The sequence below is a fragment of the Stenotrophomonas sp. SMYL11 genome, assembly GCF_036320005.1.
Classification (GTDB): Bacteria; Pseudomonadota; Gammaproteobacteria; order Xanthomonadales; family Xanthomonadaceae; genus Stenotrophomonas; species Stenotrophomonas maltophilia_A.
Genome location: NZ_JAWIRS010000012.1, coordinates 1 through 45,970 on the forward strand (window position 1 = coordinate 1; position 45,970 = coordinate 45,970).

The 45,970-nt window shown below is 67.2% G+C and carries 42 protein-coding genes and 1 pseudogene; 32 read left to right on the forward strand and 11 right to left on the reverse strand.

Annotation, left to right across the window (positions count from 1 at the left end; all coding sequences use genetic code 11):
• The first annotated feature begins 273 nt into the window (after positions 1-273).
• Positions 274-888 carry a DUF938 domain-containing protein gene (locus V3B46_RS15900; RefSeq protein ID WP_329892302.1) on the forward strand — a complete coding sequence of 205 codons (615 nt, stop codon included), beginning with the start codon at positions 274-276 and terminating at the stop codon, positions 886-888.
• On the opposite strand, the gene V3B46_RS15905 is transcribed toward V3B46_RS15900, so the two are convergent.
• The 3 genes from V3B46_RS15905 to V3B46_RS15915 form a co-directional block, all read right to left on the reverse strand.
• Positions 889-2,211 (reverse strand): type II toxin-antitoxin system HipA family toxin, encoded by a 1,323-nt coding sequence (locus V3B46_RS15905; protein WP_329892303.1) that lies wholly within the window; start codon positions 2,209-2,211, stop codon positions 889-891.
• 3 nt (positions 2,212-2,214) lie between these two features.
• Positions 2,215-2,472: a helix-turn-helix domain-containing protein gene (locus V3B46_RS15910; RefSeq protein WP_154261861.1), complete on the reverse strand. Its 258-nt coding sequence runs from the start codon at positions 2,470-2,472 to the stop codon at positions 2,215-2,217.
• A 157-nt stretch (positions 2,473-2,629) separates the two neighbouring features.
• Entirely contained in the window at positions 2,630-6,316 is a 3,687-nt protein-coding gene (locus tag V3B46_RS15915; protein ID WP_329892304.1) for an indolepyruvate ferredoxin oxidoreductase family protein, read from the reverse strand.
• A 170-nt stretch (positions 6,317-6,486) separates the two neighbouring features.
• Between V3B46_RS15915 and V3B46_RS15920 the strand changes: the two genes are divergently transcribed.
• Entirely contained in the window at positions 6,487-7,122 is a 636-nt protein-coding gene (locus V3B46_RS15920) for a tetratricopeptide repeat protein (protein ID WP_329892305.1), read from the forward strand.
• Between the two features lie 573 nt (positions 7,123-7,695).
• On the opposite strand, the gene V3B46_RS15925 is transcribed toward V3B46_RS15920, so the two are convergent.
• Entirely contained in the window at positions 7,696-9,180 is a 1,485-nt protein-coding gene (locus V3B46_RS15925; protein WP_329892306.1) for an AAA family ATPase, read from the reverse strand.
• Between the two features lie 123 nt (positions 9,181-9,303).
• Between V3B46_RS15925 and V3B46_RS15930 the strand changes: the two genes are divergently transcribed.
• The 9 genes from V3B46_RS15930 (at position 9,304) to V3B46_RS15970 (ending at position 18,276) form a co-directional block, all read left to right on the forward strand.
• The gene (locus V3B46_RS15930) at positions 9,304-9,933 is read left to right on the forward strand and encodes a ParA family protein (protein WP_010487235.1); all 630 of its coding nucleotides are present in this window, start codon (positions 9,304-9,306) and stop codon (positions 9,931-9,933) included.
• Between the two features lie 49 nt (positions 9,934-9,982).
• The gene (locus tag V3B46_RS15935) at positions 9,983-10,459 is read left to right on the forward strand and encodes a SixA phosphatase family protein (RefSeq protein WP_005407539.1); all 477 of its coding nucleotides are present in this window, start codon (positions 9,983-9,985) and stop codon (positions 10,457-10,459) included.
• A 4-nt stretch (positions 10,460-10,463) separates the two neighbouring features.
• Entirely contained in the window at positions 10,464-11,081 is a 618-nt protein-coding gene (locus tag V3B46_RS15940; protein WP_154261868.1) for a YceI family protein, read from the forward strand.
• Positions 11,078-13,129, forward strand: a complete 2,052-nt coding sequence (locus V3B46_RS15945) for a phospholipase D family protein (RefSeq protein WP_154261869.1) — start codon at positions 11,078-11,080, stop codon at positions 13,127-13,129. Before V3B46_RS15940 ends, V3B46_RS15945 begins: the two co-directional genes overlap by 4 nt.
• A 10-nt stretch (positions 13,130-13,139) precedes the next feature.
• Positions 13,140-13,574: a hotdog fold thioesterase gene (locus V3B46_RS15950; RefSeq protein ID WP_032128719.1), complete on the forward strand. Its 435-nt coding sequence runs from the start codon at positions 13,140-13,142 to the stop codon at positions 13,572-13,574.
• A gap of 120 nt (positions 13,575-13,694) precedes the next feature.
• Positions 13,695-14,486 carry a lysophospholipid acyltransferase family protein gene (locus V3B46_RS15955; protein WP_032128720.1) on the forward strand — a complete coding sequence of 264 codons (792 nt, stop codon included), beginning with the start codon at positions 13,695-13,697 and terminating at the stop codon, positions 14,484-14,486.
• Positions 14,487-14,538: 52 nt separating this feature from the next.
• Positions 14,539-15,528 carry a YheT family hydrolase gene (locus tag V3B46_RS15960; RefSeq protein WP_050509830.1) on the forward strand — a complete coding sequence of 330 codons (990 nt, stop codon included), beginning with the start codon at positions 14,539-14,541 and terminating at the stop codon, positions 15,526-15,528.
• 56 nt (positions 15,529-15,584) lie between these two features.
• Positions 15,585-17,654 (forward strand): tetratricopeptide repeat protein, encoded by a 2,070-nt coding sequence (locus tag V3B46_RS15965; protein WP_329892307.1) that lies wholly within the window; start codon positions 15,585-15,587, stop codon positions 17,652-17,654.
• A gap of 10 nt (positions 17,655-17,664) precedes the next feature.
• On the forward strand, positions 17,665-18,276 hold the full coding sequence (locus tag V3B46_RS15970) for a YbhB/YbcL family Raf kinase inhibitor-like protein (RefSeq protein ID WP_154261871.1): 612 nt from the start codon (positions 17,665-17,667) through the stop codon (positions 18,274-18,276).
• A 167-nt stretch (positions 18,277-18,443) separates the two neighbouring features.
• Here the strand turns inward: V3B46_RS15970 and V3B46_RS15975 are convergent, their stop codons facing one another.
• Together V3B46_RS15975 and V3B46_RS15980 are read right to left on the reverse strand one after the other, a co-directional pair.
• Positions 18,444-19,268 (reverse strand): META and DUF4377 domain-containing protein, encoded by an 825-nt coding sequence (locus V3B46_RS15975; RefSeq protein ID WP_329892308.1) that lies wholly within the window; start codon positions 19,266-19,268, stop codon positions 18,444-18,446.
• Between the two features lie 73 nt (positions 19,269-19,341).
• Positions 19,342-20,136: an undecaprenyl-diphosphate phosphatase gene (locus tag V3B46_RS15980; protein ID WP_329892309.1), complete on the reverse strand. Its 795-nt coding sequence runs from the start codon at positions 20,134-20,136 to the stop codon at positions 19,342-19,344.
• A gap of 224 nt (positions 20,137-20,360) precedes the next feature.
• On the opposite strand from V3B46_RS15980, the gene glnA reads away from it, so the two are divergent.
• The 11 genes from glnA to V3B46_RS16035 all read left to right on the forward strand — a co-directional run bounded on the left by glnA (position 20,361) and on the right by V3B46_RS16035 (position 32,656).
• Positions 20,361-21,770, forward strand: coding sequence for a type I glutamate--ammonia ligase (glnA, locus tag V3B46_RS15985; RefSeq protein WP_100475025.1), 1,410 nt, complete (start codon positions 20,361-20,363; stop codon positions 21,768-21,770).
• 343 nt (positions 21,771-22,113) lie between these two features.
• Positions 22,114-22,452 carry a P-II family nitrogen regulator gene (locus tag V3B46_RS15990; protein ID WP_004134334.1) on the forward strand — a complete coding sequence of 113 codons (339 nt, stop codon included), beginning with the start codon at positions 22,114-22,116 and terminating at the stop codon, positions 22,450-22,452.
• 21 nt (positions 22,453-22,473) lie between these two features.
• Positions 22,474-23,904 carry an ammonium transporter gene (locus V3B46_RS15995; RefSeq protein ID WP_329892310.1) on the forward strand — a complete coding sequence of 477 codons (1,431 nt, stop codon included), beginning with the start codon at positions 22,474-22,476 and terminating at the stop codon, positions 23,902-23,904.
• Positions 23,905-24,153: 249 nt separating this feature from the next.
• A complete protein-coding gene (locus V3B46_RS16000; RefSeq protein WP_329892311.1) occupies positions 24,154-24,900 on the forward strand; it encodes an N-acetylmuramoyl-L-alanine amidase in 747 nt (248 codons plus the stop codon).
• Positions 24,901-24,967: 67 nt separating this feature from the next.
• Complete coding sequence (mltA, locus tag V3B46_RS16005) at positions 24,968-26,143, forward strand: murein transglycosylase A (RefSeq protein ID WP_329892312.1); 1,176 nt, start codon at positions 24,968-24,970, stop codon at positions 26,141-26,143.
• Between the two features lie 84 nt (positions 26,144-26,227).
• Positions 26,228-26,542, forward strand: a complete 315-nt coding sequence (locus V3B46_RS16010; RefSeq protein WP_032130155.1) for a hypothetical protein — start codon at positions 26,228-26,230, stop codon at positions 26,540-26,542.
• Between the two features lie 142 nt (positions 26,543-26,684).
• Complete coding sequence (locus V3B46_RS16015) at positions 26,685-28,730, forward strand: TonB-dependent receptor (protein ID WP_329892313.1); 2,046 nt, start codon at positions 26,685-26,687, stop codon at positions 28,728-28,730.
• A 114-nt stretch (positions 28,731-28,844) separates the two neighbouring features.
• The gene (locus V3B46_RS16020; protein WP_329892314.1) at positions 28,845-29,906 is read left to right on the forward strand and encodes a two-component system sensor histidine kinase NtrB; all 1,062 of its coding nucleotides are present in this window, start codon (positions 28,845-28,847) and stop codon (positions 29,904-29,906) included.
• A complete protein-coding gene (gene ntrC / locus V3B46_RS16025; RefSeq protein ID WP_329892315.1) occupies positions 29,899-31,347 on the forward strand; it encodes a nitrogen regulation protein NR(I) in 1,449 nt (482 codons plus the stop codon). The genes V3B46_RS16020 and ntrC overlap by 8 nt, the downstream gene beginning before the upstream one ends.
• A gap of 93 nt (positions 31,348-31,440) precedes the next feature.
• Positions 31,441-32,010: a superoxide dismutase family protein gene (locus V3B46_RS16030; RefSeq protein WP_329892316.1), complete on the forward strand. Its 570-nt coding sequence runs from the start codon at positions 31,441-31,443 to the stop codon at positions 32,008-32,010.
• Positions 32,011-32,041: 31 nt separating this feature from the next.
• Entirely contained in the window at positions 32,042-32,656 is a 615-nt protein-coding gene (locus V3B46_RS16035; protein ID WP_329892317.1) for a superoxide dismutase family protein, read from the forward strand.
• Positions 32,657-32,791: 135 nt separating this feature from the next.
• On the opposite strand, the gene V3B46_RS16040 is transcribed toward V3B46_RS16035, so the two are convergent.
• The gene (locus V3B46_RS16040) at positions 32,792-33,679 is read right to left on the reverse strand and encodes a hypothetical protein (protein ID WP_329892318.1); all 888 of its coding nucleotides are present in this window, start codon (positions 33,677-33,679) and stop codon (positions 32,792-32,794) included.
• A 93-nt stretch (positions 33,680-33,772) separates the two neighbouring features.
• Between V3B46_RS16040 and V3B46_RS16045 the strand changes: the two genes are divergently transcribed.
• Positions 33,773-35,068, forward strand: coding sequence for an acetyl-CoA C-acetyltransferase (locus tag V3B46_RS16045; RefSeq protein ID WP_329892319.1), 1,296 nt, complete (start codon positions 33,773-33,775; stop codon positions 35,066-35,068).
• 128 nt (positions 35,069-35,196) lie between these two features.
• Here the strand turns inward: V3B46_RS16045 and V3B46_RS16050 are convergent, their stop codons facing one another.
• The 3 genes from V3B46_RS16050 to V3B46_RS16060 form a co-directional block, all read right to left on the reverse strand.
• On the reverse strand, positions 35,197-36,492 hold the full coding sequence (locus V3B46_RS16050; protein ID WP_154261884.1) for a heme biosynthesis HemY N-terminal domain-containing protein: 1,296 nt from the start codon (positions 36,490-36,492) through the stop codon (positions 35,197-35,199).
• Between the two features lie 6 nt (positions 36,493-36,498).
• Complete coding sequence (locus tag V3B46_RS16055; RefSeq protein ID WP_329892320.1) at positions 36,499-37,476, reverse strand: uroporphyrinogen-III C-methyltransferase; 978 nt, start codon at positions 37,474-37,476, stop codon at positions 36,499-36,501.
• A 104-nt stretch (positions 37,477-37,580) separates the two neighbouring features.
• Entirely contained in the window at positions 37,581-38,390 is an 810-nt protein-coding gene (locus V3B46_RS16060; protein ID WP_329892321.1) for a uroporphyrinogen-III synthase, read from the reverse strand.
• A gap of 35 nt (positions 38,391-38,425) precedes the next feature.
• Between V3B46_RS16060 and V3B46_RS16065 the strand changes: the two genes are divergently transcribed.
• The 5 genes from V3B46_RS16065 to V3B46_RS16085 all read left to right on the forward strand — a co-directional run bounded on the left by V3B46_RS16065 (position 38,426) and on the right by V3B46_RS16085 (position 41,511).
• Positions 38,426-38,893, forward strand: a complete 468-nt coding sequence (locus tag V3B46_RS16065) for a YiiD C-terminal domain-containing protein (RefSeq protein ID WP_005407593.1) — start codon at positions 38,426-38,428, stop codon at positions 38,891-38,893.
• Positions 38,894-38,925: 32 nt separating this feature from the next.
• Positions 38,926-39,351, forward strand: a complete 426-nt coding sequence (locus tag V3B46_RS16070; protein ID WP_329892322.1) for a hypothetical protein — start codon at positions 38,926-38,928, stop codon at positions 39,349-39,351.
• A gap of 57 nt (positions 39,352-39,408) precedes the next feature.
• Positions 39,409-39,846, forward strand: a complete 438-nt coding sequence (locus V3B46_RS16075) for a rhodanese-like domain-containing protein (protein ID WP_019661923.1) — start codon at positions 39,409-39,411, stop codon at positions 39,844-39,846.
• 100 nt (positions 39,847-39,946) lie between these two features.
• The gene (gene secB, locus V3B46_RS16080) at positions 39,947-40,465 is read left to right on the forward strand and encodes a protein-export chaperone SecB (RefSeq protein ID WP_004153553.1); all 519 of its coding nucleotides are present in this window, start codon (positions 39,947-39,949) and stop codon (positions 40,463-40,465) included.
• 20 nt (positions 40,466-40,485) lie between these two features.
• Complete coding sequence (locus tag V3B46_RS16085; protein ID WP_005407597.1) at positions 40,486-41,511, forward strand: NAD(P)H-dependent glycerol-3-phosphate dehydrogenase; 1,026 nt, start codon at positions 40,486-40,488, stop codon at positions 41,509-41,511.
• 193 nt (positions 41,512-41,704) lie between these two features.
• Here the strand turns inward: V3B46_RS16085 and V3B46_RS16090 are convergent.
• A pseudogene (locus V3B46_RS16090) lies at positions 41,705-42,101 on the reverse strand (YybH family protein).
• 136 nt (positions 42,102-42,237) lie between these two features.
• Between V3B46_RS16090 and V3B46_RS16095 the strand changes: the two are divergent.
• The 4 genes from V3B46_RS16095 (at position 42,238) to V3B46_RS16110 (ending at position 45,866) form a co-directional block, all read left to right on the forward strand.
• Complete coding sequence (locus V3B46_RS16095) at positions 42,238-42,360, forward strand: hypothetical protein (RefSeq protein WP_329892323.1); 123 nt, start codon at positions 42,238-42,240, stop codon at positions 42,358-42,360.
• A 487-nt stretch (positions 42,361-42,847) separates the two neighbouring features.
• Complete coding sequence (locus V3B46_RS16100) at positions 42,848-44,347, forward strand: radical SAM/SPASM domain-containing protein (RefSeq protein WP_329892324.1); 1,500 nt, start codon at positions 42,848-42,850, stop codon at positions 44,345-44,347.
• A gap of 22 nt (positions 44,348-44,369) precedes the next feature.
• Positions 44,370-45,584: a lysophospholipid acyltransferase family protein gene (locus V3B46_RS16105; protein ID WP_329892325.1), complete on the forward strand. Its 1,215-nt coding sequence runs from the start codon at positions 44,370-44,372 to the stop codon at positions 45,582-45,584.
• A 141-nt stretch (positions 45,585-45,725) separates the two neighbouring features.
• Complete coding sequence (locus V3B46_RS16110; RefSeq protein WP_329892326.1) at positions 45,726-45,866, forward strand: hypothetical protein; 141 nt, start codon at positions 45,726-45,728, stop codon at positions 45,864-45,866.
• The last annotated feature ends 104 nt before the right edge of the window (positions 45,867-45,970 follow it).

Below are 45,970 nucleotides of genomic sequence, written 5' to 3' on the forward strand. Positions count from 1 at the left end.
TCCGACAGATCGCGGAAGTCTGTCGAAGGCGGGGGGGGGGGGGGGGGGGGGGGGGGGGGGGGGGGGGGGGGGGGGGGGGCGGGGGGGGGGGGGGGGGGGGGGGGGGCGCGGGCGGGGGGGGGGGCCCCCCCCCCCCCCCCCACCCCGCCATCCCTCAGGAAGCCAGCTTTTGCCGTTGCCGTTGCCGTGGCTTGAAGCAGGTGCAGGGCTGCAAGCCCTGCCCAGTAACCCCCCCTCGTGCACAATGGGGCGACCACGCCTGGACGTTCCCCGATGTCGAGCAAGCCGTATTCAGAAGCCTGCGAGCGCAACCGCGAACCCATCGCCACCGCACTCGACCCGTGGATGGGCGATCGCCACCGGCTGCTGGAGATCGGCAGTGGCACCGGCCAGCACGCGGCGTTCTTCGCCGAGCGCTGGCCCTGGCTGCGCTGGCAGCCCAGCGATCATCCGGACCATCTGCCCGGCATCGAGGCCTGGCGCGCGGAGGCCGCGCTGCTCAATCTGCTGCCGCCGGTGGCGCTGCAGGTGGAACTACCCCCGGCGCCGGGCCTGTCGTTGCCCGAGGGCAGTACGTTCGATGCCGCATTCAGCGCCAACACATTGCACATCATGGGTTGGGAGTATGTGCAGGCGCTGTTCGCCGCGTTGCCGTCGGTGCTGCGGCATGGTGCGCCTCTGGCGGTGTACGGCCCGTTCAACTACGGCGGCCGCTACACCAGCGACAGCAACGCGCAGTTCGATGCCTGGCTGAAGGCGCGTGATCCACGCAGCGGCATCCGCGATGTGGAAGCGGTGCAGGCGCTGGCTGAGGACAACGGCTTCACCCGCCTGCGCGACGTAGCGATGCCGGCCAACAACCGGTTGCTGCTGTGGCGGCTGGGGTGATCAGGCGTCCGGCGACATGCTGGAAAGGCGTGCCGCTGCAGCGCGCAGCCCGTTGAAAATGGGTTCGGACACGTTTACGGGGAAATCACTTGGGAGCTGACGCGTGACCTGCTCGATGGCGGGTTCGACGGCTGCGATCAGCGCTTCGATCCACGGCTCCGCACCATCAGCGACACCACAGGCGCGTGCGGTTTCGTTCCAGTGGCGTCGTCGCACAAGGTGCAGCTTCCGGTGGCGGTTCTTGCCCTGGACGGACATGGCGAGCTGTGCATTCCGCGGGTCGAGCTGGTTTGGCCCCCTACCCAGGATGGGATGCACCGACAATACGTCGTAGACGGGTGTCAGGCGGAAGCGTCCACCGGCTTCGAGGTAAACACTGAAGTTCTTGGCATGTCCATCGGTTGCAGCCAACATCCAGAAAAGAATCTGCGTCTTGAAGAAGGTCGCCCGATCCTCGAAATGCTCGGATTGTCGAAGCAGATCCATGATGGTCACGATGCCTGGGCCGCCATCGGATTCATACTTCCTGGCAGCGGGCAGACCGAAGACCTGGCACATGTCTTCCTGCGGCAGCCGCAGCCACCACCGGCGATCCGCAGAAAGACGGCGGTCGAATCGCTCCACAATAAGCGCGCGTTCGTCCTTGAAGCGTCCCATCTGCGTATTCGCAACGGGGATTCCAAATGCGGAAAGCAGTTGCATGCACAGCCATTCGTTCTCGACGGATTGGTGCATGTCCGCCCGCATGTTGCCCACAATGCCAAGCGGCAGCTTGAAGATATGGGTGGATGGGGTACTGCCGGTAGGAATGCACCACTGGCCAGCATGTAGCAGAAGCCCCGTCTTCTCCTGCGCACCGGCGATGGATAGGCGGAACGCATCATCACTGGTGGGTGCGCCAGGTAGATTCCCTGCCGTCACCTGACCCAGGATCGCAGCGACGCCTGATTCGTCCAACGCTTCGCACGTAATCTGCTGGATGTCCCCCGGTATATGCGAAAGCGGCATCAGCTGCACTGCGCCGACGCAATCCCGGCCGATGGCTTCGAGAAGATCGAATGTGTCGCTGCTGCGCGTTGAGAACCTGTCGCGGATCCGGTTGCGGATGACGGCGTTGTCGGGAAGAAGGTTGTCGAAGTAGTTGTTGATGACATTGCCCCGATGGCTCTCACCCTCCGGGAGCAGGGGCAGTGAGAGTGACAACGGCCGGGACTGGGCGGAGCTGATCCACGAGTCGACGTACGAAAGCCGGGGAGAGCCGCTCCGGACATCATCCCAGAGCGCGACCTCGACACCATTCATCCAGACCCGCAGCGTACCCATGGCTCACCACTCCAACGTTGACGTTGTCTCCGGGGGACTTCGCTGCTGCAATCTGACTTCCAGACCCAGCACTGCCCAGACCCGCATCAGCCGTTCGAAGCTTGCCGACGCCGGGTCGCGCTCCAAGGCGCCTACTGCCTGGCGGCTTATGCCGAGCTGTGCCGCCAACTGCGCCTGGCTCAAGCCCGCCTGGCGCCTGAACGCACGCATCAGTGGTGCCAGTTGTTGAGGTGTCCTCACCGTGTACAACGGCCTGTCCATATCGGCAGTCCCCGAGAAAGTGACCGTACGCGAACGTGTACGCAAAGGATAGGTTGCATTACGACAAGCAACCTATCTCTTTCCTTCGCTGGAGGCAACCTATCGATTGCTCTCTCAATATGCAATCAATAGGTTGCTTTCGCGCCTTCAGCGGCGCTCAAGCCACCTGCACGATGTGCAGCGCCTTTGGGTTCCGCCACTGCGCCAGCAGGGCGGCTTCGCGCGCCTTCGCCTGTTCGAAGTGGGCTTCCTTGACGTGGCCGAAGCCGCGGATGTGTTCGGGCACGCTGGCGATCTCCACCGCCAGCGACAGCCGATCATCCTCCAGCCCGTCCAGCAGCAGCTGCACGGTGGCCTCGTAATCGCCGATCAGCTTGCGCTCCATGCGGCGTTCCCCGGTGCGGCCGAACACGTCGAAGCGGCCGCCACGCAGGAACTTCAGCTTGGCCAGCAGGCCGAAGGCCTTGAACATCCACGGGCCGTATTCCTTCTTCAGCAACCGGCCCTGCTCGTCCTTCCTGGCGAACAGCGGCGGTGCCAGGTGGAAGCGCAGCTGGTAATCGCCCTCGAACTGCTGCTGCAGGCGGCGCTGGAAGTCGCCGCTGGTATACAGGCGGGCTACTTCGTACTCGTCCTTGTAGGCCATCAGCTTGAACAGATAGCGGGCCACGGTCTCGGTCAGCGCGGTGGAACCGCCGATGCGGTCGGCTTCGGCGGTGCGCACGCGCTCGACCAGGCTGCGGTAGCGGTTGGCGTAGGCAGCGTCCTGGTACTCGACCAGGAAGGCGGCGCGGCGCTCGATCATTTCATCCAGCGAGCGCGACAGGCGGGCGTCGTCCAGCGGCAGGAACGCCACGTCGCCACCGTGCGAGGGCAGGCCACGCAGTTCGCGCTCGTCGCCGGTGTTGCGCGGCGCCGCGGTGGCGCCCCATTCGTTGCCCTCCCACTCGCCCGGCGGCAGCGGATGCAGCGGGCCCGGGGTGGATTCGGTATCGGTATGGCGGTTGCGCACCAGGCCGGCGGCCTGCTGCACGGCCTGCGGGTCGACCACGGCCAGGCGGCCCCAGGCGAAGGCCTGCTGGTTCATCGCCACGGCCGCACCGTTGAGCTCGATGGCGCGCATCAGCGATTCGAACGACAGCGGCACCAGGCCCTGCTGCCACGCATAGCCGAGGATGAACAGGTTGGCGGCGATCGCATCGCCCAGCAGCGCGGTGGCCAGCTGGGTGGCATCCAGCAGCAACGGCTCCTGGCCGCCCAGCGCCACGCGCACGCCGGCCACGATGTCGGCGGCGGGGAACTGCATGTCCGGGCGGGTGGTGAAGGTGCCGGGCATCGCTTCGTAGGTGTTCAGCACCACCTGCGAACGGCCGGCGCGTACCTTCGACAGCGCCCAGTAGTCGTTGACCACCACCATGTCGCAGCCCAGCACCAGGTCGGCTTCGCCGGCGGCGATGCGCACGGCGTGGATGTCTTCAGGGCGACGGGCAATGCGGATGTGCGTGGTCACCGCGCCGCCCTTCTGTGCCAGGCCGGTCTGGTCGAGCACGGTCGCGCCCTTGCCTTCCAGGTGACCGGCCATGCCCAGCAGCGCGCCGATGGTCACCACGCCGGTACCGCCGACGCCGGTGATCAGGATGTTCCAGGGCTGTTCCAGCGTGCCGCGCACGGTCGGCGCAGGCAGGTTGTCCAGCAGCGTGGAGGCATCGCGCTTGCTGCCCTTGCGCGGCTGGCCACCGTGCACGGTGACGAAGCTCGGGCAGAAACCATTCACGCAGGAATAGTCCTTGTTGCAGTTGGACTGGTCGATCTCGCGCTTGCGCCCGAACTCGGTTTCCTTCGGCAGCACCGACACGCAGAAGCTCTTCTTGCCGCAGTCACCGCAGCCTTCGCAGACCAGCGAGTTGATCAGCACCCGCTTCTGCGGATCTTCCAGCTTGCCACGCTTGCGGCGGCGGCGTTTCTCGGTGGCGCAGGTCTGTTCGTAGATCAGGATCGAAACACCCTTCACTTCGCGCAGGCGCTTCTGCACTTCGTCCAGTTCGCTGCGATCGTGGAACTCGACATCGCTGGGGAAGTGCTCGCGCTGGCCGGTCCACTTGCCGATATTGTCCGACAGCACCACGATGGTGTGGATGCCTTCGGCGCGCATCTGCTTTGCGATGTCCGGCACGCTCAGCGGGCCGTCCACCGGCTGGCCGCCGGTCATCGCCACCGCGTCGTTGTAGAGGATCTTGTAGGTGATGTTGACGCCGGCCGCGACCGCCTGGCGGATCGCCAGCGAGCCGCTGTGGAAATAGGTGCCGTCGCCCAGATTCTGGAAGACGTGCGGGGTGTCGGTGAACGGCGCCTGCCCGGCCCAGGTCACGCCTTCGCCGCCCATGTGGGTGAAGGTGTCGGTGCTGCGATCCATCCAGGTCACCATGTAATGGCAACCGATGCCGGCCAGCGCCCGCGAGCCTTCCGGCACCTGGGTGGAGGTGTTGTGCGGGCAGCCGGAGCAGTAGTGCGGCACGCGCGGGAAGCTGGCGCGCGGCAACGCAAGCTCGGCTTCCTTCTCCTGCATCCACTGCAGGCGCTGTTCGATCGATTCGTTGTTGAAGAACTTCTGGATGCGGCGGCCGATCACGCCGGCGATGGTGGCCGGGGTCAGTTCGCCGGTCGACGGCAGGATCCATTCGCCGCTCTCGTCGTACTTGCCGACGATGGACGGGCGCTGGCCCCAGCTGACCGGCCAGTTGAAGAACTGCTCCTTCATCTGGCGCTCGATGAAGGCACGCTTCTCCTCCACCACGATGATGTCTTCCAGGCCCTGCGCGAAGCGCGCGATGCCTTCCGGCTCCAGCGGCCAGGTCATGCCGACCTTGTACACGCGGATGCCGATGTCGGCGCACGCGGCCTCGTCCAGGCCCAGGTATTCCAGCGCCTGCAGCACGTCCAGGTAGCTCTTGCCGGTGGTGACGATGCCCAGCCGTGCGCGCGGCGCATCCATCACCACCTTGTCGATGCCGTTGGCGCGGGCGAACGCCTGCGCGGCCTTCACCGCATAGCGGTGCAGGCGCATTTCCTGGTCCAGCGGCGGGTCCGGCCAGCGGATGTTGAGGCCGCCGATGGGCATGTCGAAATCTTCCGGCAGCACGATACGCCGGGCCAGCGGGTCGACCTCGACCGACGCCGACGATTCCACCGTCTCGGCAATCGTCTTGAAGCCAACCCAGCGGCCGGTATAGCGGCTCATCGCCCAGCCCAGCAGGCCCATGTCGAGGATGTCCTGCACGCCGGCCGGGTTCAGCACCGGCATCATCGCGCTGACGAATTCGTCCTCGCTGCCGTGCGGCAGGGTCGAGCTGCGGCAGGCATGGTCGTCGGCAGCCAGCGCCAGTACGCCGCCGTAGCGCGAGGTGCCGGCGGCATTGGCATGCTTGAACACGTCGCCGCAGCGGTCCACGCCCGGGCCCTTGCCGTACCACATGCCGAACACGCCCTGTACGTTGGCGCCGGGGAACAGGTTGGTCTGCTGCGTGCCCCAGACCATGGTGGCGCCCAGGTCCTCGTTCAGGCCCGGGGTGAACTTCACCTTGGCTGCTTCAAGGTGCTTGCGCGCGCGCCACAGCTCCAGGTCGAAGCCACCCAGCGGGCTGCCACGGTAGCCGCTGACAAAGCCGGCGCTGTCGATGCCTTCGGCGGCATCGCGCAGCCGCTGCATCAGCGGCAGCCGCACCAGCGCCTGCACGCCACTCAGGTAGATCCGCCCCTCGCTGCGGGTGTACTTGTGGTCGAGCGTGTAATCACGGTCGAGCAGGTCGGCGGACGAGGGCGAAGTGAGTTGCGCGGTACTGGTCATGGCTGGCCCGGTAGGATCGGCTGGCACCGGCCACGTGCGGGCACGCGGCGGGAAAGGCGCGAATTGTAGCAGCGGGGCCGCGAGGCCCCGGCACTCGCGCCCGCGGCGGTGCTGGGGTTAGGATCGGGGAGAGAGAGAGGGAGGCTGCAGTTGCGGCCTGGGGAGAAGGGATGTCAGTTCCAGGAAAGATCCTGGCCAGCGTGCTGCTGGCCTCGGGAGTGGCCACTGCGTGGGCCGCGCCGGCCGTGCCGGCACCACAGGAGTTCTACTTCGACAACGACCTGGCGGCCACGCCGATGGTGGCGGTGCAGGGCGAGGGCGATGAGCTGGTAGCCCAGCTGGTCAAGCTGCGTGAGCGCGGCCGCCGCGCGGTGGAAGCGACGGTGCAGCTGGCATCGGTGGCCGGTGCGCAGGGCCGGGGCGAGCTGGCCGAGCAGCTGTATGGCGAGGCGATGAAAGAGGCGCCGGCACAGAGCAGCAGCGGCCGCAGCGTGCGCTGGAACTACGGTTGGGACCTGCTGCGCCAGGGCAAGCCGGAGGCGGCGCTGGAACAGTGGCTGGTATCGGCCAGCAACGCCCGTACGAAGCCCACCTGGGTGCCACCGACCTATGCGTTGGCATTGTGGCGGATGGGGCTGAAGCAGGAGGCGGTGCAGTGGTATGCGGCTGCGGTACGCACCGAGCCGACGCAGTGGAGTACCACGGCCAACTATGGGCAGCTGCTGCCGCAGTGGCGTGAGGATGAGCGCGCGTCGCTGGCCGAGGTGCAGCAGGCCTGGGCCGCCGCGCCGCCAGCCTGGCCATAAGGAGGGGGTTCGGCCGGGTTGCACCCGGCACCTGCAGAGGCAAGGGCTGAAGCAACAGCAACAGCCGAAGCAACAGCGGGCTTCCTGCGTGATGGCGGGGCACTGTGGGTTTGCGGGGCCGCCGTAAACCCGTCCATGGGGGCTTGGTCGCCGCATCCATGCGGCTCACACCCCGCAAACCCACAGTGCCCCGCCTTCGACAGATTCCGGCAGCTTTTGGTAGGTGTCGACCTTGGTCGACACGGTAGGTCCACGCCATGCGTGGATGAATCTGTATCGGAATCGACTATTCGAAATCTGATCGAAAGGCAGCCGAGCGTGGGCTCGGCTCTACAAAGAGCGGCGAGCCAAGCGCTTTTGCTCTTCTTCTTTCTTCTGCGTGGCTGAACGCCCCCGGAAACTGTCAGAGGCCGGGTGGGTAGGCTGCGCAGGGGCGTGAGCCGCATGGATGCGGCGACCGAGCTTACATGGATGTACTTGCAGCGCCCCCTGCGCAGCCTACCCACCCGGCCAACCACGGCTGTTGCTTTGAGCGACCAGCCACGAGGGGCTGCGCCGTTCGCTGGAAATCCCTCAGTCGTCCGCTGAAACCGTCCGCCCCGACGCCCACCCACGCAGTGCCTCCACCTGCTCGGCCATCAGCACCGACAGCGGGCGCGTGGCGCGGATCTCGGTCATCAGCAGCTCGGTGTCCAGCGGCCGGCCCTCGGCATGCGCCGCATACAGGCCGGCCACGATCGCCTGCTCGATCTCGGCCCCGGAAAAACCATTGGCGGCCGCCGCCAGCGCGGGCAGTGCGAAGTCATCGGCGTTGAGCTGTCGCCGGCCCAGGTGCAGCCGCAGCAGTTCCACGCGCACGTCAGGCGAGGGCAGATCAACGAAGAAGATCTCGTCGAAGCGGCCCTTGCGCAGCAGCTCGGCCGGCAGTTCATGCACCTGGTTGGCGGTGGCGACGATGAACACCGGCGCCTTGCGTTCGGCCATCCAGGTCAGCAGGTAACCGAGCACGCGGCGTGACACGCCGCCGTCCTCGCCTCCGCTGGCCAGGCCCTTCTCGATCTCGTCCATCCACAGCACGCAGGGCGCGAGTTGTTCGGCCGAGGCCAGCGCCTGGCGCAGGTTGGCTTCGGTCTCGCCGTGGTACTTGTTGTACAGCGCGCCCACGTCCAGGCGCAGCAGGGGCACGCCGAAGCCGGCGGCGGTGGCCTTGGCCAGCATCGACTTGCCACAGCCCTGTACACCCAGCAGCAGCATGCCGCGCGGCGGGTCCAGCCCGGCCGGGGCGGAGCCGGCGATGAACGCCACCCGGCGCTGGTTGATCCAGCGCTTGAGCCGGTTGGCACCGGCCACATCGCCGAAACGCGCGCTGTCATGTTCGAAGAACAGGTGGCCGCTGCGGTTGAGCATCTCGAACTTCAGCCGCGCCAGCTGTGGCAGGTCGTCGTCGCGCAGTGCGCCGTCGGCGTAGATCAGCTGGCGCGCAATGCGCCGGGCATCGACCAGGCTCAGGCCCTGCAGGTTCTTCAGGATTTTCTTCACCGCCTCGCTGTCGACTTCAACCCGGCGGCCGCCATGCTCGCGCGCATAGGCGTCGGCCTCCTCGCGCAGCATCTTCAGCAGGGCGTTGGCATCGGGCAGGCGCGGGTTGAAGCGCACCGCCAGTGCTTCCAGCTCGGCCGGCAGTTCCACCTTGGCGCCGATCAGCACCAGCACGTGCGGCTCGCTGTGGCGGCGCTGGATCAGGTCGCGCAGGGCGCGCTGGTGGCTGGCATAGCCCAGGTAGGGGTGGAAATCGAGCAGCAGGTAGACGCCGCGCTGGTCGGCCTGGCGGATCATCTGCAGGGCCGCGCTGGCGTCGGGCGGCCCGACCGGCGGGTCTTCGCTGTCCAGGTCGATCCGGCGCAGGCCCTCGGTGATCGACCAGCGGTGCAGCGCCCGCCATACGTGCATCAGCGTCTGCCGGAACAGCTCGACGATGCGACCCTCGTCCTGGGTCTCGATGACGATCAGTGGGGTATTGGCGCGGATCAACGCGCTCAGATCCTGCAGTTCGCTCATGCCGGTTCGATCCTTCGGGGGCGCCACGATAGCAAAGGCGATGGCCGCTGGTTCAGCACGACGCTACCTCCCGTCACCATCACCGGTGTACGCTCGGGGCACGTACCCGGAAGCGAGGCTGGCATGAAGACGATCCTGGTGGCCGGTTCCAAGGGCGGGGTGGGCAAGACCACCGTCGCCACCCACCTGGCCGCGTACGCGGCATTGCAGGGCAAGGCCACGGTGATTGCCGATGCCGACCCGCAGGGTTCCAGCACCCGCTGGGCACAACGCCGTGCCGGGCTGGAAAGCGCGGTGCTCCCCATCGACGTGTATCGGAAGAAGCAGTGGGCGCAGAAGCTGCCCGATGGCACCGACACCGTCATCATCGATGCGCCGGCCGGTGCCCTGGCTGACGATATTCCCCATTTCCTCGACGCTGCCGACGCGGTGGTGGTACCTGTGCTGCCCTCGGCGCTGGACATCGAAGCGATCGTCGGCTTCCTCAACAGCCTGGCCCAGAACCCGCGCGTGCACAGCCGCAAGCTGCCGGTGGGGCTGGTGCTCAACCGTACCAAGCCATGGACCCAGACCTCGCAGCAGGCGCTGCAGATGCTGGGTGAATGGCCGTACCCGGTGGTCGCGCAGCTGCGCGACAGCCAGAGCTATGTGGTCATGACCGGTCTGGGCCGCAGCCTGTTCGACTACCGCTCGGCCCAGGTGCGCGAGCACCAGGCCGACTGGGAGCCGCTGCTGTCCTGGCTGAAGCTTTGATGCCTGCGTCACTCTTTCTGCTGCATCCTCTTCTTCATGGAAACCCGCGATGCGTGAACTGATCCTGCTGCGCCATGCCCATGCCGAACCGGCTACCCCCGGCCAGGCCGACCTCGACCGGCCGTTGTCGCCGGTGGGGCTCGCCGAAGCCGAAGCCGCCGGCAAGTGGCTGAAGGAGAACAACCTGCTGCCGGACTGCGTGCTGTGCTCACCGGCGCGGCGCACCCGGGAGACTCTGGAAGCCGTGCTCGGCACCATCGGCTATGTCGAGAAGCGCCTGGAAGACCGCATCTACGAGGCCACCCCCGGCACCCTGGCGGCGCTGGTGGACGACCGCCGTGACCTCGACCGGGTGCTGATCGTCGGCCACAACCCCGGCCTGGAGCGCCTGGTGGCGTTGATGACGGAAGGTACCAGCAGCGACTATCGCGGCATGCCGCCAGCCGGCATTGCCGTGCTCGGCTTCCCGCGCGAGGCCTCGATCGAGCCGGGCGTGGCCAGCCTGAACGCGTTCTGGTGGCCCTGATCCAATGAGCCTGGCGCGGCGCAGCCGCTTTCTGCTGCCCGTGCTGCTGGCTTCCGGCGCGGCCTGGGCTGCCGCGCCACCGCCAACGCCCTTGCCGCCGGTGGTCGCTGAAGCGCAGCGGGTCCTGCACCTGGATACCCAGCGCTCGCAGATCGGTTTCGAGGTGCGCACCCGCTTCGGGCAGCGCATCGAAGGCCTGTTCCCGCACTTCGAGGGTCGCATCGAGATCCTCTCCGACGGCCGCCACCAGGTGCACCTGAAGATGTTCACGCGCTCGGTCGAGATCCCCGGCAAGGCGCGCTACACCGGCTGGATGCGCGGCGAGGAGTTCTTCGACGCAGGCCGCCACCCGGTGGTCGAGTTCGACTCGCTGCCGTACTGGCCGGAGACCGTGGAAGACGGGGGCGAGATCAACGGACGGCTGACCCTGCGCGGGATCAGCCACCCCGAGACACTGAAGGTCGAGAAGGCGGATTGCGCCCGACCCGGCTATGATTGCGACGTCGTCAGCCGCGGTACCGTGCAGCGAGGCCGGTATGGAATGGACAGCTGGCAGCTTGCCTTGAGTGACCGAGTGACCTTCGTATTGCGAGCGCGCCTGAGCGAGGCGCCGAAACCGTGAACCTCCTGCTGCGTGTACTGGCGCTGGCAACCGTGTTGCTGGGCAGCGGTTGTGCATCGCTGTCCAATGCCGAGCGCGACCGCGCCGAAGCGATCGCCGTGCAGGCGCGCTCGATCCAGGTCGACTGCCAGCGCGCCGACCGCTGCGCACAGGATTCGCCGCTGCGGGCGCTGGCCGGCCGGGCGTTCACCGAATCCACCCCGGAACAGCCGCGCCACTACGCCACCCTGCTGGACGAGGGGGAGGGCGCCCTGGTGGCGCGCCTGAACCTGCTGCGCAGTGCCACCCGCAGCATCGACCTGCAGACCTACATCTTCGACAAGGACGACAGCGCGCGGCTGGTCATCGACGAACTGCTGGCCGCGTCGCGTCGCGGGGTGAAGGTGCGGGTGCTGATCGACCAGCTCTCGGCGATTTCCGACCTGCAGATCCTCGGCGCGTTGTCCGGCGCCCACCAGAACTTCCAGCTGCGGGTCTACAACCCGACCTTCGGCAAGGCCCGGCTGAACTACTTCGATTACGCCGGCAGCGTGCTGTGCTGCTTCCGTCGCTTCAACCAGCGCATGCACAACAAGCTGCTGGTCATCGACGATGCGATCGGCGTGGTCGGCGGCCGCAACTACCAGGACGACTATTACGACTGGGATCGCGAGTACAACTTCCGCGATCGCGACGTCATGATCGCCGGCCCGGAAGCGCGGGCGATGGCGGCCAACTTCGATGCGTTCTGGCGCGCCAAGCGCAGCGTGCCGGCCGAGCGCCTGAATGACGTGGGCCGCACCCTGCTGCGCGAAGGCGTGCCGGTGCTGCCGCCCGCCACGTTCCGCCGCCCGGAGCGGGTGCAGCGGGTCAGCGCTGAAGCCAATGACGTGGAGTTCATCACCCGTTCCTTCGTGGATACCGCGCTGCCGGTGGCCTCGGTGCGCTACGTCGCCGACCTGCCGCGCAAGCACCGCCGCGAGAAGGCCGATGCCCCGCTGGCCGGCCAGCACGTGACCGAGCCGCAGCTGGACGCACTCATTGCCGGTGCGCAGAAGGAAGTGATCCTGCAGACGCCGTACCTGGTGCTGTCCAAGCCGGCGCAGAAGCTGTTCCGCGAGCTGCGCAAGCGCCCGCAGCCGCCGCGCGTGGTGGTGTCCAGCAACAGCCTGGCGGCCACCGACAACCCGATCGTGTATGCGCTGTCGTACAAGTACAAGCGGCGCAACATGCGCGAACTGGGCTTCAACATCTTCGAATACAAGCCGTTCCCGCTGGATGCGCCGGTCGATTACCGCAACCTGCTGCCCGACCCGATCGCCGCGCCCGGAGGCGACGACGACGGCGGGCGCAATCCGCTGATCGGCGGCAGCGCCGCTGGCAGCAATGCCGGTGGTGGCAGCGAAGGGGATCTGGCCGCGCCCCGCAAGCAGGTGCCGGTGAATCATCCGCGTACCGGCAGTGCCTACCAGAACGCGCGCGAACGTCGCCGCGCCGCTGGCAGCGAGGTGGAAACGCGCCTGCTGCGCACCGAGACGCGTCCGTCGTTCCTGGGCAGCAAGGCGGTCAACAAGCCGTTGCCGGTCACCCGCAAGGGCGCCCGCATGGGCCTGCATGCCAAGTCGCTGGTGGTCGATCGCCGCATCGGCGTGGTCGGCACCCACAATTTCGATCCGCGCAGCGAGAACTACAACACCGAAGGCGCGGTGATCATCGACGATCCGGTATTTGCCGAGCAGCTGGCCGAGAGCATCCTGCGCGATACCCATCCGCAGAACTCGTGGACAGTGGCGCCGCGGGCCAAGCCGCCAGTGCTGTCGGGCCTGAACTACAGCGTCGGCAAAGCCTCCGAAGCGCTGCCGATCCTCGACTTCTGGCCATGGCGCTACGCCACCGACTACGAGTTCAAGCCCGGTCCGGACTGCCCGCAGCCCCTGCCACGGCAGGACCCGGCGTTCCACAACTGCTACGTGGCCGTCGGCGACTTCCCCGAAGTCAACGTTGGCCCGAAGTGGCTGCTGGTGCGCATGCTGACCGCATTCGGTGCCGGCCTCGTTCCCATCCTCTGAAGGTGCCCGCATGACCCAGGTGTTCCGCGAAGCCGTTTCCATCGAGCAGCTCAACGCGCTCAGCCGCAACACGGCGATTGAATCCCTCGGCATCGTCTTCAGCGCTGCGGGCGAAGACTGGCTGCAGGCCACCATGCCGGTGGACGAGCGCACCCGGCAGCCGTACGGCATCCTGCACGGCGGTGCCTCGGTGGTGCTGGCCGAGACCCTGGGCAGTAGTGCCGGCAACCTGTGCGTGGATACCGGCAAGCAGATCTGCGTGGGCCTGGAAATCAACGCCAACCACGTGCGCGCCGTGCGCTCGGGCACGGTCACCGGCACCGCCCGCGCGCTGCATGTCGGCCGCAGCACCCAGCTGTGGGAGATCCGCATCGAAGACGAGCAGGGCCGGCTGGTGTGCATCTCGCGGCTGACCCTGGCGGTGGTGGCCGCCGGCCACGGTTGAGCCCCCGGCGTGCGTGTTGACGGCGGCAGAACCCAGCGTTCCCCGCCGATTGCCCCGGTCAATGGCGGTTATGGCCTAAATCGGCTGGCAGCTGCTGCGGCGCTCCGGTATCGTGCGCGGATGACTTCCCCCACTCCGGCCCCCCGTGGCGGCGTGGCGCGTGTGTGCCGTTACCTGTACCGCGTACCGCTGCTGTTGGTCCACATCACCGTGTTCCTGCCGCTGATCCTGATCGGCATGCTCCCGCCGTGGGGCGAGCTGCGCGTGGGCGAGGATACCTTCGGGGCGAAGGTGGTGAACTGGTGGCAGGGCGGCCTGATGTGGATCTTCGGCTTCCGCCTGTCACGGGTGGGTCAGCCCTTGCCCGGTGCCGTGCTGTTCGTCGCCAACCATGTCAGCTGGGTCGACATCTCCATCCTGCACAGCCAGCGCATGATGGGCTTCGTCGCCAAGCGCGAAATCGCAAGCTGGCCGCTGGTCGGTTGGCTCGCCGCGCGCGGGCAGACCATCTTCCACCAGCGCGGCAACACCGAATCGCTCGGTGGCGTGATGCAGGTGATGGCCGATCGCCTGCGCGCCGGCAAGGCGGTAGGCGTGTTCCCGGAAGGGCGCACTCGCGGTGGCCATGAAGTGGGGCCGTTCCATGCCCGCATCTTCCAGGCCGCGGTCGAAACCGGTGTTCCGGTGCAGCCTGTGGCGCTGGTCTATGGGTTCAAGGGTGACGCACAGACCATCGTGGCATTCGGCCCGGGCGAGAGTTTCGCCGCCAATTTCCTGCGCCTGCTGGGTGAGCCGGCGCGGCATACCGAAGTGCATTTCCTGGAGCCGATCGGTACCCAGGACCTGGAAGGCCGTCGACGCATCGCGGAAACCTCGCGCGCGCGCATCGTGGCGGCCATGAGCACTGGCTGAGGGCACGGTGGCCCTGGTCCCGCCACCCGTCCTGGACGCCGGTACACCGACGTTGCATGCGACTGACTACCAGCCGCCGCGCTGGCTGCGCAATCCGCACCTGCAGTCCATGCTCAGCTCCAGCCGCATGCGCCTGCAGCGCGGCCTGCTGCTGCTGGCCGCCACCGGTGCGGTCAGCGAAGAGCTGATCCTCGACGGCGGCGATGGCGTGCGCCTGCAGGGCTGGCACAGCCATGTCGAAGGCCGCGAACCGAAGGGCATGGCCCTGCTGCTGCATGGCTGGGAGGGCAGTGCCGAATCCAGTTACATGCGCATGGCTGCCGCGCGCATGATCGAACAGGGTTTCGATGTGGTGCGGCTGAACTTCCGCGACCATGGCAACACCCACCATCTGAACCCCGGCATCTTCCACTCCAACCTGATCGATGAAGTGGTGCATGCCGCGGGTGACATCGCCCAGCGCTGGCCGCAGCTGCCGCTGGTGGCCGCCGGCTATTCGCTGGGTGGCAACTTCGTGCTGCGCCTGGCCCTGCGCGCGCCGGCTGCCGGCGTGCCGCTGCTGCGGGTGGCCTCGGTGTGCCCGGTGCTGGACCCGGGCCTGACGATGGAGAGCATCGAAAACGGCCCGGCGATGTATGACTGGTACTTCCGCCGCAAATGGGCCGGTTCGCTGCGCCGCAAGCGCGATCTGTTTCCCGAGCTGAGCGACTGCGATGACCGCGTGCTGAAGCTGGACATCCGTGCGCTGACTGCCTGGCTGGTCGAACGGCACACCACCTTCGGCTCGCTGCAGGCCTATTTCGATGGCTATTCGATTGCCGGTGACCGCCTGTCCACCCTGCAGGTGCCGGCCGACATCCTGATGGCGCAGGACGACCCGGTGATCCCGTACGCGACTTTCAGCGATTGGCAGCTGCCGCGCCAGGCGCACCTGGAAACCGCCTGCTGGGGAGGCCATTGCGGCTTCCTGGAAAACTGGCGGGGTGACGGCTTCTCCGAGCGCTGGGTGGCGCAGCGCCTGCAGCGGGTGCTGGCGGGCTGAACCGGCACCGGTGCGTGGACCGCTACAATGCGGGTTTGCACTTGAACCGGACCGCCATGCAAGACCAGATCATCCAAGCGTTGCGCCAGAACCAGGCCGACCAGGCCGTGCAGCTGGCCCAGGCGTGGACCCGTGATGAACCCGGCCAGGCCGAAGCCCACCGCTGGCTGGCGCTTGCGCTGCAGCAGCAGGGCAAGGCCGAGGATGCGATGGAGGCGCTGCAGCAGGCGTTGCAGCTGGCCCCCGATGATGCCCAGCTGCACCTGCAGCACGCTGGCCTGCTGCTCGCCCTGCGCCAGTACCAGGGCGCTGACGAAGCGTTGGCACGTACCACCGGGCTTGACCCGAACTCCTTCGCCGCCTATCTGATGCAGGCGCACCTGGCGATCGGCCGCAACGACTTCGATGAAGCCCAGCGCCTGTCCACGCTGGCCTCGCGCGTTGAGCCGGACCACCCGGAACTGCTGACCATCGACGGCATGATCGCGCTGCGCCGCGACGACCCGGATCGTGCGCTGACGCTGCTGTCGGCGGCCAACCAGGCGCAGCCCAACGACACCCGCGTGCTGTACGCACTGGGCTTCGCCTACCTGGGCAAGGACATGCTGGCCTTCGCCGAGCAGGCGTTCCGCCGCGTACTGGAACTGAACCCGGCCATCAGCTCGCTGCATGGCCTGGTAGTGCAGTTGGCGCTGCGCCAGGGCAACCTGGAGGCGGCTGCCGAAGCGATGCAGATCGCGCTTCAGCAGGAAGGCATGGATACGCCGTCGATGCGTCGCCTGGCCGGTGAACTGTCGCTGCGCGGCGGCCAGCCGCTGCAGGCGCTGGACCATCTGCTGCCGTTGCTGGAATCGATCCCCGATGACCGCCAGGTGCTGCAGCTGCTGCTGATGTCCTGGCAGCGCCTGGGCCGCGAAGACGAGGCGCGCGCGCGCCTGGACGCGGCCCTGGAACAGCATCCGCAGCTGCACGACCTGTGGCTGGCACGCCTGGCCGTGGAAGAAGTCGGCAGCCCGACCGCCGCGGCGACCGTGGAGCGCTGGATGGACGCGATGCCGGGTCATCTTCCGGCACTGGAAGCACGCCTGCGCCTGCATGACATGGTGGGCGAACACGAACAGGCCGAAGCCATCGCCGAGCGTATCGTCAGCCTCGAACCGGGCCGCGTCAGTGGCGAAACACGCCTGGTCGAAGGCCTGCTGCAGCGTGATCCGGTTGCCGCGATCGCGCGCGTGCAGGCGCTGATCGACAGGGCGCCGGACGGCCATCGCGCCGACCTGCGTACCTGGCTGGGTGAAATCCAGGACCGCGCTGGCCAGCCGGAACAGGCGCTGCAGACGTGGATGGCACTGCAGGCCGACCAGGCACCGCAGCGCCTGCCGCTTCCGCCGCAGGCCAAGGCGCCGCCGAGCTGGCCGGAGAAGGGCGAGATCGACAGTGATGCCAGCTCCGCGCCGATCTTCCTGTGGGGTGCGCCGGGTTCGGGTGTGGAGCGGGTTGCGACCGGCCTGGCGGCCGCCAGCCCGGTGCTGCGCAGCGACCGCTACACCAGCAATCCGCCGGATGATGCATTCCAGAACTACCACACGCTGCAGGACCTCGCCTCCGGCGTGCTGACCCCGGAGCGGCTGGTGCAGCGCTGGCGCGAGCAGCTGCCGGCGCGTGGCCTGCAGGGCGATGCCGTCATCGACTGGCTGCTGTGGTGGGACAACGCCCTGCTGTGGGCGCTGCGCCCGCAGCTGCCGCAGGGCCGACTGGTGCTCGTGCTGCGTGATCCGCGCGACATGCTGCTGGACTGGGTGGCCTACGGCGCTGCCGCTCCGCTGGCGATGACCTCGCTGGCTGAAGCCAGCGAATGGTTGGCGCGCGCGCTGGCGCAGGTTGCCACCCTGCATGAGGAAGAACTGTACCCGCACGTGCTGCTGCGCATCGACCAGATCGGCAACGATCCACACGCGATGGCCGAGCTGCTGGGACGCCTGTTCGAGCGGCAGATGCCGCCGGCCGCACAGCTGGGCGCACCGCGCTTCCCGCCGGGCCACTGGCGCAACTACCGCGACGTGATGAGCGCCGCCTTTGCCAAGCTCACCCCGATTGCGGTGCGCCTGGGTTACCCGGAAGAGTAAGGAGAAGCCGATGCAACTGAGCAGCCACAGCCTGACCAACGGCGCGCCGATCGACCGCGAGTTCGCCGCCGGCGATGCCACCGGCTTCGCGCCGGACCGCAATCCGCACCTGGCCTGGAACGGCGCACCGGAAGGCACGCGTTCGTTCCTGCTGGTGTGCGTGGACCCGGATGTGCCGACCGTTGCGGAAACGGTCGGCCGCAGCGACATGACCGTGCCGCGCGACCAGCCGCGCTGCGACTTCGTGCACTGGGTGATGGCCGATGTCCCGGCCTCGGTGCAGGAGATCGCCGCCGGCAGCTGCAGCGATGGCTTCGTGGTGAAGGGCAAGACGGCACCGGCTGGCCCGGCGGGCAGCCGCCAGGGCCTGAACGACTTCACCGGCTGGTTTGCGGGCAACCCGGACATGGCCGGCGATTACCTGGGCTATGACGGCCCGTATCCGCCGTTCAACGACGAACGCGTGCACCGCTATTTCTTCCGCGTATTCGCGCTGGATGTGGCCTCGCTGGAGCTTCCGGCGCGCTTCACTGCCGCCGACGCATATCGCGCCATGCACGGCCACGTGCTGGCCGAAGCCGCACTGCATGGCACCTACACGTTGAACCCGGCGCTGGGCTGAGCGGCACGATGGGTAGAGCCGGCCGCTGGCCGGCTTTGCTTCCGTAGAGTCGAGCCATGCTCGACTGAACGTAGAAGCAGTCAAGCATGGCTCGACTCTACGGAACGAAGAAGGGCGACCTCTTTGGCCGCCCTTCACCAGCCAGCCGACTGACAGTCGGCTCTACATCACTTCTCGATGGCCGACTCGACCACCATGTCCAGCACGTACGCCTGCGACGGCGCATCGGCCGGCGGGTTCTTCACTTCGTAGCGCTTCACGCGCACCACGTTGCGCACGCCGTCCTCGTGGGTGTAACCCTCGATGTTGCCGTAGAAGTTCTCGAACTTGCCTGGTTCACCCTGCTTCAGGCCCTTGTCGTCGAACTTGACCTCACGCACCTGCAGGCACTGGTAGTCCGGGATCAGCGGGTGCGAGCACTTCTCGGTCTTGGCGGCCACTTCCAGGAACACGGTTTCGCCGGCGCCGCCGTAGCGGGTTTCAGCGGTCGGTTCCGGGTTGAACACCAGCACGTCGCCCTTGGCGTTGGTCAGGGTCAGCTTGCCATCGGCATCCTGCTCGGCCTTCAGCTCGCCCTGCAGGCGGCTCGACACGGCCTCGTCCAGCGCCATCAGCGCCTTGTCGGTGCAGGCCATCATGGTCGAGGCCATCGCACTGACCGTCAGCTTGCCGTCGGCCAGGGTGTAGCCGCCACCCATGTGGTTGCAGGCGTTGCTGACCGACAGGCGGCCATCAGCGAAGTCCAGGGTGACTGGCTTGTCTTCGCGGGCGAACAGCGCATCGATGCGCTTGCCGTCGGCGGCGGTGGCCTGCTGCAGCAGCCAGTGCTGGCTCTGCAGGCGCTGCGCGTCCAGGTGCGCCAGCGTCTGCTGGTCTGCTGCCTTGGCCGCGGCCGGGGCCACGTCGTCGCCGCCGGTGCCGGCCGGAGCCGGGGTCTGGCTGCAGGCGGCCAGCAGGGCCAGCGGGAGGAGCAGGGTGAGCTTGCGGTTCATGGTGATTCTCCTTGGGGAACCGTGGGGGAAACGGGGTGGGGCCGGTAACGGGGTTACCGTGCCCCGGCGCTGTTCAGCTGCCGGACGGCAACCACAGCAGCAGTGCGGCGCCCAGCGCGATGCGGTAGATGGCGAAGGCGGTGAACCTGTGCGACTTGATATAGCCCATCAGCCACTTCACTACGATGAAGCCGGTGACGGCCGCGGCAAGGAAGGCCACGCCCACGTCGGCCCAGTCTTCGCTGCCCAGCTGACCGGCCTTGGCCAATTCCAGGAAGGTGTAGGCGCTGGCGGCGAACATGGTCGGGATGCCGACCAGGAACACGAACTCGGCGGCGGCCGCGCGGCGGCTCAGGCCCAGCAGCATGGCCAGGAAGATCGCCGAGGCCGAGCGCGAAGTGCCGGGGAATACACCGGCCACCACCTGCGCCAGGCCAACGCCGATCGCAACCGTCCAGGTCACCTGGTCGCGGTCGGGAAGGCGCGCGGTATAGGCCTCCACCAGCAGCATCCAGGCACCGCCGATGATCAGTGCCCAGGCCACCGGGCTGACCGTCTCCGGCAGCGACCAGCCGGCCTTGCGCACCACCAGGCCGACCACGGCGGTGACCAGGAAGGCCGCGCCCAGCTTGAATACGTACTCGCGGTTCTCGCGCTGCCCGAAACCGGTGGCCAGCTGCAGCAGGCGCTGGCGGAACACCAGTACCACCGCCACGATCGCGCCGGCCTGGATGACGATGTTGAAGAAGTCCGAACGGGCACCCAGCCAGTGCTGGGCGATGAGCAGGTGGCCGGTGCTGGAGATTGGCAGGAACTCGGTCAAGCCTTCGAGGATGCCCAGCAACAGGGCGGAGAGCAGGTCGGACATGGACGGTGCGGGCACGCGCGGCAGGAAAGAAGAAGGTCGAGAGGATAGACGATCACTACCGCACCAAACGGGTGCGTCCGCTACCGACTGCACCCATTTGGTGCGCACGGTTCTGCACCGCTGTGGGGCGACCTTTTTGAAATCAATGACTTGCAGCCTTCAAAAAGTTGGCACGGTCGTTGCTGTACCTCAGCAGGCATTCATCCCCATCCGAGGTCGTACCGATGTCCGTGGAAAACGTTGAGAAGCTGATCAAGGACAACCAGATCGAGTTCGTCGACCTGCGCTTTGTCGACATGCGTGGTGTCGAGCAGCACGTGACCTTCCCGGTCAGCATCGTCGAGCCGTCGCTGTTCGAAGAAGGCAAGATGTTCGATGGCAGCTCGATCGCCGGCTGGAAGGGCATCGCCGAATCGGACATGGTGCTGCTGCCGGATACCGCCAGCGCCTACGTCGACCCGTTCTACGCCGATCCGACCATCGTGATCAGCTGCGACATCCTCGACCCGGCCACCATGCAGCCGTATGGCCGTTGCCCGCGCGGCATCGCCAAGCGCGCCGAGGCCTACCTGAAGTCCTCCGGCATCGCCGAAACCGCGTTCTTCGGCCCGGAGCCGGAATTCTTCATCTTCGATTCGGTCCGCTTCGCCAATGAAATGGGCCACACCTTCTTCCAGGTCGACTCGGAAGAAGCCGCCTGGAACAGCGGCGCCAAGTACGACGGCGCCAACAGCGGCTACCGTCCGGGGGTGAAGGGCGGTTACTTCCCCGTGCCGCCGACCGACACCCTGCACGACCTGCGCGCCGAGATGTGCAAGACGCTGGAACAGGTCGGCATCGAAGTGGAAGTGCAGCACCACGAAGTGGCCACCGCCGGCCAGTGCGAGATCGGCACCAAGTTCAGCACCCTGGTGCAGAAGGCCGACGAACTGCTGCGCATGAAGTACGTCATCAAGAATGTCGCGCACCGCAACGGCAAGACCGTCACCTTCATGCCCAAGCCGATCGTCGGCGACAACGGCAGCGGCATGCACGTGCACCAGTCGCTGTCCAAGGGCGGCACCAACCTGTTCTCCGGTGACGGCTACGGCGGCCTGAGCCAGCTGGCACTGTGGTACATCGGCGGCATCTTCAAGCACGCCAAGGCCATCAATGCCTTCGCCAACTCGGGCACCAACAGCTACAAGCGCCTGGTGCCGGGCTTCGAGGCACCGGTGATGCTGGCCTACTCGGCCCGCAACCGTTCGGCCTCGTGCCGTATTCCGTGGGTGTCCAACCCGAAGGCGCGCCGCATTGAAATGCGCTTCCCGGATCCGATCCAGTCCGGCTACCTGACCTTCACTGCACTGATGATGGCCGGCCTGGACGGCATCAAGAACCAGATCGACCCGGGCGCACCGAGCGACAAGGACCTGTACGACCTGCCGCCGGAAGAAGAGAAGCTGATCCCGCAGGTCTGCTCCTCGCTGGACCAGGCCCTGGAAGCGCTGGACAAGGACCGCGAGTTCCTCAAGGCCGGCGGCGTAATGAGCGATGACTTCATCGACGGCTATATTGCGTTGAAGATGCAGGAAGTGACCAAGTTCCGCGCGGCCACCCACCCGCTGGAATACCAGCTGTACTACGCCAGCTGACCGGTGGCGATGGCGGTGGGCTTCCCCCTCCCACCCGCCGCCATCGCTTCCGTCTTCGCGGCTGGGGAGCCGCAGGGCGGGCCCCGGTCCGCCGTGGTAGAGCGGGCCGCTGGCCCGCTGCAGTAGAGCGGACTGTCAGTCCGCTGAAACAGGGGCAAGAGAGACCGGATACGCGACCAGGGCCGCCCTCCCTCCCGCGTCGGTCGTGCAAGGAGAGAGGCACGGCCGTCCCGGCCCTGTACGTGTCCGGTGCAACAGCCACGGCCATCATCCTGATGGCCGCTGGTTGCCTGATGCCAACGCGCGCTGGCGCGCTGGCCCCATCCACCCTCGGGACATGCGCATGAAACTGATCTCCGCCATCATCCGGCCGTTCAAGCTCGACGAGGTCCGCGAGGCCCTCTCCGACGCTGGCGTGTCGGGCATCACCGTGACCGAAGTGAAAGGCTTCGGTCGCCAGAAGGGCCACACCGAGCTGTATCGCGGCGCCGAGTACGTCGTCGATTTCCTGCCCAAGATCAAGATCGAAACCGTGGTCACCGACGAGCGTGCCGACGCGGTGATCGAAGCGATCCAGTCATCAGCAGGCACCGGCAAGATCGGTGACGGCAAGATCTTCGTCACCGCCGTCGAACAGGTCATCCGCATCCGCACCGGCGAAATCGGTGCCGACGCGCTGTAACCCCTTTCCGGAGACTCCCCCATGAAGATGCGCCTTCTCACCGGGTGGCAAGCCCGGTTCCACTTCGTGTGCCTGTTGATGCTGCTCAGCGCGCTGGCCGCCGGTGCGTGGCCGGGCAGTGCCCACGCTCAGGCCCAGATCTCGCCGCTGCCGAGCGAAAGCGTGGCGGTCGAACCACTGCAGGACCCGGTCGCTGCGGCCGCCGCACCGGCCGCGGCTGAAGCCGCCGCGACCTACGACCATGGCGACGTGGCCTGGATGCTGACGTCCACCCTGCTGGTGCTGCTGATGGTGGTGCCGGGCCTGGCGTTGTTCTATGGCGGCCTGGTGCGTTCGAAGAACGTGCTGTCGGTGCTCAGCCAGATCCTGGTGGTGTTCTCGCTGGTGCTGCTGCTGTGGGTGGCCTATGGCTACAGCGCGGTGTTCAGCGCCGGCAATCCGTTCTTCGGCTCGTTCACCGAATTCGCCTTCCTCAAGGGCTTCACTCCGGAGTCGGTCGGCAACACCCCGATCAAGGGCCTGCCGGACTACCTGTTCGTCGCCTTCCAGTCGACCTTTGCCGGCATCACCACCGCACTGATCGTCGGCGCCTTCGCCGAGCGCATCAAGTTCCGTGCGGTGCTGCTGTTCTCGGCGCTGTGGTTCACCCTCAGCTACATCCCGATGGCGCACATCGTCTGGGGTGGCGGCTACCTGGGTGAGATGGGCGCGATCGATTTCGCCGGTGGCACCGTTGTCCACATCAACGCAGGCGTGGCGGGTCTGGTCGCTGCGTGGTTCGTCGGTAAGCGCCTGGGTTATGGCCAGACCGCGCTGAAGCCACACAACGTGCCGTTCACCTACATCGGCGCGATGCTGCTGTGGGTGGGCTGGTTCGGCTTCAACGCCGGCTCGGCCGCGGCGGCCGACACCGTCGCCTCGCTGGCCTTCCTCAACACCGTGCTGGCCACTGCCGCGGCGGTGCTGGGCTGGACGCTCACCGAAGCCATCACCAAGGGCAAGCCGTCGGCACTGGGCGCAGCCTCGGGCGCGGTGGCCGGCCTGGTCGGCATCACCCCGGCCTGCGGCACCGTCGGCCCGCTCGGCGCGATCGTCATCGGCTTCGTCGCCGGCGTGGTCTGCGTGTGGGGCGTGACCGGTTTGAAGCGCCTGCTGAAGGTGGACGACACCGCCGACGTGTTCGGTGTGCATGGTGTCGGCGGCATCGTCGGCGCGATTCTCACCGGTGTGTTCAGCGCGCAGTCGCTGGGCGGTACCAAGGCCGATCTGGATATCGCCCATCAGGTCTGGGTGCAGGTGGTCAGCGTCGGCCTGACCGTGGTCTGGTCGGCGGTGGTGACCACGCTGATCCTGCTGGTGGTGCGCAGCGTGGTCGGCCTGCGCGTGACCGAAGAAGCAGAGCGCACCGGCCTGGATGTGACCTCGCACGGCGAGTCCGCCTACGAGGCCTGAGCTAGCGGCCGAGCTACTGCATTGATGTTGTGGGTGCCGACCATTGGTCGGCACTTCTACTGTTCTGGTGGGTGCCAAGCTTGCTTGGCACTGGGTCTGGGTCTGCTCTGGTGGGTGCCGACCACTTGGTCGGCACAGCGGGTCGCCCGTCCACGCATGGCGTGGATCTACCGCATCCTCTCTGGTGGGTGCCAGGCTTGCCTGGCACGGCGGCATGCATCATCGCGCCTGATCGCGCACAATCGGGCCATGCACTCGACCCGCACCGCCCTGATGCTCTCGGCCTGCCTGCTGCTGGCCGCCTGTGCCTCCGCGCCGCAGGAAACCCGCAACCCGCTCGCCACCTGGGTGCCGTCACCCAACCAGAACGCGCGCACGCCCGTCATCATCGTCATTCACCACACCGAGCAGAAGTCGGTGCAGCAGAGCCTGCGTACGTTGCGCACGGCCAACAGTGGTGGACCGGTCAGCGCGCACTACCTGATCGGTGCCGATGGCCATCGCTATCAGCTGGTCGCCGATGAGCGCCGTGCCTGGCACGCCGGGGCCGGGCGCTGGGGCACCATCACCGATCTCAACTCCGCCTCGATCGGCATCGAGCTCGACAACGATGGCCGCAGCCCGTTCAGTGCGGCGCAGATCGAATCGCTGATCGTGCTGCTGCGCGATCTCACCACCCGCCTGAACATTCCGTCGCGGCAGGTGATCGGCCACGCCGACCTGGCGCCGACGCGCAAGCAGGATCCGAGCCGGTTCTTCCCGTGGCAGCAGTTGGCCGAGGCGGGCTTTGGCGTGTGGCCGCGCGCCAGCGATGGCCCCGCACCGGAAGGCTTCGATGCGTGGACTGCGCTGGCCCGCTTCGGCTATCCGCTGGACAACCGCGAAGCCACCGTCGCCGCCTTCCACCGCCGTTTCCGCGGTCGGGATGATCTGCCGAAGACACTGGACGCCGAAGACGCCCGCATCCTGCACTCGCTGCTGCTGCAGACGCCGTAACCAGGCGCATGAACGCTTGACCCCGCGCTGGGTTGCCCGCCAGCGGCCGGCCCGCCACCATGGCGGCATGATCGATTCCGCCATCTTCTTCAAGCGCAAGCACTGCATCCTGCTGGCAGCGGCGGTGCTCGCCGGTTGCGCCACCACCACTCCCCGCACAGGCTCCGAAGCGCCCACGCCGACCTCGCCGCCGGCGGCCACCTACGCCAAGGTCGACTGGAAAGCCCTGCCCGCAGTCTCCGATGCTGATCTGCAGGCCGGCTTCGTCGCCTGGCGCAGCAGCTGCACCCGCCTGAAGAACGATGCGGTCTGGGCAAAACCCTGCGCCACCGCCGCGGCGGTTTCAGACAAGGACCCGGCCGCGATCCGCCAGTTCCTGCAGCGCGACCTCGATGTCTATGCGCTGCGTGCTGGCGGTCACCAGGCCGAGGGCCTGATCACCGGCTATTACGAGCCGATCTATGCCGGCAGCCTCACCCGCACGGCCGCTGCCACGGTGCCGGTGTATGGCACGCCGGATGATCTGATCGTGGTGCAGCTGGACAGCGTCTACCCGGAACTGAAGGGCAAGCGCCTGCGCGGGCGCGTCGAGGGCAAGGTGCTCAAGCCCTATGACGACGCCGGCACCATCGCGGCCAAGGGCGCCAAGGCGCCGGTACTGGCCTGGCTGACCGACCCGATGGATCTGCAGCTGCTGCAGATCCAGGGGTCGGGCAGGGTGCGCCTGGGCGACGGCACGCAGGTACGGCTGGCTTATGCCGAGCAGAACGGCCACCCCTACCGCGCGATCGGTCGCTGGCTGGTTGACCAGGGCCAGCTGAAGAAGGAAGACGTCACCATGGACGCGATCCGCGCCTGGGCCCGGGCCAATCCCGCGCGCGTGCCGGAACTGCTGCGCAGCAACCCCAGCTACGTGTTCTTCGTGCGCAACCCGGACAGCCCGGAGGGTCCACGCGGTTCACTGAACGTGCCGCTCACCGCTGGCTACAGTGTCGCAGTGGATCGCACCGTGGTGCCGCTGGGCAGCCTGCTGTGGCTGTCCACCACGCGCCCGGACGGCAGCCCGGTGGTGCGCCCGGTGGCCGCACAGGACACCGGCGGTGCCATCGCCGGTGAAGTGCGCGCCGACCTGTACTGGGGCAGCGGCGATGCCGCCGGCAAGCTGGCCGGCGACATGAAGCAGAAGGGCAATATCTGGATGCTGTGGCCGAAGGGCGTGGCGTTGCCGGCGTCGGCCCGGTGAAGCACTCACCTGCGCGCTGCGAGGTCGGGCGATAATGACGCCATTCCGAACTTTCCGGCCGCGTATGCGGCCAGGACCTCTGCAATGACCTACGCAAAGCACAACGCAAAACCCGGCGCGAAATCCGCCGCGAAGAAGTACTACAAGCACTGGGCCGAATCGGGCCTGGGCAAGGGCAACGTGCTGATGGAAGCCCGTGGCGAGAAGATCGTGCGCCAGGTGGAGATCTACGGCACCAAGATGGTCTGGGCCGACGAGCATGCCCACAGCGATGACCGCTTCCTGCTGGCCGACCAGCCGGTGTCGTTCCTGGATTTCGACGAAGACGACGAGATCAGCGCGCGCGAATTCGAAAGCGCCTGGAAGAAGGCCCGGGAAGCCACCGGCTACCCGGTGTAATCCCACCTCTCGACACCCGCGTTTGTAGAGTCCAGCCACGCTCGACTGGCGTTTGCCAGGAGCAGTCGAGCGTGGCTCGACTCTACAAAGGCGACATATGAAATGTTATATAATTACATTTCATTGCAGCTGCTTCCTTCCCATGAAAACCTCCACGCTGGTGGCCGCCCTCGCGGCTGCTCCGTTCGCCCCTGAAGCACTCGCACAATCGGCCGACGCCGCGCTCACCCTCGGCAAGGTGCAGGTACACCAGCACGGCGAAGGCCAGCTCAGTGCGCACCAGGTGCTGACCTCGGTGGACGTGCTGGGCGCGGACCAGATCGAAGACCGCAACGTCTCGCACAGCTGGGAACTGCTGGGGCAGATGCCCGGCATCCAGCTCACCGAAACGCGGCAGGGTGCCGAATCGGGCAAGGTCAGCTTCCGCGCCTTCAACGGCGAGGGCTACCTCAACGCCATCAAGACCCTCATCGACGGCATCCCCAGCAACGTCAACAGCGGCAACCAGCGCTTCATCGACATGCTGTTCCCGCTCGAAATCAGCTACATCGAAGTGGTACGCGGGACCAACGACCCGCGCTACGGCCTGCACAACATCGGCGGCAACGTGAACTTCGGTACGCGCCAGGGTGGCAACTACACCGATGCGCGGCTGGCCTACGGCAGCTACAACACCCGCGATGCGCAGCTGGCGGTGGGCCGCGAAGCGAACGGCTTCGCGCAGAACTACTTCGTCGGCACCCAGGCCAGTGATGGCTACCGCGACCACGACACCTCGAAGAAATACTCGCTGGGCGGCAAATGGTTCTACGGCTCACTGGACGATGGCCTGCGCGTGGGCCTGAGCGCGCGCGCCTACCACCATGAGGCCGACGAACCCGGTTTCATGACCGCCGACGAACTGCGCGAGCACCGCCGTGGCAGCGACCTGCGAAATGGCAACGACGGTGATGACCGCGACATGCGCCAAGTCGCCGCGCACCTGGACCTGAAGCTGTCCGACGCGCTCACCTTCGGCACGCGGCTGTACTACAACCGCTATGAAGACGACCGCCGCGTGACCTTCAGCGACCTGCCCAGCGGCAACCTGCCGCGCCAGCGCCGGGTGTGGGACGAGCGCCAGGCCGGTCTGCTCAGCACGCTCACCTGGCAGGCCAGCCCCGCACTTACCGTCGAGGGCGGCCTGAACTACGAGCAGCAGGACAACGGCTACCGCCGCGAGCGCTACGCCTACGCCGAACCCACCGATTTCAGCCAGCCACCGGCGCGCGTGCAGAACAACGACCGCCACAGCTTCGACAACTGGGGCGCTTACGTGCAGGCCATCTACCAGCCGGCCGAGGCATGGAAGATCGTGCCGGCCTACCGCGTCGACCGCTTCAGTGGCCGCACGCACCTGATGAACGGCGTCAGCGGCCGCCTGCAGGATTACGGCAGCATCGGCCAGCCCAAGCTGAGCGTCATCCACAGTCTGGGCCAGACCACCCACGTGTACGCGAACTGGGGCCGCACCTTCCAGGTGCTGATCGGCTCCACCGCACCGGCCTACCTCACCCCGGGGCAGGCGCCGATGCAGCCGTCCACCAACACCGGCATGGAGCTGGGCCTGAAGTTCCAGCCGTTCGCCGGCAGCCAGGCGCGCCTGGCGGTGTGGCAGCAGGACGCGGAAAACGAGGTATCCAACATGCCGGCCACCGGCACCACGGTCACCCTGGGCAGGACCCGCCGACGCGGCGTGGATGCGCAGGTGAGCCTGCAGCTGGGCGACGACTGGACGGTGTGGGCGTCGCACGCCTACCAGGAAGCGAAGATCACCCGCGACGACCGCGACGCCAGCATTTCCCTGCAGGGCCGCGAAGTGGCCGCCACCCCGCGCCATATCAGCAACCTGGGGGTGGACTACCGCGCCAGCGACGCGCTGCGCCTCGGCCTGCAGGCGCGGGCACAGGGCGACTACTACCTGGAAGAGCGCAACGTGGCCGGCAGGTTCGGCGGCTTCGCCGTGCTCGACCTCAGCGCCGCGTACCAGATCAACCCGCGCTGGAGCGTGGATCTGCAACTGAAGAACGTCACCGGCCGCGAGTACGCCTACGCCTGGTACGACAGCTTCTTCTGGGACAGCGCCCGCCCGATGTTCTCGCCGGCCCCGGCGCGCAGCGTGTTCGTCGGCCTCAACATGAAGCTGTAACCGGCCACGCATCTGGTAGTGGTCGAGCTTGCTCGACCTGCAGCAGGGGTCAGGGCCCTTTCCTGACGGAAAGGGCCCTGACCCCGAACCCGCGTTTTGCACTACATTGGTGCAATGTCCGACCCCGCACCCCCGCCGTCCCTCGATGCCCTGGGCACGCCGTTGGCCTGGGCCGGGGCCGATGGCTGCATTGCCGGCTGCAATCCGGCCTTCGCCCGCTGGCTGGGCGTCAGCGCCCGGCGCCTGCTGGGTCGGCCGCTGGCGGCACTGGAAGTGCAGGGCGAAGCCCTGGCCCATTTCCTGGCCCGCGATGAGCGCGACAGCCTGCGCCTGAACCGGCTGGCGCTGGCGGTGCCTGGCGAGGCGCCGCGCTTCGCCGAGGGCTGGATGAGCCGCCGCGACGATGGTGGCTGGCTGCTGGAGGCGCACCCGGTAGATGAATTCCCAGGGCTGGACCCGACCCAGGCCCTGCCCAGCGCGCTCAGTGCGGCGCTGAAGGGACTGGCCCACGAGCTGCGCAACCCACTGGCCGGGCTGAAGGGCGCGGCCCAGCTGCTGGCCCGCCGCGCCGCCCAGCGCGACGCCAGCGAACGCGAGCTGATCGAACTGATCGGCTCGGAGATCGAACGCCTCAACGGCCTGCTCGACCAACTTCTGTCGCCGGCGCCGGCCGCGCCGCATGCCGAACTGAACATCCATGCGGCGCTCGAGCGCGTGCTGCGCCTGGCCGAGAACGAGGCCGGCTGGGCGGTACGCCTGCAGCGCGACTACGACCCCAGCATTCCCGAATTCCACGGTGACGCCGACCGCCTCACCCAGGCGGTCTGGAACCTGGTGCGCAACGCGATCCAGGCCGGTGCCGGCAGCATCACCCTGCGCACCCGCGTCGAGCATGGCGTACGCATCGCCGAGCAGCTGCACACGCTGGCGCTGCGCCTGGAGATTGCCGACGACGGCCGTGGCGTGCCCGAGGAGCTGGCCGAGCACCTGTTCCTGCCGCTGGTCAGTGGCCGTGCCGAAGGCACTGGCCTGGGCCTGGCGCTGGCGCAGCAGGTCGCGCGCGAGCATCGCGGCACGCTGACCTACCGCTCGCGCCCGGGCCACACCGTATTCACCCTGCTGCTGCCGATCGGCAACGGCGCCGCCCTGGCCGAGGAGGCCCCGCGCGATGTCTGAGTCCTTTTCGTCCCCGCAGCGCATCTGGGTGGTCGATGATGATCGTGCCGTGCGCTTCGTGCTGTGCACCGCGCTGCGCGAGGCGGGCTACCAGGTCGTCGATTTCGACAGCGCCGCACCCGCCCTGCAGGCCCTGAACGAGGGCCCGCCGCCGGCGCTGCTGTTCACCGATGTACGCATGCCCGGCGACGATGGTCTGGTGTTGCTGGACAAGCTGAAAGCCGCGCTGCCGCAGCTGCCGGTGGTGGTGATGTCGGCCTACACCGATGTGGCCAGCACGGCCGGTGCGTTCCGCGGCGGCGCGCATGAATTCCTGTCCAAGCCGTTCGATCTGGACGACGCCGTGGCGCTCGCGCAGCGTGTGCTGCCGGCCGTTGCACCGGCACTGGCGGCGCCCACACCTGCGGCGGAAGCGCATGGCGACCAGCCACCGCAACTGGTGGGCGATACGCCGCCGATGCGCGCGCTGTTCCGCGCCATCGGTCGCCTGGCGCAGGCGCCGCTGGCGGTGCTGATCACCGGCGAGACCGGTACCGGCAAGGAACTGGTGGCCAATGCGCTGCATCGCGAATCGCCGCGTGCGCAGGGGCCGTTCGTCGCGCTCAATACTGCTGCAATCCCGTCCGAGCTGCTGGAAAGCGAGTTGTTCGGCCACGAAGCCGGTGCCTTCACCGGTGCCCAGCGCCGCCATATCGGTCGCTTCGAGCAGGCCAACGGCGGCACGCTGTTCCTCGATGAAATCGGCGACATGCCACTGCCGCTGCAGACCCGCCTGCTGCGTGTGCTGGCGCAGGGCGAGTTCTTCCGCGTCGGTGGCCGCGAGTTGATCCGCGTCGACGTGCGGGTGATTGCCGCCACCCACCAGGATCTGGAAGGACTGGTCGCGCAGGGGAAGTTCCGCGCCGATCTGCTGCACCGCCTGGACGTGGTGCGCCTGCAGCTGCCACCGCTGCGCGAGCGTCGCGAGGACATCGCACAACTGGCCAGTACGTTCCTGGCCGCCGCCGCACGCAAGCTGGATACGCCGCCGAAGCGCCTGACCGCTGCCGCACTGCAGGCGCTGCGCGAACACGACTGGCCGGGCAACGTGCGCGAACTGGAAAACGTGTGCTGGCGGATGGCGGCGCTGGCCGCCGCTGACACCATTGGCGTGGCCGACGTGGATACCGCGCTCAACCGTACGCGCGGTCGTCGCAGCAGTACCACCAGCGCCGATCTGGGGCAGTGGGAGGCGCTGCTGGCCGAATGGGCACGCCGGCAGCTGGCCGAAGGCGTGGAAGGGCTGCACGCGCAGGTGCGTGAGCGGGTCGACCATGCATTGCTGGAAGCCGCGCTGCAGATCACCCACGGCCGCCGCGCCGAAGCCGCTGCCCGCCTGGGCCTTGGCCGCAATACCCTTACCCGCAAGCTGGGCGCTGGCCGTCGCCGTGGGGGCCATTGAACGGTCCCTGCATGCGATCCTCGCGCCCGCTTGCCGAACCGTTGATCGTTCATGGACGATGCCGTCCGTAGTGTCACCTGCAAGGAGTCTTCGATGCGTCTGTCCTTTGCCATCCTGCCGTTGTCCGCCGCCGTGCTGCTGTCTGCCTGTGGCAGTGCGCCGAAGAAGGCTGAACCCACCCCGCCACCGCCGGTCGCGGTCAGCGCCGCAAAACAGGCCGAGGCCAATCTGGCGCCGGCGTCGGCCAGCATCGTCAGTGGCCGCATCGCGCTGAGGGTGGAACCCGGTGGCATCCACATCACCGGCCTGATCGGTGGCCTGCAGCCGATGCAGCAGGCCGGTTTCCACATCCACGAGCGCGGCGACTGCAGCGCGGTGGATGCCAGCAGTGCCGGCAATCACTTCAATCCCGGTGGCGCTGCGCATGGCCGCGCCGGCACCGGCAAGCACCACCTGGGCGACATGGACAATCTGCGTGCCGACGCCCAGGGCCGCGCCAACGTCGATATCCACCTCAAGGGCGTTACCCTTGGCGGAGGCGCCGCCACCGATATCGCCGGCCGTGCACTGGTCGTGCATGCCAACGCCGACGACTATCGCAGCCAGCCCGCCGGCAATGCCGGCGTCCGCATCGCCTGTGGCGTGATCCGGGTCGTCCGCTGATCACTGCAGGCATCATCCAGGGAGAGATTCCATGCGTTTGATCCACACTTCGCTGTTCGCGGCCATTGCCGCACTGGGCCTGGCGGCCTGCAACCAGCAGCCGGCCGCGCCGCAGGCTGAAACCGCGCCGGCCGCTCCGGCCGACGGCGCCACCGCCGAACCGGCCGCAGCACCTGCACCGGCTGCCGATGCCTCGGCCACGGCCGAGCTGGCTCCGACCCAGGGTAACGAGACCAAGGGCAGCGTCACCTTCAAGGTGGTTGAGGGCAAGGTCCACGTGACCGGCCAGATCAGCGGCCTGAAGCCGGGCAGCGAGCACGGCTTCCACATACACGAAAAGGGCGACTGCAGCGCGCCGGACGGCATGAGCGCCGGTGGCCACTTCAACCCGGGCAAGCAGGATCACGGCAGCGTGTCCGCCGATCCGCACCACGGCGGCGACATGCCCAACATCAAGGCCGACGACAAGGGCGTGGCCACCATCGACGGCCCGGTGTCGAGCAACGTCAACATCGGCAAGGGTGATGACTTCGACATCATTGGACGTGGCCTGATCGTCCATGCCGATGCGGATGACTACAAGACCCAGCCGACCGGCAACGCCGGTGCGCGCCTGGCGTGTGCGGTGATCCAGAAGGCCCCGTAAGGGCGCTTTTGCTGGAAACGGGAAACGCCGGCGCAAGCCGGCGTTTTTCCTTATAGGTAGTGCCGGCCGCTGGCCGGCAATCGCAGATCCGGAGGTTGCCGGCCAGCGGGCCGCCAAACCCTCAGGCCACCCGGATCAGCGTGCCAGCAGCTCGCGCGCGTCCTGACCGGCTTCGCAGTGCACGAACAGCACCGGCACGCCGTGCGCTTCCAGCACCGCGGCCATCTGCCGCTGGCGCATCAGGAACTGCTCGTAGATCCCCTTCAGGCGGTCGCAGTCGTTCTTGCCGTGGTTGTAGTGCGCGCACCAACCGGCCGGGTCGAACAGCGCCATGCGTGCTTCGCCATGGGTGTAGCGCAGCAGCGGCTCGGGTGCGGCATTGAGCCACTCGTCCTCGCTTGGCGCCATGATCGCGGTTTCGATCAGCGGCCACAGCGCGGCCAAGCCCTGATTGTCGTACTGCATCGACATCATCGCGGCCAGATCATTCACGGTGAAATAGCGCGCATGCTCGATGCGGGCACCGAAGGTGTTCTGCGCCATCAACGCGGTGTCGGCATGCGCCATGCCGTTGGCCAGCAGTGTTTCTTCCAGCGCATTGGCGACCGCGTTGGTGGTGGCCACGTCGCTGCCGGTCAGCAGGAACGGCACCACGCGCAGGCCACCGCCCACCAGGCTGGAATCGGCTTGGAACGGCAGCGGCACGTCACCGTTGGCATCGGTACCGAAGGCCAGCAGGCGCGGGCCCTGGTTACGCCCCGGGGCACGCATCTGCAGTTCTTCCAGGCGGCGATGGATCGGCCAGCCCGGGCGCAGTACTTCGGCCGGGTCGAAATGGGCGGCGGCGAACACCAGGTCCAGCTCGGCCACCTGCGGCACCAGCTTGGACAGGTCGCGGCCGACGCGATCGGCCAGTTCACCGGCCTGTTCGGCGCTGAGTACCGCCTGGCGGGGGATTTCGCCGCCGGCCAGTTCCAGGGCCAGCACGCCAAGGGCATTCATCGCGGGGTCGGGTTTGCTCATGGTTCCACGGTTGGCCCATCACAGGGCGGCAGCTACACTTGGCTCCATTATGCCTGCTCCGTCGTGCAGGCCATGTTGCAGACACCCTCATCCATGCCAGGTATCTCCATGCCCAACGCTCGTCCCGTCGCCATCCTCGGTGGCGTCCGCATTCCGTTCTGCCGCCAGAACACCGCGTATTCGGATGTCGGCAACCTCGGCATGTCGGTCCGTACGCTGGGCGCGCTGGTCGAACGTTTCGGCCTGCACGGCCAGCAGCTCGGTGAAGTGGCGATGGGTGCGGTGATCAAGCACTCCAGCGACTGGAACTTGGGCCGCGAAGCCACGCTGTCTTCCGGCCTGTCGCCGTTGACCCCGGGCATCACCCTGCAGCGTGCCTGCGGCACCTCGTTGGACAGCATCATCACGGTTGCCAACAAGATCGCGCTGGGCCAGATCGAATCGGGCATCGGCGGTGGTTCGGACACCACCTCCGACGTGCCGATCGTCTACGGCAAGAAGCTGCGTGCACGCCTGCTGGCGGCCAACCGTGCCAAGAGCACCGGCGACAAGATCCGCGCGCTCACCGCCGGCTTCAAGTTCTCCGAGCTCAAGCCCGAGTTCCCGGGCGTGGCCGAACCGCGCACCGGCAAGAGCATGGGCGACCACTGCGAGGACATGGCCAAGGAATGGAACATCTCGCGTGACTCGCAGGACGAGTGGGCGGTGTCGTCGCACAAGAAGCTGGCTGCCGCCTATGATCGCGGTTTCTTCAACGACTTGATCGCACCGTTCCGTGGCGTCGAGCGCGACAACATCCTGCGCCCGGACACCTCCCTGGAGAAGCTGGCCACGCTGAAGCCGGCGTTCGACAAGGTCTCCGGCCGCGGCACGCTCACCGCCGCCAACTCCACGCCGCTGACCGACGGTGCCGCCGCCGTGCTGCTGGCCAGCGAAGAGTGGGCGCGCGCCCACGGCCATGAGCCGCAGGCCTATCTGCGCGATGCGCATGTCTCGGCGGTGGACTTCGTGCATGGCGAAGGACTGCTGATGGCGCCGACCGTGGCCGTGCCGGAGATGCTCAAGCGCAACGGCCTGACCCTGCAGGACTTCGATATCTACGAGATCCACGAGGCCTTCGCCGCACAGGTGCTGTGCACCCTGCGTGCGTGGGAGAGCGAGGATTACTGCCGCAACCGCCTGGGTCTGGATGCACCGATGGGCCGCATCGACCCGGACAAGATCAACCTGCTGGGCTCGTCGCTGGCCACCGGCCACCCGTTTGCCGCCACCGGCGCCCGCGTGATCGCCACGGCAGCCAAGCAGCTGGCCGAACGCGGCGGTGGCCGCGCGCTGGTATCGATCTGCACCGCCGGCGGCATGGGCGTAGTGGCGATCGTCGAACGCTGATCGCTGCGACCGCGTGCCAACCAAGGTTGGCGACTACCGGGTTCCACAGATGAAAGCGCCGCCCAATGGGCGGCGTTTTTTTCTTGCTCCGATGGGTGCCGACCGTTGGTCGGCACACTCAGCAGGGATCACGGCAACCGTGGATTGCCGAACTCGTCGCGCTCTTCGTTGGCGTCATACACCGGCGGCTGCACCGTAACCGGGTGCTCTTCCACCGTGGCACGCAGCGGCGTTTCGGTGCCGCGCACCAGTTCCACGCTGTCCTCGCCACGCTGCAGTCGCAGCGCATTGGCCAGGCACTGTGCGGCCAGCGCGTGCTCGCCACGCTGTGCGAACAGTTCACCCAGTGCTTCCCACGCAGGAGCACCCGCGCCGGCGGCGATGGCCTCGTGCAGGAACGCATCGGCGGCATCCCACTGCTGCTGGGCCAGGGCCACGCGGCCCTGTGCCAGGCGCAGCGCAGCCGAGCTGTCGTGCACGTTGCGCCAGCGCGCGAGGTTGGCCTGGCGCGTGGCCAGGCGCTCGGCCGGCAGGCGGCCATACAGCGCCACCAGTTCGTCGTCCCAACGCTGGTCCAGTGCCTGTTCCAGCGCCAGCAACGCCGGCTCATCCCAGTTCAGGGCCACCGCACGGCTGGCATACGCACCGACCACGTCCGGGGTCGGGCGCAGCGCCTTCGGCGTGGCTTCCCACTGCGCGGCCAGCGCATTGACGTCGGCTGCTTCCAGCAGCGCCTGTGCGGCCAGGCGTGCTTCCAGTTCGCTGTTGGCGTCGGCCGGCAGCACCTTGCTCTGGCGCAGTGCACCCAGCTGGCCATACGCCTCGTGGGCGCGGCCGGCCTGTGCCAGCGCTTCGGTACGCAGCCACAGGCCGCGCGGCGGCAGCGGCTGGATCGTCGCCACATCCAACGCGTTGATCGCATCCACCGGCAGATCGCGCGCCAGCAGCTGTTCGGCGCGCAGAAGCGCCTGCAGGGTGGCATCGCTCTCGCCCAGGCGCTGCAGCAGGGCTTCACCGGCGGGGCCGTCGGCACGCGCCTGCGCACTACGCACGGCGTTGGCCAGCGCCACCGCACTCACTTCCGGATCCTTGGCGGCGCCATCCAGCAGCTTCTCGGCACGCTGCCACTGGCCGTGCTCATAGGCCTGCAGGCCGTCGATCAGGCGCACCCGGCCCTGCTTGCGGCGGTAGCGGCCCCAGGCGCGGAACGGTGCAGCGATCAGGCTCCACAGCAGCCACAGCACCAGCACCGCGATCACTGTCAGCAGCGCCACCTTCGGCAGGTTGCTGTGGTAGTCGTAGCCGCCGTAGCGCAGGGTCACTTCGCCGAAGCGGTTGAGGTCATCGGCGCCGAGCCATTGCGCGGCCACCACGCCGATGGCCACGGCCAGCAACAGCACGACCAAGGATTGCAGGGGTTTCATGGGGGATTACCTCCGGTCGGTCTGGGTACGCAGCTGCTGCAGGGTGCTGCCAAGAACAGCGTTGCTGGCCTGCAGCGGAAGCTCGCGCAAGGCCTTCAGTTCAGCACGTTGCGCGCGCAGGGCCGGTGAATCCGGCCAACGCCGCTGTGCCCAGTGTTCCACGCGCGCCAATGCGGTATCGCGGCCGGTGCGGTCGCCACGTTCGATCGCGGCGCGCGCCAGGGTCAGTTCCAGCTGCAGCGCGTCGTCGGCATTGCGGCGTTCGGCGGCGGTCAGCGGACCGTTCTGGCGACTCGGGGTGATGTCCACGAACGGTGCCAGCGTGGACTGCCACCAGGGCTTGCCGGCGCCGGGCGCGGTGTCACTTGGCACCTGCGAGGGCAGGCCCTGCAAGGCCTTGGCCAGCGCATCCAACCGCTGCAGCGATTGCACGCGCGGGCCGGTGCCCAGCGCATCCAGTGCATCGCGTTCCTGTACCAGGGCCTGGCGCAGGTTCAGGCCGTCGCTGTCGGGCAGATCGGCCAGCGCGGTGGCGGCCTGTGCATACAGGCGGCGTGCGCCTTCCACGTCGTCGGCGTAGTTCAGGCGTTGCGCCGCCTGGGTCAGCAGCAGCTCGGCCTCATCGCGCTGTACCGCCTGGCGGCCCTGGTTGGCGCTGTCGGCCAGCTTGGCCAGGTTCTCTTCCAGCAGCGCACTGCGCTGGGAAAGGCCCAGCATCTCGTCGCGCAGCACGCGGTTGGTGGTCGCCGCATCCTGCAGGCGCTGGCTGGTTGCGCGCTGGTCGCGGCGCAATGCATCCAGCGTCGCCTGCAGGCCCTGCAGCTGTACGGCCGTGGTCTGCGCCTGCGCTTCCTGTTCATGCTGTTGCTGCTGCCAGACGTACCAGCCGGCATAGCCGCCCACGCCAAGCACGACCACCCCGGCCAGCGGCAGCAGCCAGCGCACGGGTCGACGGGGCGGGGAAACGGGCGGAGTCTCGTTCATGGGGCTTCCTTGTCGGCACCGTCGCCGGTCAGGTTCCGGCAGGCCGCGTTGTGCACAGCATCACTGTTGCCGACCACAGCGGCAAGCGTGACGCACGTCCCTGTTCAGTTCGCTGCCGGGACGGTGAGCGTGGCGTGTGCAGCCGCCACCAGCTGCGCGGTGGTGGGCCCGGCCGCGTGCACCACGCGCTGCAGCCCCAATGCATGCGCCTGTTCGCCCAGCCGTTCGCTGGCCACGACGGCGGTGGCATGTGCCTGACAGCGTTGCTGCAATGCCGGCGGAAGCTGCTGCCAGAAATGCAGCAACGCCTCACCACTGCTGACCGCCAGCCCCAACGGCTGTGCTGAATGCGCCAATCGAGCCAGCGTGCGCGGCGACAGGCGCAGCAGGCGACGCTGGTAGACATCGGCACGTTCGATGCTGGCGCCGGCCGCCTGCAACTGCGCAGCGATCAGGCCGCGCCCGCCGGGGGCGGTCACCAGCCCGATGCGCAGGCCCTGCACCTCGGCCAGCACCGGCAGCGCCAGCAGGCCCTCGCTGTCCATCCGCTGCGGCGCATGCACCTCGGCGACGCCGTGCACCCGCAGCGCGCGCGCGGTGCCTTCGCCCACGGTCAGCCACGGGCTGCGTTGCGCCTCGGCCAGTGGCAACAGGGTGGCGGCTGCGGTAACGGCGGCCGGGCTGGTGAACACCACCCGATCGCAGTTCAGCGCGCGTTGCAGCTGGCGCACCACTGGCATGCCCTTCAGGCGCTGCAGGCGCCAGGGTGGCAGCGCCACCACATGCCCGCCCAGCCCAGCAACGGCGCGGCGCAGCGCGGAATTCTGGCCCTGCGGTCGCAGCGAAATGAGGGTCCAGCCCGGCTCGGAACCGGCGGCGCCAGTGGGTATCGTATGGTCGGCCATTGCCTGCATTATGCGGGCCCTTCGTTGTCGTGGTCTCTGCTCCGATGTCCGTTGATGCTCTGACTTCCTCGCTGGCCGCCCTGCAGGACGTGCTTGACTGCATGCCGGCGGTCCGCGCCATGCAGATCCAGCTCGACGGCTATGCCGATGGCGTGCTGCGCATCACCGCGCCGCTGGCCGCCAACGTCAACGACAAGGGCAACGCCTTCGGTGGCAGCCTGGCCTCGGTGCTGACCCTGTCCGGCTGGGCGCTGGTCAGCCTGCGCCTGCGCCTGGCCGGCCACGATGCCGAGGTCTACGTGGCCGACAGCAACCTGCGCTACCTGGCACCGGTCTACGAAGACCTGCACGCCCATGCCGAAGCGGCCGAGGCCACTGGCTGGGATGCCTTCCTGAACACCTTCCGCCAGCGCCGCAAGGCCCGCATCAGCATCATCGCCACCCAGCCCGGTGCCGATGGCAAGCCCGCCGCCGAGTTCAGCGGTCGCTTCGTTGCCTTCGCCAAAGGGTAGGATGGCAGGCTGACGTTCTGGGGAAACCACCGATGCGCCGCCTCATCCAGTTCCTGATGTGTTGCCTGCTGCTGGCCAGCGCCGTGGCCTCGGCCGATGACCTGACCCGCAAGCAGCGCAAGCTGCTGGAAGAGACCCAGATCGCCTACGGCGCCACCATCCGTTGGGGCAGCATGGACGATGCCATCGGCTATCTGGACCCCAAGCTGCGCAAGGAAAAGCCGCCCACCGAGTTCGAGCTCAACCGCTACGCGCAGCTGCGCGTGTCGTCCTACCGCGAGCGCAGCAGCGCCGCGCTGGACGGGGGCCTGGTAGAGCGCCGGGTCGAAATCGGGGTGATCAACCAGAACACCCAGGCCGAACGCACCGTGGTGGTGGTCGAGCGCTGGCGCTGGGATGCCGAAGCCAAGCGCTGGTGGCAGACCGCCGGCCTGCCGGACCTGTGGAAGGGGCAGTGACGGGCCGCGTCCGGCTTGTGCGACAATCGGCGCCCGCTTAATCGACCCGTGACCTGAGTGAATTACGAAGAGTTGCTGGCCTTTGCAGGCCGAAACCCGATGCTGTCCGCGGCCCTGGTCGGCCTGACCGTGGCCATCATCGTCACCGAGATCCGCCGCCTGTTCCGGGGCTTCAAGGGCATCAAGCCCGCCGAACTGACCCAGCTGATCAACGCGGGCGGCACGGTGGTGGTCGACCTGTCGGCCAGCGGTGACTTCGAGAAGGGCCACATTGCCGGCAGCCGCAACGCCCAGGCCAGTGCCTTCGGCCCGGACAACAAGCTGGTGGCCAACGCCAGGCAGTCGCCGGTGGTGCTGGTGTGCCGCAGCGGCAACGCCTCGGAAACCGCCGCCAAGGCGCTGAAGAAGGCCGGCTTCGAAAAGGTCTATGTGCTCGACGGCGGCATTCCCGCCTGGCAGCAGGCCGAGCTGCCGCTGGTCAAGGGCCGCAACTGATTGCCGCAGGTGGCGGATCCGGCCTTGTATGGGCCTGATCCCGCCCCCATCGCAGTAGTTCGACCATCGTTTTCATTGCATTCACCTGGAGTTACTGGAAATGTCCGAAGAGATCACCAACGGCGCCGCTGCGCCGGTCGATGCCGCTACCGGCCCTGCTTTCACCGTCGAGAAGATCTACGTCAAGGACGTCTCCTTCGAGTCGCCGAACGCTCCGACCATCTTCAATGACCAGGTGCAGCCGGAGCTGCAGCTGAACCTGAACCAGCAGGTGCAGCGCCTGGGTGAGAACGCCTTCGAAGTCGTGCTGGCCGTGACCCTGACCTGCCAGGCCGGTGAGCGCACCGCCTACGTGGCCGAAGTGAAGCAGGCCGGCGTGTTCGGCCTGGTCGGCCTGGACCCGCAGTCGATCGACGTGCTGCTCGGCACCCAGTGCCCGAACATCCTGTTCCCGTACGTGCGCCAGCTGGTCAGCGACCTGATCCAGGCCGGCGGCTTCCCGCCGTTCTTCCTGCAGCCGATCAACTTCGAAGGCCTGTACGCAGAAACCCTGCGCCAGCGCCAGGAGCAGGGCGACGCACCGTCGCTGGCTGACTCCGAGCCGGCTGGCAACGCCTGATTCCTGCCGCGACGTCACGGATGAGCACTACCGCTGACAAGATCGCCGTGCTGGGCGCCGGTTCCTGGGGAACCGCGCTGGCCAGCCTGCTCGCACGGCACGGTCACCCGACCGTGCTGTGGGGGCGCGATGCTGCCGTGGTCGAAGCCATCGACCAGCGCCACGAGAACCCGCGCTACCTGCCGGGCATCCCGCTGCCGGACAGCCTGCGTGCCACCACCGACCTGGCGTCGGCGGTGGAGGGCGCGGCCTGGATCCTGGTGGTGACCCCCTCGCACGCCTTCGGTGAAACCGTGCGTGCGCTGGCACCACTGCGCCCGGCCGGTGCCGGCGTAGCCTGGGCCACCAAGGGCTTCGAACCCGGTTCGGGCCGCTTCCTGCATGAAGTGGCGCGCGAAGTGCTGGGCGAGGACGTGCCGCTGGCCGTCGTCACCGGGCCGTCGTTCGCCAAGGAAGTGACCCAGGGCCTGCCGACCGCGATCACCGTGCATGGCGACGTGCCCGAGTTCGCGCAGACGGTGGCCGAGGCGATGCACGGCCCGGCGTTCCGCGCCTACACCGGCGACGACATGGTCGGTGCCGAGCTGGGCGGTGCGATGAAGAACGTGCTGGCCGTGGCCACCGGCGTGGCCGATGGCATGCAGCTGGGCCTCAACGCCCGTGCCGGCCTGATCACCCGTGGCCTCAACGAGATGCTGCGCCTGGCCGCGGCGATCGGCGCCAAGCCCGAAACGCTGATGGGCCTGGCTGGCCTCGGCGATCTGGTGCTGACCTGCACCGGCGACCTGTCGCGCAACCGCCGCCTGGGCCTGGCCCTGGGCCGCGGCCAGACGCTGCAGGATGCCGTGCGCGAAATCGGCCAAGTGGTCGAGTCGGTGCAGACCGCCGACGAAGTGATGCGACAGGCACGCCGTCATGGCATCGACCTGCCGATCTCCGACCGCGTGCGTGCCGTGCTGCACGGCGAGCAGACGCCTGAGGAAGGCCTGCGCGCGCTGCTGGCGCGGGAACAGAAACCGGAGTATCCGGATACGCTGTTCAAGTGAATCGAAAAACCCCGGCTACGTGCCGGGTTTTTTTTGCGCGCTGCATCCACGCATGGCGTGGATCTACTCCGGAACCCGCTTCTGGTAGCTGCCAACCTTGGTTGGCGCCCGGTAGCGCCGGGCCATGCCCGGCGGAAAACCCGCACCGCGTCCGTGGCCTCGCGTTGGTGTTGTCCATGTCCGAGAAGATCAACTACGGCCCATCACCCACGCGCTTCAACGTGAGCGTGAACTTGCCGGTATCGCCCATGTTGTTGCCGTAGCGGTAGGCACCAATGATGTAGCCCGTGTTCCCCTCCACCGAGTAGGCCAACGCACGCAGCCGCAACGGGCTGCCGCCCTGGCCGGCATACGCGCGTTCAATCGCATCGCGTCCGCGCACGGGGGGGCCGGTTGCTCTGCAGGATGAAACCATCCTCGGCGAACAGGGCAGCCAGTTCCTTGGCATCACCCGTGCGCCACGCCTGCTCGTAGTCGCGCAGCACGCGCTCCAGCGGCGCGGGCAAGGCTGCATCCGGGAGAGGCTTCGCGCCTTCTGCATCGTGGGCCACGGCCGGCGATGCCAGCAGCAGGGCACTGCAGAAGATCATGGTGAGTCGTGTGCGGCGCATGCGTCCAGGCCCTGGCGATGATGAGAAGGCGACGGACGCATCCTAGCGCGCCGCTGGTTAGAATCACGCGTCCGTCGATTCGGCGGATGCAGCGCAGATCAGACAAGGACACGCGATGAAGATGCGAATCACCGGGATGGCGATGATGGCCGCGCTCGACGCGATGATGACGCTCGCGCAGAAGGTAGAGTTGGCAACGTGGAGATCAAGCCGTCGCGTTCGCCCGCCCGCCCGCTGAGCAGCCTCAGCGAGATCGGACGCCGTATTACGCATTCAGTGCAGTTGCTTTGACGGGTGATGTCGGAATCGTCCTGCCCGCGCGCGAAATGCATCCGTATCCAATCGTCTCGGGAGTTCAGCGCTGTGATCGAGTACCTCATTTCTGCTATGGAAAGCTATGAATTGCCCTGTGATCCGCAAAAAAAGCAAGGCAACGGGGTTTACAACGTTCGAAATATATGTATAACTTCAGCTACTGCTCAGCTTTACGAGCCATGGAACGGTTGAACATGATCGGGACGTCCCGCAGTATCTGTTGCACAATCGTCGTAATTCCCTAGGTTTCTCTTTCGGGTCGCGATAACGCCCGCTGGCTTGCCCGGCAGGGTCGCCGTATGCGCGCTTCGCCAGCAACGCCGTGAATAAAATGTGTTTGGTAGTCGACCGCAGCCCCTGTCCGCGTCGCTTCTGCGTGCGCGTGTCGGACGCAACGAGAAAGGACTTCCATGAGCAATCCGGCCAAGGTACTTGTCAAGTCGCCGCTTGACGCGATTCCCATTCTGCTGGTCAGCGACGTGCCTGACTCATGCGTGGCGCGATGGAGCCCGTCCAGATTCAATGTACAGGCCACGACCGCCGAGGGCTGGCTGCTGCTTTGGAATACCTACACGGGCAACATGAATGCGTTCAAGCCAACGCAGCGTGACGCCGTGCTCGAGCTCATTTCGCGACGGGGTGTTGCCTCGGATGCGTCGCCGCTGGTTGCCTATTTCAGTGATCGTGGCTACCTCGTCCCTGAGAGTGCGGACGAACTTCGGCGCGTGCAACACGCGTTCGGCAAAGAAAGTCACCGCACCGACAAACTCGAGCTGATTCTGTTGCCCTCGGAGGACTGCAACTTCCGGTGTACCTACTGCTATGAGGATTTCCGGCGCGGCACCATGCTGCCCGAAGTGCGTGAAGGAATCCGAAATCTAGTAATGGCGCGTGCCAGGACCTTGCGTGAGTTGACCGTCAACTGGTTTGGCGGCGAGCCGCTGTATGGCATGGAGGCTATCGACGAGCTCGCGCCTTTCTTCGCCGCAATCGCGCAGGAGCACGGGATTTCATACTTCAGCCACATGACGACCAACGGATTCTTGTTGACAGATGACGTGGCGCAGCGGCTGCTGGCAGCGGAGATCACCGACTTCCAGATCACGCTGGACGGTCTGGCCGAAGACCACGACAAGATGCGACCGGCCCGCGATGGAAGCGGGACTTTCGATACCATCTACGAAAATCTGGTCAGCCTGTCACGGCGCCCGGAAGACTACAGCGTCGTCATCCGGGTCAATTTCACCAGCGAAAATGCTCCAAAACTTGAGCCCATGCTTGAGAAACTGCGTGCAGCCTTCGCCGGCGACAGCCGCTTCACCCTTTCGTTCCATTCGGTCGGGCGGTGGGGCGGTGACAACGACGCGGATCTGGCCGTTTGCGGGCGCGATGAGGCGCAACATTACCGCATGAAGTTGAAAGCGGCCGCACGCACGCTTGGACTGAGGGTGACCAGCGGCTGGATGCCCGGAGCCGGCGTGGGATCGCAGGTCTGCTATGCCGCCAGGCCCTACAACTTCATCGTGGGTGCCCACGGTGACCTGATGAAGTGCACCATCGACCTCGACAAGCGCGATCGCAACATCGTCGGGACGCTGTCACGCGACGGCACGCTGCAACTGGATCAGGACAAGTTCGCACTGTGGACCGAGCCGGCTTTCGAACGCGACACCGGCTGCCAGAGTTGCCACATGCTGCCGGCATGCCAGGGCATTCATTGTCCCCAGATCCGCTTTGATACCGGCCGTCGCCCCTGTCCAGGCATTCGCAGGACAGCCAAGCAAGAGATGGTGGACTTCTTCGAGGCCAAGCAGGCGCAGCAGCGCAGCGCAGCAGATCCGCTGCTGCTGCCTCTTCCCACCTCTGCCGGTGCCACACCCGAGCACGAGCTCGTTGATGCGGCTAACTGACACCATAGCGAAGGAGCGCAGTATGAGCGATGCACGGTCGCACTACGAAGAACTGCTTGCCAAGGGCGCGACGCACTCGACGATGCACGCGGCCATCCACGCGATGACCGATGCCGACCTTGCATCCTATGGCCTGAATGCCTACCGGATGAACCTGATATCGCTGTTTGGCTCGCTTTGGTCGCCGCAGCGCGTCGAAGCCACGGCACGGTCCGCGGTGCGCTCCAAGCTGTGGCTTGGATGGGAGTACTACCAGCACCATCTGCCTGGGCAGGGCACGTTGCCGTCGCCGCCGCACCTGCTCGGTGGCTTGGTCGAACGCGTCCAGTCACTGCTTGCACTCGGACGTGGTCTGCTGGTTGCCTCGTTTCACCAAGGGCATATGCGGCATATTGCCTCGGACCTTGCCAACGCCGGGCTGCACATGCATTTGCCGCTGGCTACCGACGCCTGGCGCGATTATCAAGCTGCCCAGGCCGCGACGCCGGGGGCGGCAATGTGGCAGTACTTCCATTACCTCAATGTCGAAGTACCTGGCGGCGCCCTGGCACTTGCACGAGCTTTGGGGCGGAAGGGACTGGTGTACTCCACTCTGGATGGCAATACAGGCATGGACGGCCCGCGGGGCACTGAGCGTCGAACGCAGGTGAGCATGCATGGCCGCAACGTCATGGTGAAAGATGGCCTGCTGACCATGGCAGCGAAGTTTGGCACGCCGATCCTTCCCGTCATCGCACATTCCGAAGGGGACAGCCGCGTCTGTCGATTCGGCACGGTGCTTGATCCAGGCGCTCGTCTGTCCGGAAGCGAAGCGACAGCGTTCGTGGCTGGTGCCGCGCAGTCGCTGTACGGGTTGTTGGCCGACGATCTGAGTGAATACGCCGGAGAGTGGTGTGGTGGGGACCTCTTTCACCAGTGGCGTGTCCCCGAAGCACACGGTGAGATGGATGCGGCGGCGGCAGAGAACATCGTGCGCCAGGTGCTTGAAGGTCACGCACGCGTGGCTGTCAATCCCAGACGTGCAACCGCATTGGCAGCCTCGGGTGATGTGATGCTGCTCGATGCGCTCAGTATGCGGGGCTACAAGGTTCCGGCCAATGCTGCAGATTTTTTTGAAGAAGACATGTCGCAGGCAGTCCGGGGGGACAGCATTCCGCAGGAAGGTGCGCCCGGAGGCGCCGCATGGCTGCGGGCCATGGTTGGACGCGACCTGCTGATGCTGAGCGCGCGACGTTGAACGGGTTTGCTGCCTGCAACGGCAGCGAAGTCCCTGCCTCAGGGCACGCAGAGGCGAGGGAGGATCGAGGTGAGTGTGCCACCAGCGGTGGGGCGGCTCCGTCCCGCCATCCTTTGAATGGAACTTGAGGAATCCTGCATCATGAACAATGAAACCACTTCCCAGACTGAAGTCCTGCTGGTTGACGAATTCGAGATCATCGAGCTGGAAGACCGTCTGGAGCTGGCGGGCCGCTGCAATGGACGTTGTGACACCACCCAGCCGGAACTGTCGGCAGGCTAAGCGCTGTCGTGGGGGGGGGGGGGGGGGGGGGGGCCCCCCCCCCCCGCGCCGGGGGGGGGGGGGGGGGGGCGGGGGGGGGGGGGGGGGGGGGGGCGGGCGGGGGG

Bases quoted from the DNA above. Each gene is read 5' to 3' on its own strand.
- V3B46_RS15950 (WP_032128719.1), top strand. From the start codon at position 13,140: ATGACCCAGGTGTTCCGCGAAGCCGTTTCCATCGAGCAGCTCAACGCG.
- V3B46_RS15980 (WP_329892309.1), bottom strand. From the start codon at position 20,136: ATGTCCGACCTGCTCTCCGCCCTGTTGCTGGGCATCCTCGAAGGCTTG.
- V3B46_RS16055 (WP_329892320.1), bottom strand. From the start codon at position 37,476: ATGAACGAGACTCCGCCCGTTTCCCCGCCCCGTCGACCCGTGCGCTGG.
- V3B46_RS15915 (WP_329892304.1), bottom strand. From the start codon at position 6,316: ATGACCAGTACCGCGCAACTCACTTCGCCCTCGTCCGCCGACCTGCTC.
- V3B46_RS16035 (WP_329892317.1), top strand. From the start codon at position 32,042: ATGCGTTTGATCCACACTTCGCTGTTCGCGGCCATTGCCGCACTGGGC.
- secB (WP_004153553.1), top strand. From the start codon at position 39,947: ATGTCCGAAGAGATCACCAACGGCGCCGCTGCGCCGGTCGATGCCGCT.
- V3B46_RS16070 (WP_329892322.1), top strand. From the start codon at position 38,926: ATGCGCCGCCTCATCCAGTTCCTGATGTGTTGCCTGCTGCTGGCCAGC.
- V3B46_RS16000 (WP_329892311.1), top strand. From the start codon at position 24,154: ATGCACTCGACCCGCACCGCCCTGATGCTCTCGGCCTGCCTGCTGCTG.
- V3B46_RS15975 (WP_329892308.1), bottom strand. From the start codon at position 19,268: ATGAACCGCAAGCTCACCCTGCTCCTCCCGCTGGCCCTGCTGGCCGCC.
- V3B46_RS16085 (WP_005407597.1), top strand. From the start codon at position 40,486: ATGAGCACTACCGCTGACAAGATCGCCGTGCTGGGCGCCGGTTCCTGG.
- glnA (WP_100475025.1), top strand. From the start codon at position 20,361: ATGTCCGTGGAAAACGTTGAGAAGCTGATCAAGGACAACCAGATCGAG.
- mltA (WP_329892312.1), top strand. From the start codon at position 24,968: ATGATCGATTCCGCCATCTTCTTCAAGCGCAAGCACTGCATCCTGCTG.
- ntrC (WP_329892315.1), top strand. From the start codon at position 29,899: ATGTCTGAGTCCTTTTCGTCCCCGCAGCGCATCTGGGTGGTCGATGAT.
- V3B46_RS16050 (WP_154261884.1), bottom strand. From the start codon at position 36,492: ATGAAACCCCTGCAATCCTTGGTCGTGCTGTTGCTGGCCGTGGCCATC.
- V3B46_RS15900 (WP_329892302.1), top strand. From the start codon at position 274: ATGTCGAGCAAGCCGTATTCAGAAGCCTGCGAGCGCAACCGCGAACCC.
- V3B46_RS16110 (WP_329892326.1), top strand. From the start codon at position 45,726: ATGAACAATGAAACCACTTCCCAGACTGAAGTCCTGCTGGTTGACGAA.
- V3B46_RS15970 (WP_154261871.1), top strand. From the start codon at position 17,665: ATGCAACTGAGCAGCCACAGCCTGACCAACGGCGCGCCGATCGACCGC.
- V3B46_RS15905 (WP_329892303.1), bottom strand. From the start codon at position 2,211: ATGGGTACGCTGCGGGTCTGGATGAATGGTGTCGAGGTCGCGCTCTGG.
- V3B46_RS15965 (WP_329892307.1), top strand. From the start codon at position 15,585: ATGCAAGACCAGATCATCCAAGCGTTGCGCCAGAACCAGGCCGACCAG.
- V3B46_RS15955 (WP_032128720.1), top strand. From the start codon at position 13,695: ATGACTTCCCCCACTCCGGCCCCCCGTGGCGGCGTGGCGCGTGTGTGC.
- V3B46_RS15995 (WP_329892310.1), top strand. From the start codon at position 22,474: ATGAAGATGCGCCTTCTCACCGGGTGGCAAGCCCGGTTCCACTTCGTG.
- V3B46_RS15920 (WP_329892305.1), top strand. From the start codon at position 6,487: ATGTCAGTTCCAGGAAAGATCCTGGCCAGCGTGCTGCTGGCCTCGGGA.
- V3B46_RS16095 (WP_329892323.1), top strand. From the start codon at position 42,238: ATGAAGATGCGAATCACCGGGATGGCGATGATGGCCGCGCTCGACGCG.
- V3B46_RS16030 (WP_329892316.1), top strand. From the start codon at position 31,441: ATGCGTCTGTCCTTTGCCATCCTGCCGTTGTCCGCCGCCGTGCTGCTG.
- V3B46_RS15935 (WP_005407539.1), top strand. From the start codon at position 9,983: ATGCGTGAACTGATCCTGCTGCGCCATGCCCATGCCGAACCGGCTACC.
- V3B46_RS16040 (WP_329892318.1), bottom strand. From the start codon at position 33,679: ATGAGCAAACCCGACCCCGCGATGAATGCCCTTGGCGTGCTGGCCCTG.
- V3B46_RS16010 (WP_032130155.1), top strand. From the start codon at position 26,228: ATGACCTACGCAAAGCACAACGCAAAACCCGGCGCGAAATCCGCCGCG.
- V3B46_RS16020 (WP_329892314.1), top strand. From the start codon at position 28,845: ATGTCCGACCCCGCACCCCCGCCGTCCCTCGATGCCCTGGGCACGCCG.
- V3B46_RS15990 (WP_004134334.1), top strand. From the start codon at position 22,114: ATGAAACTGATCTCCGCCATCATCCGGCCGTTCAAGCTCGACGAGGTC.
- V3B46_RS15940 (WP_154261868.1), top strand. From the start codon at position 10,464: ATGAGCCTGGCGCGGCGCAGCCGCTTTCTGCTGCCCGTGCTGCTGGCT.
- V3B46_RS16060 (WP_329892321.1), bottom strand. From the start codon at position 38,390: ATGCAGGCAATGGCCGACCATACGATACCCACTGGCGCCGCCGGTTCC.
- V3B46_RS15910 (WP_154261861.1), bottom strand. From the start codon at position 2,472: ATGGACAGGCCGTTGTACACGGTGAGGACACCTCAACAACTGGCACCA.
- V3B46_RS15925 (WP_329892306.1), bottom strand. From the start codon at position 9,180: ATGAGCGAACTGCAGGATCTGAGCGCGTTGATCCGCGCCAATACCCCA.
- V3B46_RS16100 (WP_329892324.1), top strand. From the start codon at position 42,848: ATGAGCAATCCGGCCAAGGTACTTGTCAAGTCGCCGCTTGACGCGATT.
- V3B46_RS16065 (WP_005407593.1), top strand. From the start codon at position 38,426: ATGTCCGTTGATGCTCTGACTTCCTCGCTGGCCGCCCTGCAGGACGTG.
- V3B46_RS16015 (WP_329892313.1), top strand. From the start codon at position 26,685: ATGAAAACCTCCACGCTGGTGGCCGCCCTCGCGGCTGCTCCGTTCGCC.
- V3B46_RS16045 (WP_329892319.1), top strand. From the start codon at position 33,773: ATGCCAGGTATCTCCATGCCCAACGCTCGTCCCGTCGCCATCCTCGGT.
- V3B46_RS15930 (WP_010487235.1), top strand. From the start codon at position 9,304: ATGAAGACGATCCTGGTGGCCGGTTCCAAGGGCGGGGTGGGCAAGACC.
- V3B46_RS16105 (WP_329892325.1), top strand. From the start codon at position 44,370: ATGAGCGATGCACGGTCGCACTACGAAGAACTGCTTGCCAAGGGCGCG.